This is a genomic window from Actinomadura xylanilytica, assembly GCF_030283145.1.
In the GTDB taxonomy this organism is placed as follows: Bacteria; Actinomycetota; Actinomycetes; order Streptosporangiales; family Streptosporangiaceae; genus Spirillospora; species Spirillospora xylanilytica.
In genome coordinates this window covers 284284-340630 of sequence record NZ_JASNWE010000003.1, presented here as the reverse complement: position 1 = coordinate 340630, position 56347 = coordinate 284284, and the positions used below count along the sequence as shown (strand labels likewise).

Sequence of the window (56347 nt, the reverse complement as noted above, 5' to 3'; positions counted from 1 at the left end):
GGCCTGCGCGGCGGTGGCCGGCATCGAGGCGGGGACGGTCCCGGGCGCGGGCGGCCTGCGCGCGCTGCCGACGCCGGGGCACTGCGAGGACCACACCGCCTACGTGTTCACCGGCGGGGACGGAACGACGTACGCCTTCACCGGCGACCTGGTCTTCGCCAGGGGCCGGGTGGTGGTGGCCGCCGACAGCGACGTGCGGCTGCTGCGCCGGTCGCTGGAGGCCGTCCTGGCCGAGCGGCCCGACGTGCTGCTGCCCGGCCACGGGACGCCCGTGCTGTCGGACGCCCGCTGGCATCTCGAGCGGGCGCTCGAGGCCTTCGACCAGGGCCGGTTGCCGGCCGCCTTCGGCTGACCAGGAGGAACCATGAGACGAAGCGTGATCGTCACCGGCGGCGGGGGCGGCATCGGCTCCGCGATCACCCGCCGGCTCGCCGCCCCGGACCGGACCGTCGTGGTCTTCGAGCACGCGCCGCGCCCGGACCTGCGCGCGGGCCTCGGCGACGGCGTCGAGGTGATGGCGGTGGACGTCGCCGACCCGGTGGCGATCGCCGCCGCGGTACGGGACGCCGCCGCCGAGCACGGCCCGCCGGAGATCCTGGTGAACTGCGCCGCGATCACCGGCGTCCCGGCCAAGGCGTCGCTGCTGGACACCGGCGACGAGCTGCTGCGGCGCATCCTGGACGTCAACACCGTCGGCCCGTTCGTCTGCGCCCGCGAGGCGGCCCGGCACATGGTCGCCCAGGGGAGCGGCACCATCGTCAACGTCGGCTCGATCGCCGCCCACCGCGGCCAGCTCGACGCGTCCGCCTACACCGTCAGCAAGTCGGCGATGGTCGGGCTGACCCGCTCGCTCGCCATGGAGCTCGGCCCGCACGGCGTGCGGGTGGTGCAGGTGGACCCCGGCGACATCAGCACCCCGGGCAGCGACCACCTGGTCGAGCTGATCGGCGCCGACCGGATGCGGTCCGGCGTCTCCGGCCTGCCGCCGCTCGGCCGGCGCGGCCGGCCCGAGGAGATCGCGGAGGTCGTGCACTTCCTGTGCTCGCCGGGGGCGTCGTTCGTCTCCGGCACCCAGATCGTCGTCGACGGCGGATACCTCGGCGGATAGGAGGACCCGATGACAGTGATCGACCTGCGGTCGGACGTGCTCACGCGGCCCACGACCGGCATGCTGAACGCGATGACCAGCGCGCCCCTGGGCGACGAGCAGCTGCGCGAGGACCCGACCGTCCTCGCGCTGGAGGAGGAGCTCGTCGAGCTGTTCGGCCAGGAGGCGGCCGTCTTCGTGCCGAGCGCCACCATGGCCAACCAGCTCGCGCTGCTGTGCCAGGTGGGGCGCGGCCAGGAGATCCTGGGGGAGCAGGGCAGCCACATGTTCCGGTACGAGGCGGGCGGCCCGGCGTTCCTCGCCGGCGCGGTCGTCACCGGCCTGCCCGGCGCCGCCGGCGTCTTCACCGCCGCGCAGGTGCGGGAGACCGCCCAGACCGGCGACTCCGAGCACCGGCCGAGGACCGCCCTGGCGCTCGTCGAGGACACCCACAACGTGTCCGGCGCCCGCGTCTGGCCGCTCCCGGCCCTGGACGAGATCTACGACGCCTGCGCCGGGCTCGGCATCGTGGTGCACATCGACGGCGCCCGGATCTTCAACGCCGCCGTCGCCCGCGACGCGCCGGTCGCGGCGGCCACGTCCCGGGCCGCGACCGTCGCGGTGTGCTTCACCAAGGGGCTGGGCTGCCCCGCTGGCGCCGCGCTGGTCGGCCGCGCCGGGACGCTCGCCCCGGCGCGCCGCCTCCGCCAGATGCTGGGCGGCTCGCTCCGCCAGGCCGGGGTGCTGGCCGGGGCCGCCCGCTACGCGCTGGAGCACCACGTGCGGCGGCTGGCCGACGACCACGCCAACGCCCGCGAGCTCGCCGCCCGGCTGGCCGGGGCGGGGCTGCCGGTGGACCCCGCGGCCACCGAGACCAACTTCGTCTTCATGGACGTCTCGGCGTCGGGCCTCGCCCGCGACGACGCCCGCGAGCGGCTGGCGCGCGAAGGCGTGCTCTGGTCGAACGCCCACCATCCGGGCACGCTGCGCGCCGTCACCCACCTGGACGTCACGGCGTCCGACGTCCGTACGGCGGCCGACCGCACCGTCAAGGCCCTCCGTACCCCCTGAGCCGCAGGGTCAGGGAGCGGGCGCGAACATGCGGTCGATCAGGACGTGCAGGTAGACGCGGAACTCGGCGATCTCGTCCGGCTCCGGCTCCTGGCCTGCCCGGCCCTGCCGTCCGGGCAGGCCGCCGGACAGGAAGCCGAAGATGCACCAGATGACCGTCCTGACCAGGAAGTCGACGTTGACGTCCGGCGGGGTCAGGTCGCGGATCGCGGCGGCGATGGCGTCGGCCTGCGGGTTGACGTACTCCTTCTCCAGGTCGGCCACGTCGGTGGCGTCGCCCATCCAGCGGTGCATCCACAGCGAGACGATCTGCGGATTGGCGACGTAGAAGTCCAGATAGATCTCGGTGACCTCGTGCGCCCCGGCCACGTCGGGGGTGTAGGCGGCCAGCGCCCTCTGCAACAGCTCCTCCTCGGCCAGGAACGCCTGCCGCATGACGGTGCGGTACAGCTCGCGTTTGCCGCCGGTCGCCTCGGCCAGCGTCCGGCCGTCGATCCCGGCCGCCTCGGCGATCAGCCCGGTGTCGGTCGAGTCGTAGCCAAGCTCCGCGAACAGCCGGGTGGCGATGGCGACGATCTGCTCCTCGTCTCTCACCGTGATCACTCTAAGTGATGTGGCATGGACAGTGCGGGAGCGGGGTCGCGGGCGGCCCCGGACGTGCCGGGGATCGTGGCTGAGCGGTCCCTGCCGGACTCGAGTTCGTCCTGAAAAGGTATGGTCCACCGCCATATCGCCGTCCGGCTGCCCGCGCCCGGACCCATCTGCTACAAGTGTCGTAGCACGCGTGGAGCGCGTGCGTCCTGAACGACGACAAGAGGAGAACACGGTGGGCGTCAGCCTGTCCAAGGGTGGCAATGTTTCGCTGAGCAAGGAGGCCCCCGGCCTCACGGCGGTCGTGGTGGGGCTCGGCTGGGACGTGCGGACCACCACCGGCACCGACTTCGACCTGGACGCGAGCGCGCTCCTGCTCGACGCGTCCGGCAAGGTGCCCTCCAACGGGCACTTCGTGTTCTTCAACAACCTCAAGAGCCCCGACGGGTCGGTCGAGCACACCGGCGACAACGTCACCGGCGAGGGCGAGGGCGACGACGAGCAGATCAAGGTCGACCTCGCGGCGGTGCCCGCCGAGGTCACCCGGATCGCCTTCCCGGTGTCCATCCACGACGCCGACGCCCGCGGCCAGAACTTCGGGCAGGTCCGCAACGCCTTCATCCGGGTGGTGAACCAGGCGGGGGAGGCCGAGCTGGCCCGCTACGACCTCAGCGAGGACGCCTCGACCGAGACCGCGATGGTCTTCGGCGAGCTGTACCGCAACGGCGCCGAGTGGAAGTTCCGCGCGACCGGGCAGGGCTACGCCTCCGGCCTGGCCGGTGTCGCGTCCGACTTCGGGGTCGGCGTCTGACCGCCCGGTCGATGGCACTCACATCACAAGAGGGGGTTCCGTGGTCTTCAAACGACTCCTAGGGGCGTTCGGTGTCGGCGGGCCCTCCGTCGAGACCGTCCTGACGACCCCGCACTGCCGGCCCGGCGACCTGCTGTCGGGCGAGGTGCGGTTGCAGGGCGGCGACCACGACGTCGACGTCCACCAGGTGGTGCTCAGCCTGGTCACCCAGGTGGAGACCGAGTACGGCGACGGCGACGGCCACGGTGTCCGCGAGTTCCACCGGGCCGCCGTCTCGGGCGGGTTCACCCTGCGGGCCGGGCAGTACCAGCCGATCCTGTTCCAGCTCCCGCTCCCCTGGGAGCTGCCCGTCACCGAGGTGCACGGGCAGCACCTGCACGGTATGGCGATGAGCGTGCGCACGGAGCTGGAGATCGCTGGGGCGATGGACAAGGGCGACCTCGACCCCGTCGGGGTGCTCCCGCTGCCGTCCCAGCAGCGGGTCCTGGACGCGTTCGCCGCGCTCGGCCTCCAGTTCAAGGGCGCCGACCTGGAGCACGGCCTCCTCGCGGGCGTGCACCAGGAGCTGCCCTTCTACCAGGAGATCGAGTTCTACGCGCCGCCCGCCTACGGCGGCCGGATCAGCGAGGTCGAGCTGACCTTCGTCGCGAGCCCGCACGGGCTGGCGGTCGTCCTGGAGGCCGACCGGCGGGGCGGCGCGTACTCCGAGGGCGGCGACGTGTACGGCCGCTTCCAGGTCGGGCACGATGAGGCGCTCCGGATGGCGTGGGAGCGCGAGATCGAGGGCTGGCTCCAGTCCGTCGCCGGGCCGCTGCACGGCGGTCACGCTCCGGGCGCCCACGGCGCCTACGGCCACCAGGAACCGTACGGCTACCACGAGCAACCCTACGGCCACCATGAGCAGCCTTACGGCCACCACGACGAGCACGGTGGCCGCGGGTCGGGGCCGGGCTGGGGCGGCGTCGCGGCCGGGGCCGCGGGCGGCCTCGCCGTGGGGCTCATCGGCGGCGCCGTCGTCAACGAGCTCATGGACGACGATGACGACGACGGCGACGAGGATGACGCCGAGGCCAGGGCCGCCGCCGCCCGCGAGGAGGGCTACCAGGCCGCGGTCTTCGACGCGGCGGTCGAGGACGCCACGGAGCAGGCGTACGAGGACGCCTACGAAGACGCCTTCGACGAGGCGTCGGAGAGCTTCGACGACGACGAGGAGTGATCCGGCGCGCCGCCCCTGCTTCGTCCGGCGGGGGCGGCCCGTCAGGCGGACCTCTCGCGGCACCCCGGGCCGGGCCGGGCCAGGCCGAGCCGGGCCGTCCGTCCGTCCGCGCGGGCGGCGGTGCGGCGCAGATGCGGAGCGGGTCGGGGCCCGCGATCAGCCTCTCGACCTGATTTCGGCCCTTCCCGCAGAACGTGCAGGTCCGCTGGCCGCCTTCGCCGGCGCGGTCACGGGGGACCTCCGGTCAGCCGGTCGTCACCGGCAGCTCGGTGAGCCGCCAGGTGCCGGGGTCGGGGGCGCGCAGCGCGTCCAGGTCGGCGGCCGGTGCGAGGCCGGGGAAGCGGTCCAGAAGCGCGGTGAGCGCCACCTGGGTCTGGACGCGGGCCAGCCCCGCGCCGAGGCAGAAGTGCGGCCCGTGGGCGAAGCCCAGGTGGCTCGTGGCTCCCGGCGTCCGGGTGATGTCGAGCCGGTCGGGATCGGCGAACGCGCGCGGGTCGCGGTTGGCGGACGCGATGGCGGCGACGACGGCCTCGCCCTTGCCCACCCGCGCACCGCAGAGCTCGGCGTCCTCGCGGGCGTGGCGCGGGATCGACAGCAGCGTCGGGCCGCACCAGCGCATCAGCTCCTCGACGGCCTGCGGCATCAGCCCGGGATCGGCGCGCAGCGCGGCGAGCTGCGCGGGGTGGGCGAGCAGGGCCGCGACGGCGTTGGCGATGAGGTTCGTCGGCGTCTGGCCCGCGAGGACGAGGTGCCACACCAGCGTGACCGTCTCGGTGTCGCTGAGCCGGTCCCCGTCCACGTCCTGCGCGCGGACGAGATCGGAGAGCAGGTCGTCGCCGGGAGCGGCGCGCCGGCGTGCCACCGCCGCCTTGGCGCCCTCCATGATCCCAGGGACGGCCTCGGCGAACCTCCGGCCCGAGCCCGCCGCGACGGCGGCGCCGTACGCGCGCCACCGCGGCCGGTCGTCCTCGGGAATGCCGACCAGCTCGCAGATGACCCCGATCGGCAGCGGCCGGGTGAAGTGCCGCATCAGGTCCACCGCACCGTCCTCGGCGTGGCCGGGCAGCGCGTCGAGCAGCTCCGCCACGAGAGTGCCGATCCGCGGCCGGAACGCCTCGGCGCGGCGCGCGGTGAACGCGGGGGACACCAGCCTGCGCAGCCGCGCGTGCTCGGGCGCGGCCAGCTCGGTCATGGTCCGCATGTAGGGGCGGCAGTCCTCCGGCACGTCCGGCCCCATGAAGCTGCCGGAGGTGATCTCGAACCTCGGGTCGCCGAGCATCGCCCGCGCGTGCTCGTGCCGGGTGAGGACCCACCAGGGGGCCGCGCCGGGGACGGGCAGCCGTGCCAGCGGAGAGCATTCCCGCGCCGCTCCGTACGCGGTGAAGGGGTCGCGCACCACGGCGGGGTCGGTGAGATCGATCTCGGGGACGGTGGGCATGGGTCCTCCCGGTGGTGAGAATGGTGAAATAGATGATCCCATCATCTGGATGTTGACGTTATCTTGAATTTCCCGCGCGCGGCAATCGCGGGACGCCCGCCCGCGCGGGACGGGCGTCAGCCGATGGAGAAAGCGGGGCCGCGGTTGCCCGCGCGGTCGACGGCCTGGATCGTCACCGGGCCCGCCGGGACCGTTAGGGTCTGCGGCTTCCCCGCGTCCGCGGTCGCAGAGACCGCCGTCGCCTTCGCCGTCGTCCCGGGCGGGGTGACCAGGTAGGAGGCGGCGCGGCCGGTGTACCAGTCGTCGCCCGGCGCCGTGAACGCCACCGTGTTGCCCTGCCGTGAGACGCCGCGCAGCGCGCCCGGCGGACGGGTGTCGGTCCCGTACCGCCCGGACCGGTGCTCGTCGTGGTGGTAGGTCCACCACTCGCTGTTGGCGGCGGCCTTGCCCGCGGTCTTCCAGGCGAACAGGTAGCCCTCCCGGGTGGTGGCGACCAGGTCCGTCCGGCCGTCGCCGTCCAGGTCGCCCGCCGTGGGGGCCCACAGCAGCCATCCGCCGGTGAAGAAGGGGAAGCCGGCGGCCTGGCCCGTGCCGCTGAAGGCGTGCAGGGTGGAGGTGTCGCCGCCGTCGACCACCTCGGCCCGCCCGTCCCCGGTCACGTCCGCGATGAGCGGCGAGCCGAGGAACCCGAGGCCGGTGCGGCCCTGCGGGAACCCCGGCACCGGCAGCGACGTGGCGGCGTCGTAGCCGCGCTGGTAGTTCCCGACCGGCTGCCCGCTGCCGGGGAACAGCAGCGCGGCGATCAGCGACGCGGCGCCCGAGCCCGCCTCGGTGTAGCCCAGCCGGCCGAACGGTCCGAACTTGCCGAACGCCCCGGTGGTGGTGAAGGACAGCGGCACGTCCGCCGGCAGGTTCCCGCCGAGCACCGCACCTGGGGACAGCGCCGCGGCGGGGTTCTCCAGCGGCCCGAAGTTCTTGATGATCTTTCCGGCGCCCGAGATCAGGTAGGTCGGGGAGAACGACGGGCCGGTCGCCACCTCGTCCTTGCCGTCCCCGTCGACGTCGGCCACGGCGGGCTGGTTGACGCCCTCGGTGACGAACTCCTGGGCGCTGCCGTAGAAGGTCATCGTCGACGGCGTCCGGACCGGCCAGCCGGCGACCGGCGAGCCGTCGGCGTGGTAGGCGAAGACGAAGTTGGCGCCGTAGAACTGCTCGCCCCCGCCCTTGCTCTCCGACCGCTGCGACCGGACCACGACCTCCGGCCTCCCGTCGCCGTCGAGGTCGGCGAGCGCGGGCATCCCCGCCAGCTTGTGGTCGTCGATCCGCACGTAGCCGGACGGCGGCTTCCGGTCGAGCGTCACCTCGACCGGCCAGCCCGGCAGCTCCGAGCCGTCCGGCCGCCACGCGTGCAGCCTGCCGTCCCAGCCCGCCTGGACGACGTCGAGCCGCCGGTCGCCGTCGAGGTCGGCCAGCATCGGCGAGGCGGTGGCGCCCTGCACCGGGAGCCGCGTGTACTTCAGCGCCGGACGGGGGATCGCCGGCTTGGCCACGCCCGCGTCCAGCACCTTCGGCCAGCCCGGCAGCGGGCGCCCGGACGCGTCGAAGGCGTACGTCCGGCCGGTGGTGCTGGTGACGACCACCTGCTGCCGCCCGTCGTGGAAGAGGTCGCCGATCGCGACCGGCGCCACGATCGGCTCGTGGCCCGGGTCGACGCCCGGATAGCCGCGCTGCGGGACGGTCGGCAGCGTGGTGACCGGCCAGCCGGGGAGCTCGGCACCGGTCGACCCGTCGCGCGCGTGGACCCGTCCGTCGCCGTCGCCGTAGACGATCGCCTGCCGCCCGGTGCCCTGGAGGTCGGCCAGCGCGGGCTGGCTCTCGTTGCCGACGCCGAGCTTCATCGGGAACCCGGCCCGCAGCGCCGGATCGTGGTGAACTCCGATCGCGCGCCGCTCCTCCGACATCCGCCCCGAGGCGTCCCAGACCCGCAGCCGCAGGGTGACGGTGTACTGCTCGCTCGCCGACAGGGCCTTGTCGGCCGACAGCGCGTACTGCTTCTTCCACACCGACTCGGGCACCTTGGACAGATCGACCGAGCCGACCCGTCCGTCGAAGGGGGCGGTGCCCGAGCCGGAGCCACCGGTGCGGAAGGCGCCGTCGGCGGGCTCGACGCCGGGGGCCCACTCCAGCTCGTACCGGTACTTGGACGACCGGGGGGCCGCGACGTACCCGGTGACCTCGACGTCCGAGGTCGTCTCCGGATCGTGGAGCGAGTACCAGCCGGGCCCGGTGATCGAGCCGACGGGCGGCACCGCGCCGTCCTTGACCGCCTGGAGGGCCTTGGCGACGTTGGGCCGCCCGTACCCGTACTGCCGGTCCCAGCCGGGCCTGCCCGCCCACGGCAGCGACGGGTCGTCGATGTCGGACGCGGTGGCCCGCAGGACCTGGACGGCCTCCTCGTTGGTGAGCGGCCGTCCGATCTGGATCCCGTAGGACAGCAGCAGCCCGAACACGCCGCCGGTCGTCGGCGTCGACTCCGAGGTGGAGCCGCCCTGCGTGGCCACCGAGAACATCGCCTTGGGCCCGAACGAGGTCTGGCCGGACCGGGCGCGGTAGGTGCTGGTCAGCGGATTGGCCAGCGGGTCCGGCACGCCCGCGGTGTTGGCGACCAGCCCGTTCCCGGGGATCACGTGCGGCCAGAACATGCCGCCCTGGTGGTCGGTGGAGTCGAAGTCGTTGCTGGACTCCACCATGACGACGCCGTCCCGCCAGAGCTTGTCGACGGTCTGCCGCATGTAGCCGGAGTAGCCGAGGTCGGCGGTGGTGCTGACGATCACCTTCGCGCCCATGTGCGCCGCGTACAGCCAGGCCTGCGCGAGGTCGTCGGTCCGGTCCAGCGCCTCCTGCCCGGCCCGGATCGGCAGGATCCGGCAGCGCGGGCACACCCCGGCGCCCTCGGTGGCGTTGTCGGTCTGCGCGGCCAGCGTCTTCATCTGGCTGTTGGCGTGGCCGTAGGTCGAGTCGTAGGTCGCCGGGTCGTTCTGGCGCTCGTAGAAGTCCCAGCCCGAGATGTCGTCGGTGAAGCCGTTCCCGTCGTCGTCCTCGCCGTCGGAGAACGCGGCGATGAGGTCCTCGGGATCGGTGCGCCCGTTCCCGTTGGCGTCCTTCACCCGGGGGTCCCCGGCGTAGTCGGCCGCGGTCACCACCCCGTCGCCGTTCCGGTCGTGCGCCGTGGACCCCTCGGGGACGGGCAGCTCACCGGTGTTCAGGTACACCTTGTCGGCGAGCTCCGCCCCGTCGCCGTTGTGCCAGTTGATCCCGCCCTCCACGTAGGCGATCAGCACGTCGGGTGAGCCGGTGGTGTACTCCCGCCACGCCTTGTCGACCGACATGCCGGAGGCGTTCTCCGGGTCCTTGGCGCCGGGTGTGCAGCGCGGCATGAAGGAGTAGAGCGCGTGCTGCTCCTGCCCGGCCACCTTGCGGCACTGGCCGGGGGCCTCGGCGCCGGCGTACCCCGGATCGTCGGGCGGTGTCGCCGGGAACCCCGGACCGGCAAGGGCGGCCGGCCCCCAGAGCAGCATCAGCGCGGCCAGGACGACACTCTTCGAACGCATCCGCATCCGGGGCTCCAGACCTCACCGGGGAGACCGTGCGAATACGAATATGACTCACCTTTGTGGCGGCGGATACCGACATCGGTGACAAGAGAAGGAGCCCGCTTGCTTACTTCGGGACAAACGGTCCCGCACCGTGCCCGCCGGGCTTCAGGAACCGGACGCCGACGCGCTCGTGCTGGTGGCGACGATCACGGCGACGGTGACGGCCTGGACCTGCTGGACGGCCTTGCGGACGGCCTCGCCGCCCCAGTCACCCTCGCTGATCTCCTTGCCGCGGCGCTTCAGCGCCTTCCGGTCGGCGTCCCGGAACAGCTTGGGCAACATGTCGACGGCGTGCAGGATCGAGACGAGCGCGGCGGTGCGGTCCAGCGGGGCGGCGTGGTCGACGGCGGAGGCGCGGACCCGCGCCAGGACCTCGGCCTCGAGGCCCGGGTCACCCGGCATCCACGCGGTCGTGGGGAACAGGCCGAGGACCTTGCCGTGCTCCTCGTGAAGGACACCCGCCTCGGCGAGGTCCGCCAGCAGGGCCTCCTTGAGGTTCCTGGCCCGGCTGCGCCAGCCCGAGAACCCGGCGATCTTCCCGATCGCGTCCTTGGGCTTGCGGCCGTGCGCCACCTGGACGAGCTCGGCGAGCCGTGGGTCGGCCGGCCGTTCTCCGGTCTCCACGAGCCGTCCGGCACGGTGGTCGGCCTCACCATCCTCGGTGAGCCGCAACGCGCCGTCCATGGTGAGCTCGACGATCGCGGCTCCGGCGAGCGCGGCTCCGAGCTTGGTGCCGTCCACCATGGGCTTGCCCGTGTCGTCCTTGAGCGCGAGAAGCAGGAACTCTTCGGCGAGTGTCAGGGTCATGCCCCTATCCCTACAGCATCGAAAGCCCCCGAAAACCGCCCGAAGCGACCTCATGCCTGCCGAGGGGGGCACCGCCTGCGTCAGGGTTTGCGCTGCACCGGAAGGGGAGCGGCGAGCTGCGCCTGCTCCTCGGCTTCGGCCTTGGGGGAGGGCCGTGATCCGCATGTAGGTTCGGGTGGTGGGCGATACTGGGATTGAACCAGTGACCTCTACCGTGTCAAGGTAGCGCTCTCCCACTGAGCTAATCGCCCGTGCGCGTGTCCGCACGTTGAGGTGGAGACGGGATTTGAACCCGTGTACACGGCTTTGCAGGCCGTTGCCTCGCCTCTCGGCCACTCCACCAGAGCGAGGCCGTCCAGGACCTCTCAGAGCGGAAGACGGGATTCGAACCCGCGACCCTCACCTTGGCAAGGTGATGCTCTACCACTGAGCCACTTCCGCTTGTCGTTCCGGGGTTTCCCCCGGCGCGCATGAATAACTCTAGCGGAATCCCGGAGTGCTCGCGCACTCGTCGGACGGGCTGGCGGGGGCCTCGGCGTGCAGCGAGTCCCAGAAGGCCAGCTCCTCGTCCTCCTCGAGGTGGGCGATGCGGCCCCAGAACTCCCGGTCCTCGGCCTCGTGCGCGGCGGCGAGGGAGAGCACGGGCATGATCGTCGTCCCGGCGTCGGCCAGGTCGAGGTCGGCGGGGGTCAGCTCGGCGGGCAGCTCGACCGGGGTGGCGGGACGGTGGTGCTTGCCGCGCTTGCGGACCCGGATGGGCGGCGCGGTGGGCGTGCGCGCGGCGGCGGCGCGCCCGGCCCGGCCCGCGGCCAGGGCGGCGGTGCCGCAGAGGACGAACGCGAGGACGCCGCCGAGCACGACCTCCTGGACGGGCGGCGGCGCGTCCTTGACCGGCTCCTGCTCGTGGGTGCGGGCGCGGGCTCCGGCGGCGGCCGGGGCGGCGAGCTGCTCGACCGAGGGCGCCGGGCCGGCGTGCTTGGGCGCGTACTTCTGCTCGACCCTGACCTTGGCGGGGTAGCCGTAGCCGACGACCGAGTCGGTGTCGCGGGTCTTGCGCATCAGCTTGTAGCCGTCGGCGTTGCCCTCGATGGTGTGCAGGGTGTGGCCGTCGACCCTCTCGACGATGCCGACGTGGTCGATCTGGTCGAGGTCGCCCGAGCCGCTCCAGTCGTAGAAGACGAAGGCGCCGGGCTGGGGCTCGGTGCCCCACGCGTCCTGCTTCCGGAACCACTTGGCGTGGTCGATGGTGGAGGCGAACTGCCCGGCCTGGTCGGTGACCCCGGCCTTGTCGGCGGCCCAGGCGAGGAACATGTCGCACCAGGGCGCGGTCTTGAAGTAGTCGTCGTGGTCGCCGTCGACGTTCCTGGCGTACCAGTCGCCGAACTTGGTGTAGCCGTCGCCCTTCTCGGCGTAGCCGAGCTGGGCCTTGGCCACGTCGAGCAGCTTTTTGCCGATCGGGTCCATGACGCTCCCCTGCCGCCTCTCCGGTGCGGACGGGAGGACGTCCGACCCCGCCCCGGAACGCGGCCGGCTTTCAAGGTCACGTTCCGATCTCGGTGGAATGTAGCGGAGGTAAAGAGCGGGGGGCAAGCGGTTCGAGAGAAGCGGTCAAAACGGACTATAGGGGCATCGTCAGAAGTAGCCCCGGGGGAGCACGGTGACAGGGCAGGGGGCGGCGCGCGCCACCTTGAGCGCGACCTCGCCGAGGAACACCCGGTGGACGGAGGCGTCCTCACTGCTCGCGCAGACGAGGATCTCGCCCTCGGGCCAGTCGATGTCGGCCACGGCCTCGGCCACGTCGCCGCCCTCGGCCAGGCTCGCCGAGACGTCCCCGGACTCCAGGCCGGAGCTGTCGAGCGCGAGCCGGATCGCCAGTGCGAGATCGTCCTGGAGCCCGCCCGTGGGGACGTCCCCGACGGCCAGGGTGATCAGGCGGAGGGGGACGCCGAGCCGCTCGGCGGCCTGGGCCGCGCGGGTCACCGCCTCGTCGGCCTGCGGGCGCCGGACGTACATGACGGTGATGCCGGCGAGGGCGTCGGGCGGCTCGTAGCCGAGCGGCGGCAGCATCACCGCCTCGGTGGCCGAGTGCAGCAGGTGGTCGGCGGTGGCGCCGATGCCGATGCGGCCGCGGGCGCCGCCGGCGCCGGAGCCGACCACGATCAGGTCGGCGCCGATCCTGCTGGCGAGCGCGGTGAGCCCGCGCCCGACGCCGCGGCCCTCCTGGACGACCAGCTCGGCGCGCTGGTCGCCGAGGACGGCCGCGGCCTGGTCCAGCAGGGCGCGGGCCTCGCCGGCGGCGCCGGGCCGGTCGGGCGGGTGCACGGTGGCCACCGTGAGCCGGCCCCCGGTGAGGGCCACGATGGCCCGCGCCAGGTGCAGGGCCTCCCTGCCGCCTCCGTCGTGCGCGTACCCGGCCAGGACGTGTTCTCCGATCATGTGTCGATTCTTCCCGCTGCCGGGACCTGTCAAGACCGGCCATCGACGGGCGGGGCACCGCGACCGGCGGTCTGACGTGCGGATTCTCGCCGGGACCCCCTACAGTTTTGGGGTAGATTCACGACGTCTGACTGAAATATAGCTATTTGGGGGGATTGTGGGCGTGGACAGCGGGGGGCCGGACATCGCCGCCGGCAGGTGGGCCATCGACCCGGTCCATTCCGAGATCACCTTCACCATCCGGCACCTGATGACCACGGTGCGCGGGTCGTTCACCGACTTTGGCGGCGAGATCCGGGTCGCGGGCGACCCGCTCGGCTCGGCCGCCGAGGCCGAGATCCGGATGGCCTCGATCGACACCCGCAGCCCCGACCGGGACGCGCACGTCAGGTCCGCCGACTTCCTGGACGTGGACAACCACCCGGTGATGGCCTTCGCCGGCACCGGCGTCGAGCCCGCGACGATCGGCCGCCGCGCCCGCCAGCCCCGCTACCACGTGGACGGGGAGCTGACGATCAAGGACGTCACCCGCCCGGTCCGGCTGCTGGCCGAGTTCCACGGCACCGCCTCCGACCCGTGGGGCGGCACCCGCGCGGGCTTCACCGCCACCGCCTCCATCAGCCGCCGCGACTTCGGCATCGAGTTCAACGTGCCCTTGCAGGGCGACAAGGTGATGCTCGGCGACACGATCGCGATCCAGCTGGAGATCCAGGCGGTCCTGGCGGACGGCGGGGACGCCGCCTGACCCGTCTCAGGCGGGGCGGGACTGCCGGGTCAGCGACAGCAGGTCGCGCGCCGGGCCGGTGGGACGCTGCCCGGCCGGCCAGACCGCGCGCAGCGGCCGGCTGAGGTCCAGCTCGGGGACGGGGACGGCGACCAGCCGTCCGCCCGCGAGCTCGTCGGCGACCGCGAGCTCGCTCACCACCAGCGGCCCCGCGCCCGACACCGCCGCGGCCTTGAGCGCCGTCGTGGAGGCGAGCTGGAGCAGCGGCGCGGCGGTGCCCCCGAACGAGGCCAGCGCCCGGTCGAGGACCTCGCGGGTGCCCGAGCCCTGCTCGCGCAGGACCAGCGGGGTGGCCGCCAGCTCCGCCGCCGGGACCCCGCTCCGCCGCCGCGCCCACGGGTGCCGCGCGGACACGACGACCACCAGCCGGTCGGCGGCGATGACCGTCCCGCTGAGGCCCGCGGGCCTGCGTGTCCCCTCCACGAACCCGAGATCGGCCTCTCCGCCACGGACCTGCTCGGCCACGGCCGTGGAGTTGGCGGTGCGGAGCGTCACCGCGACCCCCGGGCTGGTCTCCTTCAGCGCCACCAGCCAGCCCGGCATCAGGTACTCGGCCACCGTGAGGCTCGCCACCACGCGCAGCCGCCCGTCGCGCCGTTCCCGCAGGGCGCCGATCCCCGCGTCCAGCGCCTGGGCGGAGTCGACCACCTGCTGGGCCCACCCGGCGACCAGCGACCCCGCCTCGGTGGGGCGCGAGCCGCGCGGGGACCGTTCCAGCAGCGGCACCCCGATCCGCCGCTCCATCGACCTGATCCGGGCGCTGGCGGCGGGCTGGGTCACGCCGAGCTCGGCCGCCGCCCGGCCGAGGCTGCCCAGCCGGACGACGGCCAGCAGCAGCTCCAGGGCGCCCAGGTCGGGCACCCGATCCGAAAGGGTCATAACCACACCTTATGTCCCCATAGGCCGATGACCTCTAGTGACGCCCGCCGGGACGCCGCACGCTGGGGTCATGGGCACCACGACGGCGACGAGGCCGGGCACCAGCACTCCCGCGGGCGGATCGGAGACCCGCCGCTTCCTCCCCGCGCTGGACCGGCCGGGCGATCTGTTCCGGCACCTCGGGCCGAACTGGTACGCGGCGGTGATGGGCACCGCGATCGTGGCGAACGGGGCGAACGCGCTCCCGGTGACGGTCCCGGGCCTGCACGTCGCGGCGGTCCTCGTCTGGGCGCTGTCACTGGTCATGCTGGTCGCGCTGGCCTGCGCGCGGGCCGTCCACCTGGTCCGGCACCGCGACGTGGCCGGGCGGCACCTCCTGGCCGACCCGTCGGTCGCGGTGTTCTACGGCTGCCCGCCGATGGCGCTGCTCGCGGTCGGCTACGGGACGCTCGTCCTCGGCCCGGACGTCCTCGGGACAGGCCCGGCCGTGGCGCTCGACGCGCTGCTGTGGACCGCGGGCACCGTGTACGCGGTGATCGCCGCGTTCGGCGTCCCGTACCTGATGATCACCCGGCACGAGGTGCGGCCCGGCACCGCCAACCCCACCTGGCTGCTGCCGGTGGTGGCGCCCATGGTCTCGGCGGCCCTCGGGCCCGCGCTGATCCCGCACCTGCCGCCCGGACAGGCCCGGGAGACCATGCTGTACGGCTGTTACGGGCTGTTCGGCGCGAGCCTGCTGGCGACGCTGGTGCTGCTCCCGGGCATCTGGACCCGGCTGGCCCACGACAAGCTCGCCCCGATCACGCTCACGCCCACGCTGTTCCTGGTCCTCGGGCCGCTCGGCCAGTCCACCACGGCGGTGAACGCGCTGTCCGACGCCGCCTCGGTCGCCCCGCGGTTCGCGGCGGCCATGCACGCGTTCGCGATCCTCTACGGCGTCCCGGTGATCGGATTCGCACTGCTGTGGCTGGCTCTCGCGGTGCCGGCGAACGTGCGGGCGCTGCGGCGCGGCATGCCGTTCGGGATGACCTGGTGGGCCTTCACCTTCCCCGTCGGCACCTGCGTCACCGGCGCCGCGGGCCTGGCCCGGCACACGGGTCTCGACGCGTTCACGGGCCTCGCCGTTGCGCTCTACCTGCTGCTGCTGACCGGATGGCTGGCGGCCGCGACCGGAACCGTGCGCGGCGCCCTCACCGGCCGCATCTTCCTCCCGCCGGCGCCGGCGCCCGCGGCCGAGCCCGCACTCGCGAGCACCTGAACGCACGTCCCGCCAGGTTGCGGATGCGGCGCACCCTGGAGCGCGAGGCCCCGGGGCGGCTGACGCTCACGATGGCGGGCTACCCGTACCTGACCTACGTCACGATCGCCGGGATGGCCGGGGTCATCGTGGCCATGGCCTTCCTGGAGGACAGCCGGACGTCGTTCGTGCCGGCCCTGATCACCCTCGCACTGGGTAACGGTGTGGTTGCGATCGGTTCAAGTGCGGGTACGATGCTGCCTGAACGGCCTTGGTGGGCGCCGGCGCGAGCCGGCGGGAGCTGAGCAGAGGCGGCGGTGTCCCTGACCAGCAGGTTGGAAACGCGTTCGGGACGGCCGCCGGCCGAGCTGACCGGCTTCATCGGGCGGCGCGAGGAACTGGCCGAGGTGGGCCGCCTGTTCGGGCGGGGCAGGCTGGTGACCCTGATGGGTCCGGGCGGGGTCGGCAAGACCCGGCTCGCGATCCGGGCCGCCGCGGCGCTCGGCGGCGCGTGCGACGACGGCGTGTGCTTCGCCGACCTGTCGTCGCTGCACGAGCCCGGCCTGCTCGCCCAGGCCGTCGCGGGCGCGTTCGGGCTGCCCGACCAGAGCCCCGCGGCGCTCGACGCGCTCGTCCGCTACCTCGCCGACCGGCGGCTGCTGCTGGTGCTCGACACCTGCGAGCATCTGGTGGACGGCTGCGCGATGCTCGCCGAGGTGCTGTTGCAGAACGCTCCCGGCCTGCGGATCCTGGCCACGAGCCGGCAGCCGTTCGACATCCCGGGCGAGCACACGCTGGTGGTGGCGCCGCTCGAACGTCCCGAGCCCGGCCGGCACGACCCGCTGCGCCCCTGCGCGTCGATGCGGCTGTTCGCCGAGCGGGCCGCGGCGGTCGTCCCGGGCTGGTCGCTGACCGTCGGCAACCAGTCCGCGGTGGCGCTGCTGTGCCACCGGCTCGACGGCATCCCGCTCGCGATCGAGCTGGCCGCGGTCCAGCTCCGCGCGCTGTCGGTGGAGCAGATCGTCGACCGGCTCGACCACCGCATCCTCCAGGTCCGGGGCCGCCGCTCCAGCCTGCCCCGGCACCAGACGCTGCGGGCCGCGATCGACTGGAGCCACGACCTGTGCTCGCCCGGCGAGCGGCTGCTGTGGGCCCGGCTGTCGGTGTTCGCCGGCGACTTCGACCTCGAGCTCGCCGAGCGGATCTGCGCCGACGCGGAGCTGCCCGCGGCCGAGGTGTTCGAGCTGGTCGCGGGGCTGGTCGCCAAGTCGGTCGTGGTGCGGGTCGAGAGCGCGGAGACCGTCCGGTACCGGATGCTCGGCACCCTGCGCGAGTACGGCGCCGAGCGGCTCGACCTGCGCGGCGAGACCGAGGCCCTGCGGGCCCGCGCGTTCGAGCGGTTCGTGGGCGTGATCCGGGAGGCCGCCGCCGAGCTGGCCGGTCCGGCGCAGGCGCGCTGGCTGGAGTGGTTCCGCCGCGAGCAGGCCACCGTCCGCGACATGATCGACTACGGCATCCGGTCGGCCGGGCCCGGCGGCGAGGTGCTGCGGGTGGCGCTCACCCTGGGCCGCATCTTCGCCCTCCAGGGGCTGATCGGCGAGGCGCGGCACTGGTCGGCCCGGGCCGTCGAGAGCCACCGGGAGGAGCCGGGGCGCGACTGGACCGAGGCGCTCGCGCTGGCCGGCCTGCTGGCGGCGATGCAGAACGACCTCGAGGCCGCCGGCGAGCTGGTGCTGCGGGCCGAGGAGCGCGCCCTGGAGGCGGGCGATCCGGGCGGGCTGGCCTACGTCCGGGAGGCCCAGGGGGTCTGCGCGCTCTACGCGGGCGACCTCGACGGGGCCACCCGGCTGCTCACCGACTCCCACGACCTGCACGCCCGCGCGGGCACCGTCGACGTGCTGGTCCCGATCACCGACGTGTACCTCGGGGTGGCCCGCACCCTCGCGGGCGACGTCGGCGCGGCCGTGCGGCACGCGGCGGTCGCGATCCGCGCGACCGAGGCGTCCGGCGAGCTGTGGTGCCGCTCGTACGGGCTGTGCGTGCGGGGGCTGGCGGTGCTGCTGGGCGGCGACGCCGAGAACGCCCTGCCCGACCTGCGCGCAGGCATGCGGATCAAGCGCGACATCGACGACCGGCTGGGGATCGCGCTGGCGCTCGACATGACCGGCTGCTGCCTGATCGCCCTCGGCGACGCGGTGGGCGGCGTCCGGCTGCTCGGCGCGTCCGACTGGACCCGCGACTACACCGGCACCTCGATGTTCGGGCCGCAGCACGCGCTGCTGCGCGTCGTCTACGAGCAGAAGTCCCGCGACCTGCTCGGCGACGAGGCGTACCAGGCGGCCTACGACTCCGGCCGGGCCCTCGACCTCGCCACGGCGGTCGCCGAGGCGCTGGGCGAGCGCCCGCTCCCCGCCGCCCTGGCGGAGCCGGCCGGCCGCGGCGTCCCCGGCGTCCCGGGCCGGGCGGGCGCCGCGGCGGTCGCGGCGGCCTCGGGCGGGGCCGGGACCGCGGCGCAGCGGCTCACCCGCCGGGAGTTCGAGATAGCCGGGCTGGTGTCCGACGGCCTCACCAACCGCGAGATCGCCGAGCGGCTCGTCATCGCCAAGCGCACCGCCGACTCCCATGTCGAGCACATCCTGGCCAAGCTGGGGTTCTCCTCCCGGACGCAGATCGCCGCCTGGTTCGCCCAGCGCTCCTCGCCCGGCGCCCCGTAGCGCGGTTCACCGAGGGTGAATAGGTAGCCGAATAGGTTGGTCTACCAATGTGCGGCCCGGCCGGTCCGGCCTACTCTGCAAAGGCCAAATCACCGGACCGGCCGGGACTCCCGGCCTGAGGAACCAACCATGCCTGGAACGCGCCGCCGTGGGGCCGAGCAGAGATCGTGCTTCGCGTGGGAGATCGTCGACACGCACCACCGCCCGCAGGACGAGGGAGGACGGTGCGGGGTGAGCCAGAACGAGCGGGCCGCCCTGCGCGCCCTGACCGAGGCGCTCCTGGACGCCCGGCCCGGCACGGTCGGCGAGGTCTGGCGGACCCGGCCGAGCCAGGTGCGGCCGGCCGTGTTCGTCTACGAGGGGCTCGTCGCCCGCGGGGTGCACGACCAGAGCACCCTGAAGATCATCTGGCAGTGACGGCCGGGTGCCGCCTCGCCCCAGGATCGCCGCGGGACGGCCCCTGTGGCGGTCACTCGCCGACGCGGCCGTCGGCGAGCTCGCGGACCACGTCCAGGTGCCCGAGGTGGCGGGCGTACTCCTGGAGCAGGTGGAACAGGATCCAGATCAGCGTCGGCCGCTCCGCCGGGTCGAAGCGTCCGCCGGGCGCCCCGAGGTCGTCCAGGCCCGCCGCCGCCACGATCTCCCGCGACCGCTCGCACGCGGCGAGGAACGCGGCCCTGAGGTCCGCGAACGCCGTCTCCTCGGGGACGTGCCAGGGCTCCTCGGGCGACCGCTCGCCGGGACCCCGGTCGCCCCACGGCTCGGCGACGGGCTCGCCGGCGAAGCCCCAGCGCAGCCAGCGGATCTCCACGTGCGTCAGGTGGCCGAGCAGTTCCAGCGGGGTCCACCCGGACGGCAGGACCGCGGCGCGCAGCCCGTCCTCGGGGAACCCGTCGAGCTTGCGGAGCAGCGCGTCCCGGTAGAAGTCGAGGTATCCGCCGAGCAGGGCGCGCGGATCGGTCAGGGTGGTCGCGGGCTCGGGCGGCGGCTCCACGGGCGTGATCATTCCTCCGACCCTAACAACGCGTACGGGCGGACGGATAGACGGACGGGCGGCCTGGCCGGCGGTGTCGGTGCGGCCCTCAAGGGGTATCCGCACGTCATGACCGGATTGCCTACGGTGGCGGCGCCGCGTGCCGGGGGACGTACGGGCGGGACGCCGTGACGTCCGGGCGGCTCTGCCTGGTCACCGGTGCGACGGGCTACATCGGCGGACGGCTCGTGCCCGAGCTGCTCGCCGCCGGGTACCGGGTGCGGTGCGCGTCCCGGCACCCCGGGAACCTGCGCGACCACCCGTGGGCCGGGGACGTCGAGGCCGTTGAGGCCGACGTGCTGGACGCGGGCTCGCTCCGAGCCGCGCTGGACGGAGTCGACGTCGCGTACTACCTCGTCCACGCGATGGGCGGCGGCGAGGACTTCCGGGAACGGGACCGCCGGGCCGCCCGCACCTTCGCGGGCGCGGCACGGGAGGCCGGGGCCAGCCGCGTGGTCTACCTCGGCGGGCTCTACTCGGGCGGGCGGCTCTCGGAGCACCTGCGGTCGCGGGCGGAGGTCGCCGAGATCCTGCTGGAGGCCGGAGTACCGGTCGCGGTGCTGCGCGCCGCGGTGATCATCGGGTCCGGGTCGGTGTCGTTCGAGATGCTGCGCCACCTGACCGAGCGGCTCCCGGCGATGGTCACCCCGCGGTGGGTGCGGTCGCGGATCCAGCCGATCGCGATCCGGGACGTGCTGCGGTACCTGGTCGGGGCCGCGGCGCTGCCGCCGGAGGTGAGCCGCGGGTTCGACATCGGCGGGCCGGACGTGCTCACCTACCGGGACATGATGCAGCGGTACGCGGCCGTCGCGGGCCTGCCCAGGCGGGTGATCCTGCCGGTCCCGGTGCTGTCGCCGTGGCTGTCCAGCCTGTGGGTGGGCCTGATCACCCCCGTCCCCGGCGGCCTGGCCCGCCCGCTGGTCGGGTCGCTGACCAGCGAGGTCGTCTGCCGCGAGCACGACATCGCCGAGTACGTGCCGGATCCGCCGGGCGGGCTGCTCGGTTTCGACGACGCGGTCCGGCTCGCGCTCCAGCGGGTCCGGGAGGCGGGGGTCGGCACCCGGTGGAGCTCGGCCCCGGTCCCGGGCGCGCCCAGCGACCCGCTGCCCACCGACCCCGACTGGGCCGGCGGCAGCCTGTACGTGGACGAGCGCGAGGCCCGGACGGCCGCGCCGCCGGAGGCGGTGTGGCGGGTCGTGGAGGGGATCGGCGGCGACAACGGCTGGTACTCGCTGCCCGTCGCGTGGCGGCTGCGCGGGCTGCTGGACCGGCTGTCCGGCGGTGTCGGGCTGCGCCGGGGCCGCCGCGATCCGGCGCGGCTGCGGACCGGCGACGCGCTCGACTTCTGGCGGGTCGAGGCGGTCGAGCCCGGCCGGCTGCTGCGGCTGCGCGCCGAGATGCGCCTGCCGGGCCGGGCCTGGCTGGAGCTGGCCGTCCGGCCGGGGGAGCGGGGCGGGAGCGTGTACACCCAGCGTGCCGTCTTCAGCCCGCACGGGCTGCTCGGCCACCTGTACTGGCGGTCGATCTCCCCGTTCCACGCCCTGGTCTTCGGGGGGATGCCGCGCAACATCGTCCGCGCGGCCGTGGCCGGGGCCGGGCGGGACCGGACTCCTACCGCGGGCCCGCGATGAGGGCGCGGTGCGAGGCCATCAGACCCGCCGGAAGGTCGCCGGGGGAGAACCAGTGCGCCTCCAGGATCTCGCGCGGATCGATGCGCAGTTCGCCGCCGACCAGCTCGGCCTCGTAGGCGATCTCGGCGCGCAGCCGGTATCCGCTGGTGACCCGGACCGGCCGGCCGACCCGCACCTCCAGCGCGGTCTCCTCGCGGACCTCCCGGACGACGGTGTCCTCGAAGGTCTCGCCGCGCTCGGCGTAGCCGGTGGGCAGCCCCCAGTCCCGGCCGTCGGGCCACAGCCGGTGCCGGAGCAGCAGCACCCGGCCGTCGCCGTCCCGCACCACGCCGGTCACGCCGATCATGAACGTGGCCTGGCGCAGCCACAGGAGCCGCCACTGGAGGCCGCCGTTGAGCGACTTCCAGAGCCGGGCGAGCAGAGCGTCCACGATCTCTCCTGACGGGGGCGCCCGGTGCCCGGACGGGCGCCGGCGGGATGACCGACAGCGTAACTTCGGCGCTCCGTCCGCACGGGGCCCGCCGCGGTTCGCAGGAATAGATCTTCGGGGCCGCCCGTTCCGGTAGGGTAATTGAACATTCTACTAAATGGGGGCCGGCATGCAGTTCGGGATCTTCAGCGTCGGCGACGTCACGGCCGACCCGACCACCGGGCGCACCCCGTCCGAGGCCGAGCGGATCCGCGCGATGGTGGCGATCGCGGAGAAGGCCGAGGAGGTCGGGCTGGACGTGTTCGCCACCGGCGAGCACCACAACCCGCCGTTCGTGCCGTCGTCCCCGACGACCATGCTCGGCTACCTCGCCGCCCGCACCGAGCGGCTGATCCTGTCCACCGCGACCACGCTGATCACCACCAACGACCCGGTGAAGATCGCCGAGGACTTCGCGATGCTCCAGCACCTGGCCGGCGGCCGGGTGGACCTGACGATGGGACGCGGCAACACCGGGCCGGTGTACCCGTGGTTCGGCAAGGACATCCGCGACGGGATCCCGCTGGCCGTCGAGAACTACAACCTGCTGCACCGGCTCTGGCGCGAGGACGTCGTCGACTGGGAGGGACGGCACCGCACGCCGCTCCAGTCGTTCACCTCGACGCCGCGCCCGCTGGACGGCGTCCCGCCGTTCGTGTGGCACGGCTCGATCCGCAGCCCGGAGATCGCCGAGCAGGCCGCCTTCTACGGGGACGGCTTCTTCGCCAACAACATCTTCTGGCCCAAGGACCACTTCCAGCGGCTGATCGCCCTCTACCGGCGGCGCTACGAGCACTACGGCCACGGCAGCGCCGACCAGGCGATCGTCGGCCTCGGCGGGCAGGTGTTCATGCGGAAGAACTCGCAGGACGCGGTCCGCGAGTTCCGCCCGTACTTCGACAACGCCCCGGTCTACGGGCACGGCCCCTCGCTGGAGGAGTTCACCGAGGAGACGCCGCTCACGGTCGGCAGCCCGCAGCAGGTCATCGACAGGACGCTGGCGTTCCGCGACCACTTCGGCGACTACCAGCGGCAGCTCTTCCTGATGGACCACGCGGGACTGCCGCTGAAGACCGTCCTGGAGCAGCTCGACCTGCTCGGCGAGGAGGTCGTCCCGGTACTGCGCCGCGAGTTCGCCAAGGGGCGGCCCGCGCACGTGCCCGACGCGCCCACGCACGCCTCGCTCGTCGCCGCCAAGGCCCGGGCAGGGGCCGGCGCCCAGGCCCGCGCCGGGGAGCCGGAGGGGGCCCGATGACCACCCGCACTCTCGCCGTCGTGTCGGCCGGCCTCGGGCGGCCGTCCTCGACGCGGCTGCTCGCCGACCGGCTCGCGGCGGCGGCGGAAGGGGCCCTGCGCGAGCGCGGCTCCGACGTCGCCGTGGAGCCGGTCGACCTGCGCGACCACGCCCACGCGCTGGTCGACAACCTGCTCACCGGGTTCCCCGCGGCGCCGCTGCGCGCCGTGGTCGAGGCGGTGACCGGCGCGGACGGCCTGATCGCGGTCACGCCGATCTTCAACGCCTCCTACAGCGGCCTGTTCAAGACGTTCTTCGACGTGCTGGACAAGGACGCGCTGGAGGGGCGGCCGGTGCTGATCGGGGCGACCGGCGGCACCGCCCGGCACTCGCTCGCGCTCGACCACTCCGTCCGCCCGATGCTGGCCTACCTGCGCGCGAACGTCGTCCCGACCGGGGTGTACGCCGCGTCCGAGGACTGGGGGAGCGGCGGCGACGGCGCGCTGACCGAACGCGTCGACCGCGCGGGCGCGGAGCTGGCCGGGCTGATCGAGGGCCGCGCGCCGGCCGGACGGCCCGACCCCTACGCCGACCCCGTCCCGTTCGCGGAGATGCTCGCCGCCGGACGGTCCCCCTCCTGACGCCGGCCCCGGGCGCGGCGGCCGATGATGGACGGGCCTGACCAGGCACAATGGCCCGATGGATGTCCGCATCGGGGTCCGCGTGGAAGGGGTCGTGCAGGGGGTCGGCTTCCGGCCGTTCGTGCACGGCCTGGCGACGACCCTCGGCCTGTCGGGGATCGTCGGCAACGACGCCGCCGGCGTGTTCATCGAGGTGCAGGGCGCGCCCGGCACCGTCGACCGCTTCCTGGACGGGCTGCGCGCCCGGCCGCCGCGGCTCGCCGTCGTCGAGCGCGTCACCACCAGGACGCTGCGGGCCGCCGGGGGCCCCGGAGGGGGCGAACGGTTCGCCATCGTCGGCAGCGACACCTCCGGGACACCCCGCGCGCTGGTGTCCTACGACTCGGCGACGTGCGACGACTGCCTGCGCGAGATGCGCGACCCCGCCGACCGGCGGTACCGGTACCCGTTCGTCAACTGCACCAACTGCGGACCGCGGTTCACGATCGTGACCGGGGTGCCCTACGACCGCCCGAACACGACCATGGCGGGCTTCGCGATGTGCGCGGACTGCGCCCGCGAGTACCACGACCCGGCCGACCGCAGGTTCCACGCCCAGCCGGTGTGCTGCCCGGCGTGCGGGCCGGCCCTGTCCTTCCGCCCGGACGGCGGGGGCGACCCGCTGGGCGCGGCCCGCGCGCTCCTCGGGGACGGCGGGGTGCTGGCGGTGAAGGGGCTGGGCGGCTACCACCTGGCGGCGCGGGCGGCCGACGAGGCCGCCGTCGCGGCGCTGCGGGCCCGCAAGCACCGGCCCGGCAAGCCGTTCGCCGTCATGGTCCCGGACCTGGACGCGGCGCGGCGGCTGTGCGTGCTCGACGAGGCCGCCGAGGTCGAGCTCCTCACCGGCCCCCGGCGGCCCATCGTGCTGCTGCGGCGGCGGCCCGGCGCGGCGCTCGCCGGGGCCGTCGCGCCCGGCGACCGCACCGTGGGGCTGATGCTGCCCTACACCCCGCTGCACCATCTGCTGGTCACCGAGCCGCTGGTGCTGACCAGCGGGAACGTCTCCGATGAGCCGATCGTCCACCGGGACCCCGACGCGTTCGACCGGCTCGGCGGCATCGCGGACGCGTTCCTCGCCCACGACCGGCCGATCCACACCCGCGCCGACGACTCGGTCGTGCGCGCCTTCCGCGGGCGCGCGCTGCCGGTGCGGCGGTCGCGCGGGTACGCGCCCGAGCCCGTCCCGGTCGCCGCCGGGCGGCCGGTGCTGGCGTGCGGCGCGGAGCTGAAGAACACCTTCTGCCTGGCCCGCGCCGGCCGGGCGTTCGTCTCGCACCACATCGGCGACCTGGGGAACTACGAGACGCTGCGCGCGTTCACCGAGGGGATCGAGCACTTCGCGCGGCTGTTCGGCGTCGTCCCGGAGATGGTCGCGCACGACCCGCACCCCGAGTACCTGTCCACCAAGTACGCCCTGGACCTGGACCTGCCCGCGGTCGTCGTGCAGCACCACCACGCGCACATCGCGTCCTGCCTGGCCGACAACGGCGCGTCCGGGCCGGTGATCGGGGTCGCGTTCGACGGCACCGGGTACGGCGCCGACGGAACCCTGTGGGGCGGCGAGTTCCTGGTCGCCGACCTGCGGGACTACCGGCGGGCCGGGCATCTGGAGCCGGTGCCGCTGCCCGGCGGCGAGGCCGCGATCCGCGAGCCGTGGCGGATGGCGGCGGCCTACGGCGTCCCCGGCGACCTGCCGGTCGCGGACCGTCCGGACTGGGACGCCGTCACCGAGCTGGCCCGCCGCGGGATCGGCTCGCCGCCCACCTCCAGCATGGGCCGGCTGTTCGACGCCGTCGCCGCCGTCCTCGGCGTCCGCGACCGGGTCGACCACGAGGGCCAGGCCGCCGCCGAGCTGGAGCAGCGCGCCGATCCCGCCGAGCGGGCCGCCTACGCGGCGCACATCCGGGACGACCCCGGCGCGGGCGGGTTCCTGGTGGCCGGCGCGGACCTGGTCGGGGCGGTGGTCGCCGACCTGCGCGCCGGCGTGCCCGTCCCGCTGATCTCCGCGCGGTTCCACAACGCGGTCGCCGCGCTGATCGTGGCCGGGGCAGTGCGGCTGCGGGACGAGACCGGGCTCACCACCGCGGCCCTGTCGGGCGGGGTGTTCCAGAACATGCTGCTGCTGGAGCGCGCGGCGGGCGGGCTCGCGGCGGAGGGCTTCGAGGTGCTCACCCACCACCGCGTCCCGCCGAACGACGGCGGCATCAGCCTCGGCCAGGCCGCCGTCGCCATCGCGCGCTCCTAGCAGATGCGGGGGAGCGGGTCGCCGACCATCAGGTCGACGATGCGGGTCCCGCCGAACGCGGTGCGCAGCAGCACCAGGCCCGGCGGATCGTCCTTGACGTGCCCGATCACCGCCGCCCCCGCCCCCAGCGGGTGCGCGCGCAGCGCGGCCAGCGCGGTGCCCGCCGCGCCGCCCGAGACCACGACCACCGCCCGCCCCTCGCACGCCACGTACATCGGGTCGATGCCGAGCAGCTCGGAGGCGCCGCGCACGGCCGGGTGCACGGGGACCGCGTCCTCGTCCACCACGATCGCGACGCCGTGCTCGCCGGCGACCTCGTTGAGGACGGTGGCGACGCCGCCGCGGGTCGCGTCGCGCATCCGCCGCACCTCGCCGCCGCACGCGTCCATCAGCGCGGCGATCAGCCCGTTCAGCGCGGCGGTGTCGGAGGCCAGGTCGGCCTCCAGGTCCAGGTCGCCGCGGGCCAGCATGATCGTGATGCCGTGCTCCCCGATCGGCCCGGTGACCAGGACCGCGTCGCCCGGGCGGACCGAGCCGGACGGCGCCCGGCGGACCGCGCCGACACCGGACGTGCTGATGTAGCAGCCGTCGGCCTTGCCGCGCTCCACCACCTTGGTATCGCCGGTGACGATCGACACCCCGGCCGCCTCGGCGGCGCGGCGCATCGAGGCGGTGATCCGGCGCAGGTCCGCGACCGGGAACCCCTCCTCCAGGATGAACCCGGCCGACAGGTACAGCGGCGTCGCGCCGCTGACGGCCAGGTCGTTGACCGTGCCGTTGACGGCGAGGTCGCCGATGTCGCCGCCGGGGAAGAACAGCGGCGCGACCACGGAGGAGTCGGTGGTGAACGCCAGTCGGGCGCCGTCCACCGCGAACCGGGCGCTGTCGTCCAGCCGGTCGAGCAGCGGGTTGCCGAACTCCTCCAGGAACACCGCCTCGATCAGCGTGCGGGTCGCCTTGCCGCCCGAGCCGTGCGCGAGCGTGATCGCCTCCTCACGGACCCGGGGTTTGCGCCGCCGAGCCCGGTCGATCCGCTCCAGGACCTGCTCCTCGCGGCTCACCGGCGCGGCGTGCGCGTGCTCGGCCACCGCCGCCTCGGCCCAGCCGGCCGTCCGCACGCCCTCGTCCATGCCGTTCCCGTTCAGCCCGGCGCCGGTCACCGGGTCGCCTCGCGGACGCGGTCGCGGGTGAAGCGGCCGAAGTTGTAGTACGCGGCGCACGCGCCCTCCGACGACACCATGCAGGTGCCGATCGGCGTCTCCGGCGTGCACGCGGTGCCGAACACCTTGCACTCCCACGGCTTGAGCACGCCCTTGAGCACCTCGCCGCACTGGCACGCCTTCGGGTCGGCGACCCGGACGCCCGGGACGTCGAAGATCCGCTCGGCGTCGTGCGCGGCGTAGCCGTCCCGGACGCGCAGCGCCGAGTGCGAGATGAAGCCGAGGCCGCGCCACTCGAAGTAGGGCCGGAGCTCCATCGTCTCGTTGATCGCCTGGAGCGCCTTGGCGTTGCCGTCCCACGGCACCACCCGGCCGTACTGGTTCTCCACCTCGCAGCGGCCCTCGCGGAGCTGGACCAGCAGCATGTGCACCGACCGCAGGATGTCCAGCGGCTCGAACCCGGCCACCACGATCGGCTTGCGGTGGTCGCGGGCGATGAACTCGTACGGCCGGCAGCCGATCACCGCCGACACGTGCCCGGGGCCGAGGAAGCCGTCCAGCCGCAGGTCGGGCGAGTCCAGGATCGCCTTGATCGCCGGGATGATCGTCACGTGGTTGGCGAACACCGAGAAGTTGTCCAGTCCGGCGGCGCGGGCCCGCAGCACGGTCATCGCGGTGGACGGCGCGGTGGTCTCGAAGCCGATGGCCATGAACACCACCCGCCTGCCCGGGTTCCGCTCGGCGATCCGCAGCGCGTCCAGCGGCGAGTACACCATCCGGACGTCGGCGCCCGCGGCCTTGGCGTCGAAGAACGAGCCGTGCCCGCCCGGCACCCGCATCATGTCGCCGAACGTGGCCAGGATGACGTCCGGGCGCCGCGCGATGTGGATCGCGTCGTCGACCCGGCCCATCGGGATCACGCAGACCGGGCAGCCGGGCCCGTGCACCAGCGTGACGTTGTCCGGCAGGTAGTCCTCGATCCCGTGCTTGTAGATGGTGTGGGTGTGGCCGCCGCACACCTCCATGAACGTGTACTCGCGGCCGGGCTCGCACAGGCTCGCGATCGACGCGGCCAGCGCCCGCGCCTTCCCGGCGTCCCGGTACTCGTCGACGTGGCGCATCAGTCGATCCTCGATTCCCGCAGTGCGTCGATCTCGTCGGCGTAGGCCTGGCCGATGCTCTCCAGGAACTCCAGCGCGGCCCGCGCCTCCGACTCGTCGATCTTGGACAGGGCGAAGCCGACGTGGATCAGCACCCAGTCGCCGGGCGCCGGCGGCCCGTCCTCCAGCAGCCCGATGTTGATCGACCGCCGTACCCCGCTGACGTCGACCCTGGCCAGGTCAGGCCGGTCCGACTGGATCTCCACGACCTCGCCGGGGATCCCCAGGCACATCGCGCTCCTCCATGATCTCGATCGATTCCAGTACCAGGTCCCGGCCGCCGGACAGGTCCACCTCCGCCCCGCCACAGGCGGGGCAGACGGTCAGCGGATCCTCGGTCGCGGCGCGGTGCCCGCAGGCCCGGCAGGCCACCTCGGCCGGCACCGTCACCACCTCCAGCGCCGCCCGGTCCGCCACGCCGCCCGCCGAGACCAGCTCGAACGCCTGGTCCATGGACGGCCCGGCGACCCGCAGCAGCGCCCCGGCGCGCACCCGCACCCGCGCCACCGGACGTCCCCCGGCCCGTTTCTCCACCGCGTCGAGGATCGACTCGGCGATGCCCACCTCATGCACGTCCGCTCCTCTCCGCCGGGGTCACATCGCCCGGATCTTCAGATACCGCTTGATGTCCGGCAGCGACTGCGCCACCAGGACCGCCAGGCCGACCAGCAGCGCCAGCAGGATCAGGCGTTTCCACATCGAGCTCCTCCTCGATCAGTTTCCGGACCAGCTCGACGGCGGGCCCGACGGCGGCCGAGACCGCCTCGCTCAGCTCCATCCCGGGCTCGACACCGGCCGGCTCGCAGCCGACCAGCAGCACCCGCCCGGCCGCGCCGGGCTCCCCGCCGCTGACCAGCGACACCAGGTTCAGCACGGTGTCCGGGGTCATCCCGTGGGCGTCCAGCACGGTGCCGGGCTCGCCCTCCTCCAGCTCCAGCGCGTACAGGGTCCCGGGCGGCCCGCCGCGCGGCGCGGCGTCCACCAGGATCGTGGTGTCGTAGCCGGACAGCTCGTAGGCCAGGTGGATCCCGCGGATGCCGAAGTCGCCGACGTCCACGCCGTCCGGCAGCGCGCACCGGGCCAGCCGGCGGGCCACCTCGACGCCGAAGCCGTCGTCGGACAGGAACACGTTGCCGACCCCTGCGACCAGCACCTTCACAGCGGTTCCACCTCCTCGGGCGTGAAGTAGAGGAAGCGGCCCTGCGCGCGGCGCAGGTCGGCGCCGGGGTCCTCATCCAGCGTGACCGCCAGGTGCGTCACGCCGTCGACGTCGAACAGGACCGCCTCGACGGTGGCGGCGCGGTCCGCGACGAACATGTCCTGCGCGTCCGACCTGCCCCGCGGACGCAGCCGGACCTTCGCCCCGCGCGCCACCGCCGTCCCTGCGATGACGACGCTGTCGGTCTCGGGCGAGACCGACGCGTCGGCGCCGGGATCCCACCAGGGCGCGGCGGTGCGGAAGACCGCGTCGGCGTCGGCGCCCGGATCGCCCACCAGGCCGCCAGGATCGCCCACCAGGCAGGTCGGGGCGCCCGTCGGTCCGTTCGGATCGCCGCCCGGTCCGCCGGGGCCGCCTTCCGGGCCGCCGGGGACGGTGTCCCAGCCCTGGCGGGGCGGGGCCGCGCGGAGCGCGCCGTGCAGCCGGTCCAGCACCTCGGGCGGCATCGCGTCGATCCGGTCGATGATCTCGGCGGCGCGCGGATCGGTGCCGCGCGCCTCCCGCTTCTCGGCGTCGGTGAGCGCGAGCGTGCGCAGCGACAGGATCTCGTCGATCTCGGTCGCGTCGAACAGGTCCCCGGGGCTCTCCGGCGCGATCCGCGGCCGGTCCTCCAGGATGATCGGCGAGGACAGCAGCACGGCGTCGTCGATCAGCACCGGCCAGACGTGCTCGTTGCGGCACTCCGCCGCGGCCGGACGGGCCCACTCGGGCGGATCGCTCAGCGACAGGAACGTCCCGCCGGACAGGTGCAGCAGGGTGTGCGCGGCGACGAGGGAGCGGCGGAGCGCCCGCTCCCGGTCGACGCCGCTCCACGGCGTGCGGTTCTCCACCTGGACCGCCAGCCTGACCACGCCGTACGGGCCGGGCAGCCGCTCGGCGCGGACGTCCACCGCGATCCGCAGCGGCCGGCGGGTCCGGACGGCCCGGCCCGGCCCGAGCGGCGAGACCGACCGGCGCGCGGGCACGGAGCGCTCGACCGACCCTCCGCCGTCCAGCAGCGCGGCCAGCGGGAACTCCGCCTCGATCTCGTGCTCGGCGGCCTCGTCGAAGGTGCGGTGCTCGACGCCGTCCACGACCAGCGCCCCGCCCGGCTCGACCCGCCGCTCCTGGACGTGCAGGAACCGCAGCCGGAGCCGCAGCACCGCGTCCGAACCGGCCTCCATCAGGCACTCGGTGCGGCTGGCGGACGTCTCCCCGGTCGCGGTGAACCCGGGCGGGACCAGCACCCCGAACTGCCATCGGACCTTGTTCTTGGCCGCCGACGCCCGGTACGGGTACAGCAGGTAGCCCTCGTACAGCACGGCATCGGCGACGCCCCGCGCCGCCTCCATCGAGTCGCGCGCGACGCTCACCGCCCGGCCTCCACGGGCGGCCCGGCCTGCTGCCGGGCCGGTCCCGGAGCCTGACCCGGTGCCTCGGACGAGGCGGCCTCGTCCAGCAGCGCCGACATCACCTCGTCCCAGGTCGCCAGGGTGCGGGCCGACTTGAAGCGCTGGAGCCCGGCGAGGGTGTCGCGGCGCAGCCGCAGCCAGCCGGTGCCGGGGAAGTAGCGGTCCATCAGCTCCCGCCAGACCGCGACCGGCAGCCGGTGCCGGGTCTCCCGGTCCCACGGGATCTGGCGCACTCCGGCGCCGCCCGCCCCGCCGCCGCCGCCGAAGACCGTGCCGCTGAACAGCAGCAGGAGCGGGACCTCGCCGTCGCCGAGCGCGGCGAAGTACTTGGCGGCGGCCACGTCCAGGTCGTACGAGCAGGGCACGGGGACGTCCACCTCGACGGCGTCGCGGAAGCCGGGCACCATCACCGACACCAGGGCGAGCTGGAGCGGCTTGAGAGTCTCGCCCCACCGGTCCGGCGTGCCGAACAGGTCCTGGAGGAGCGGCGTCTCCGCCTCGCCGTAGGCGCGCCGCTGCGGCTCGATGCGCAACTGGCAGCGCAGCGCGATCGCGCCCACCCGTGCCCCGGTGCCCTCGGTGATCCGCAGCCGGAACACCAGGGCGGGCGCCGCCGCGTACGGGTCGGGCCGGGCGTCGAGGCACTCGAACGCCAGGTCGAGGTCACTCATCCGCGCGCTCCCTCAGCCCGGCGAAGAACGCGTCGATGCGGTCCCGCGCCTCCGTCCCGCCGTCGAAGCCCTTCCAGTGCAGCCGGACGAGGCCGACCAGCCGGTAGCAGGCGTCGATCGGCACCAGGTAGGCGCCGGACTCCCGGTCGACCAGCAGCGCCTCGACGTCGGGCTCCAGGTGCGCGGCGGCCGGGCCGGCCGCCATGATCCGCTCCAAGGCGTCCAGCGGGAGCTCGGACTCGGTCGCGCCGGCCGGGCTCGGGTAGAGCGCCACCATCCGGCCGAGCGCGGAGTTGCGGAAGAAGAACGCGGTCCGCACCGGGAAGATCCAGTCCTCCTCGGTGAGCGCGAACCCGGGGTCGTGCCGGTAGCGCTCGGGGATCATCCGGAGCCGCTGCCCCTTGTCCGGCGCGAACAGCAGCGAGCAGGGCCGGCAGGCGCACATGATCCGCCGGTCCTCGCGGTCGACTAGGTGCCCGTGCCGGTCGCCGAGCGGGTCGGCGCACAGTTCGCACACCTCCCCGGCGGCCTCGCCGGGCGGGGCCGCGGCGCTCGGCACCGTTCCGGGCGCGGGCGCGGGCGCGGGCGGCGTCGCGAAGCGGCGCAGGCTCACCGGCCCGCCCCCGCATGCCGCGTCCCCTCCGGGACCGCGCACTCCCTGCCCTGGTAGGGATGGATCTGGAGGAGCCGCTGCTCCCGTTCGTCCTGCACGCCCTCGACGAGCACCTCGGTGATCTCCGGGGCGTCCTCCAGCACCGCCCGCTCGATCGCCTGGGTGGCGGTCACCTGGGACGACGGGCAGCCGTGGCAGTTGCCCTCCAGCCGCAGCCGCACCACACCCCCCGGGTCGACGCCGAGCAGCTCGACGCCGCCGGAGTGCGAGCCGAGGTAGGGCCGGACCCGGTCGAGCGCCGCCCGGACCCGCTCGTCCGTGCCGCGCGGATGCAGGTCGTGCACCATGAGCAGCGCCCCGACCAGGTCGTCCTCCGCCAGCTCCCGGACGGTGTCCGGGGCGGCGAGGTCCATGACCCGGGCCAGCCCCGCCCCGTACAGCAGGACGACCGAGCCGACCAGCTCCTCGGCGGTCTGCCGCTCCCGGCCGGCCAGCCCCGACAACAGCTCCTCGATGCGGGCGCCGGTCTCGCGGACGTCCCGGGCGCCCGTCCGGGCGCCCGTCCGGGCGGTGCCCATCAGCCGTTCTCGCCGGACGCGAACGCGTGCGGCGAGTGGATCTTGTCGAGCGACTTGCCGTCGCCGAGGTACATGTGGACGCCGCACGGCAGGCACGGGTCGAAGCTGCGCACCGCCCGCATGATGTCGATGCCCTTGAACGTGGCCCGCGGGTTCTCCTCGAAGATCGGCGTGTTCATCACCGCGTCCTCGTACGGGCCGGGCGTTCCGTAGGGATCGCGCACGCTGGCGTTCCACGGGGTCGGCGGGTACGGATGGTAGTTGGCGATCTTGCCGCCCTTGATCACCATGTGGTGCGACAGCACGCCCCGGACCGCCTCGGTGAACCCGCAGCTCACCGCCTCGTCCGGGACGGTGAACTGCTCCCACGTCTTGGTCTTGCCCGCGCGGACCTCGGCGAGCGCCTGCTCCACGAAGTACAGCGCGGCGGCGGCCGAGTACGCCTGGAAGTAGGTCCGGGCCCGGTTGCGCTCGATCGCGTTCGACAGCGGCTGCCCGTTGTAGCTGGGGATCTTCCACTCGAACGACGCCTCGGGCTTGGTCGCGGTGCGCGGCAGGTTGATCTGCACGCTGTGCCCGGTGGACTTGACGTACCCGATGTCGACCAGCCCCGACAGCGCCGTCGACCACAGCCGTGCGAGCGGGCCGCCGCCGGTGTCGAGCGCGAGGTGCTCCTTGCCGTCGAACCAGCGCGGCGACATCACCCAGCTGTAGTTGCCGTCGAAGTCGCGCTTCTGCGGCTTGGGGATGGTGTGCTGGTTCCACGGGTGCCGCCCGTCGACCGGGTTGCCCAGCGGGTCGGCGGTCACGAACGGGTCCTGCCCGGCCCAGTCGTCGTAGTAGGAGCTGCCCAGCAGGATCCGGATGCCCAGGTTGATGTCCACCAGGTCGTTGGTGATCAGCTTCCCGTCCACGATGATGCCGGGCGTCACGTACATCTTGCGGCCCCAGTCGGCCATGTTCCGGTACGTGAAGTCGCAGTGCTCGGGGTCGTTCAGCGAACCCCAGCAGTTGAGCAGGACGCGCCGCCGCCCGACCTCCTGGTAGCCCGGCATCGCCTCGTAGAAGAAGTCGAACAGGTCGTCGTGCATCGGCACGACCCGCTTCATGAACTCCACGAACCGCATCAGCCGGGTCAGGTAGTCGGTGAACAGCTGCACCGTCGCGACCGTGCCGACCCCGCCCGGGTAGAGCGTGGACGGGTGCACGTGGCGCCCCTCCATCAGGCAGAACATCTCCCGGGTGGACCGGGACACCTGGAGCGCCTCGCGGTAGAACTCGCCCTCGAGCGGGTTCAGCGACTTCATGATGTCGGCGATCGTCTTGAAGCCGTGCTCTTCGGCGTGCGGCGCCGCGGTGCGCTCGGCCTGGGCCAGGACGCCGGGATTGGTCTCGCGGACCATCTTCTCGCAGTAGTCCACCCCCACCAGGTTCTCCTGGAAGATGGTGTGGTCGAACATGTACTCGGCGGACTCGCCCAGGTTGATGATCCACTCGCCGAGCGCCGGGGGCCGCACCCCGTAGGCCATGTTCTGCGCGTACACCGAGCAGGTGGCGTGGTTGTCGCCGCAGATCCCGCAGATCCGGCTGGTGATGAAGTGCGCGTCCCGCGGATCCTTGCCCTTCATGAAGATGCTGTAGCCGCGGAACACCGACGAGGTGCTGTAGCAGTCCACCACCCGGTTGTTGTTGAAGTCGACCTTGGCGTAGATCCCGAGGCTGCCCACGATCCGGGTGATCGGGTCCCACGCCATCTCGACGACACCGTCGCCGTTCTTGCCGCCCATCTCAGTCTCCGATCACCATGGGGCCTTGTAGCCGGTCGAGAGCGTGCGGCCCTTGTGCCGCCACTTGGGTTCCTTGTCGAGGGTCCGCTGGGTGACGGCGCGCAGCGTGCGGATCACTCCGCCGTAGGCGCCGCTGAACGTGGCGGAGACCTTGCCGCCGGGAGGCTCGTCCATGAACGGCATGAACTTGTCCGGGAAGCCGGGCATGGTGCAGGCGATGCAGATGCCGCCGACGTTCGGGCAGCCGCCGATGCCGTTGATCCAGCCGCGCTTGGGCACGTTGCACTTGACCACCGGGCCCCAGCAGCCGAGCTTCACCAGGCACGTGGGCGAGCCGTACTCCTTGGCGAACTGGCCCTGCTCGTAGTAGCCGGCCCGGTCGCAGCCCTCGTGCACGGTCCTGCCGAACAGCCAGGTCGGGCGGAGCGCCTCGTCCAGCGGGATCATCGGGGCCTGCCCGTTCACCTGGTAGAGCAGGTAGAGGATCGTCTCCGACAGGTTGTCGGGGTGGGTCGGGCAGCCGGGCACGTTGACGATCGGCAGCCCGGCCTTGGACTTCCAGTCCCAGCCGAGGTGGTCGGCGACGCCCATCGCGCCGGTCGGGTTGCCCTCCATCGCGTGGATGCCGCCGTAGGCCGCGCAGGTGCCCGCGGCCAGGACCGCCGTGGCGCGCGGCGCGAGGATGTCCAGCCACGCGCTGGTCGTGCGGGGCTGCCCGGTCTCGGGGTCGTTGCCGAACCCGCACCAGTAGCCCTCGTCCTTGATCGCCTCGTTCGGGATCGACCCCTCCACCACCAGCACGAACGGCTCCAGCTCGCCGCGCTCGGCCCGGTAGAACCACTCGATGAAGGTGTCGGCGCCGAGGTCGGGACCGCATTCGAAGTCGATCAGCGGCCAGTGCACCGCGACCTTCGGCAGGCCGGGCAGCGCACCGAGCACGATCTCCTCGATGCTCGGCTGGGTGGCCGCGGTGAGGGCGACCGAGTCGCCGTCGCAGCTCAGCCCCGCGTTGATCCAGAGAATGTGGACGACGGGCTCCTCCTCGGTGCCGGTCGCCCCGGTCGCTGCGGTCGCTTCGGTCGTCATGGCTCACCACCGTTGTCCGGACGAAGGGACCGGGCCGTGGACCGGCCCGGCGGGCGCGCCCTCACAGGGCGCGCTGGGTCAGCTCCCAAAGGGCGTGGTAGACGGTCGTCTGCGCCTCCTGGACGCGGTGCACCGACGCGGACGGCATCACGAAGAGGTGGTCGATGCCGCCGCCGAGCTCGGCCATCGCGCCGCCGGTGGACCCGGCCAGCCCGACCGTGACCATGCCCCGGCGCGCCGCCTCCTCGAACGCGCGGATCAGGTTCGGCGAGTCGCCGCTGGTGGACAGCCCGAGGGCGATGTCGCCCGGCCGCCCGAACGCGGCGAGCTGCCGGGCGAACACCACCTCGAAGCCGACGTCGTTGGACAACGCGGTCACCACCGCCGCGTCGGTGGTGAGGGCGAGCGCCGGGAGCGGCCGGGCCGGCTCGCCGGGTTCGAGCTCGCCGGGATTGAGGAACAGGGCCGCCACGTCCTGCGCGTCGGTGGAGCTGCCGCCGTTCCCGAAGACGAACAGCCGCCCGCCGGAGGCGAACGCCCTGGCGAGCCGCGCGGCGCATCCGGTGAGCCGGTCGCCGTCCCGGTCGAGGACGGCCCGCCGCAGCGCGATGATCTCGTGCGCCTTCTCGCGGGTGGACCGCCGGACCTCCTCCAGGAGTGCCCCCGCGTCCGCCTCGTCGGTCCCGGTATCCGTACCGGCCCCGTCCTGCCGGAGGAACGGGTAGAGCTGCTCGGTCACGGCGCCACGACCCCGATGGCCTCACCGGCGTGGACGAGGACGGTGTCGCCCACCGCCGCCTCCACCAGCGCCACGCTGACCTCCTCGACGCGTCCGCCGCCGGCGTCGACGTCGGCCAGGCCCGGGTCGCGCAGCCGGACCACCGTCACCGCGACGGCCTCGTCCGAGCAGGTCACGCAGTGGTCGCCCGCGCAGTGCCGCGCGCTCACAGGTCCCCCCGCTCGAGGAAGACGTGGGTCAGCTCCCACAGCACGTGGTATGAGGTGACGTGGACCTCCTTGACCACGCGCGGGTCGGACGAGGCGACCACCACGGCGTGGTCGGCCGCCGCGGCGACCTCCCCGCCGCTCCCGTCTCCGCCGCCGCCGGTCAGGGCGATGGTGAGGAGGCCGAGCGCGCGCGCCTCGCGCAGGCCGCGCAGCACGTTGGGACATCGGCCGCCGGGCGAGACGCCGAGCGCGATGTCGCCCGCGTCCGCGAAGTAGCGGAGCTGGTGGGCGAAGACCTCGTCGAATCCGGTGGTGGCGCCGACGCCGGTCACGGTCGCGACGTCCCCGGTGAGCGATAGCGCGGGCAGCGCCCGCTTGCCGACGATCACCGGGTGCACGAACTCGACCGCGATGTGCTGCGCGTCGGTGGCCGCGCCGCCGTTCCCGAAGGTGAACAGCCGCCCGCCGCGCCGGAACCGCACGGCCATGGCGCGGCACGCCCGCGCGATGGGCTCGGACGCCTCGGCCAGCCCGGCCGCCGGAGCCGCCCGGCGGGCGAAGATCTCCCTGACGTCGGGCGTCGGCGGCATGCGGACACTCCTGAGAGTGAGGAATCGGTCACAGGTCGTGCCTGGACCTACCCCCGCCGCGCGCGGCCAACGAGACCCGGCCGCTTCCTGGGCGGCAGGCGGCCGAACCCGGGGACGGCCGGACGATCCATGACCGGTTCAGTGCCGTCCGGGCCGGGTAGCCCGCCCCGGACCGGGGTACCGGCGGACCGGCCCCGGAGGCGACCGGCCCGTCGACCCGCCCCCGGCCCGCCCCTCGCCCGGCTCCCGTCAGCTCTCGGGACCGTCCTCCAGGTCGCCCTCGACCTCCAGGTACAGCCGCTTCAGCGCGTCGATCGTCGCCGGGTCGGGGTGCTCCCACATCTTCCGGTCGGCCGCCTCCAAGAGGCGCTCGGCGATGCCGTGCAGCGCCCACGGGTTGGACTTCTCGAAGAACTCGCGGTTCTCCGGGTCGAGCGCGTAGGTGAGCGCGAGCTTCTCGTACATCCAGTCGGCCACGACGCCCGCGGTCGCGTCGTACCCGAACAGGTAGTCGACCGTCGCGGCGAGCTCGAACGCGCCCTTGTAGCCGTGCCGCCGCATCGCGGCCAGCCAGCGCGGGTTGACCACCCGGGCGCGGAAGACGCGGGAGGTCTCCTCGTCGAGGGTCCGGGTGCGCACCGCGTCGGGGCGGGTGCTGTCGCCGATGTAGGCCTTGGGTGCGGTGCCGGTGAGCGCCCGCACCGTGGCGATCATCCCGCCGTGGTACTGGAAGTAGTCGTCGGAGTCGGCGATGTCGTGCTCGCGGGTGTCGGTGTTCTTGGCGGCGACGCTGATCCGCCGGTAGGCGGTCTCCATGTCGCCGCGCGCCGGGACGCCGTCCAGGCCGCGGCCGTAGGCGAAGCCGCCCCACACCGCGTACACCTCGGCGAGGTCGGAGTCGTCCCGCCAGTTGCGGCTGTCGATCAGCGGCAGGATGCCGGCGCCGTACGCGCCGGGACGGGAGCCGAACACCCGCATGGTCGCGCGGCGCTCGTCGCCGTGCTCGGCCCGGTCGGCGCGGACGTGCGCGCGGACGAAGTTGTCGGCGTCCGGCTCGTCCAGCCCGGCGGCCAGCCGGACGGCGTCGTCGAGCATCGCCACGACGTGCGGGAACGCGTCGCGGAAGAAGCCGCTGATCCGGATCGTCACGTCGATGCGGGGCCGGCCCAGCTCGTCGAGGGGGATCGGCTCCAGACCGGTGACGCGGCGCGAGGCCTCGTCCCAGACCGGCCGGACGCCCAGCAGGGCCAGGACCTCGGCGATGTCGTCGCCGGAGGTGCGCATGGCGCTGGTGCCCCAGACCGACAGCCCGACCGAGCGCGGCCAGTCGCCGGTGTCGTCGCGGTAGCGGGCCAGCAGCGAGTCGGCCATCGCGCGGCCGGTCTCCCAGGCCAGCCGGCTCGGCACGGCCTTGGGGTCGACGGAGTAGAAGTTGCGGCCGGTCGGCAGCACGTTGATGAGGCCGCGCAGCGGCGACCCGCTCGGCCCGGCCGGGACGTACCCGCCGTCCAGCGCGTGCAGGACCATGCCGATCTCATCGGACGTCCGGTCCAGGCGCGGCACGATCTCGGTGGCCGCGAACCGGAGCACCTCCGCGACCGGCCCCGCCGCGCTCCCGCCGCCCCCGCTTTCACCGGCGCCGCTCCCACCGGCGCCGCTCCCGCCACCGTCGCCCGCGGCGACCTCGGCCGCGGCGGCCGGGTCCCAGCCGCGTTCCTCCATGGCGGCGACCAGGGCGCGGGCGCGTTCCTCGAACCCGTCGACCTCGGCGCGGTCGGTGCTCTCCTCGCTCATCCCGAGCGCCTCGCGCAGGCCGGGCAGGGTCATCGAGCCGCCCCACATCTGCCGCGCGCGCAGCATCGCCAGCACCAGGTCAATCCGGGTGTCCCCGGCCGGGGCGGTGCCGAGGACGTGCAGGCCGTCGCGGATCTGCACGTCCTTGATCTCGCACAGCCAGCCGTCGACGTGCAGCAGGAAGTCGTCGAACTCGGCGTCGTGCGGGCGGTCGTCCAGCCCGAGGTCGTGGTCGAGCCGGGCGGCCCGGATCAGCGTCCAGATCTGCGCCCGGATCGCGGGCAGCTTGGCCGGGTCGAGCGCGGCGATGTTGGCGTGCTCGTCCATGAGCTGCTCGAGCCGGGCGATGTCGCCGTAGCTGTCGGCCCGCGCCATCGGCGGGATCAGGTGGTCGACCAGGGTGGCGTGCGCGCGGCGCTTGGCCTGGGTGCCCTCGCCCGGGTCGTTCACCAGGAACGGGTAGATCAGCGGCAGGTCGCCGAGTGCGGCGTCGGGCCCGCACGAGGCCGACATCCCGGCGGACTTGCCGGGCAGCCACTCCAGGTTGCCGTGCTTGCCGACGTGCACCACCGCGTGCGCGCCGAACTCGCCGGCCAGCCACTGGTAGGCGGCCAGGTAGTGGTGGCTCGGCGGCAGGTCGGGGTCGTGGTAGATCGCGACCGGGTTGGCGCCGAAGCCGCGCGGCGGCTGCACCATCACCACCACGTTGCCCGAGCGCAGCGCGGCGAGCACGATCTCGCCCGCCGGGTCGCGGGAGTCGTCGACGAACAGCTCGCCCGGAGGCGGGCCCCAGTGCCGCTCGATGCTCTCGCGCAGGTCGCCGGGCAGCGTCGCGTACCACTCCGCGTAGCGGGCGGCGGGGATGCGCACCGGGTTGCCGGTGAGCTGCTCCTCGGTGAGCCAGTCGGCGTCCTGCCCGCCCGCGGCGATCAGCGCGTGCATCAGCGCGTCGCCCTCGCCTGGCAGCGCGTCGCCGACGTCGTAGCCGCGCCCGCGCATCTCGGCCAGGAGACGCACCACGCTGGCGGGGGTGTCGAGGCCGACCGCGTTGCCGATCCGGGCGTGCTTGGTCGGGTAGGCCGACAGCATCAGCGCGACGCGCCGCCCGCCCGCCGGGACGTGCCGCAGCGCGCCGTGCCGCACCGCGATCCCGGCGACGCGGGAGGCGCGCTCGGGGTCGGCGACGTAGACGCTCAGCCCGTCCTCGTCGATCTGCTTGAACGAGAACGGCACGGTGATCAGGCGTCCGTCGAACTCGGGCACCGCGACCTGGGTGGCGGTGTCGAGCGGCGACAGCCCGTCGTCGCTCGCCTCCCACGCCGACCGTTCGCCGGTCAGGCAGAGCCCTTGCAGGATCGGCACGTCCAGCCCGGCGAGCGCGCCCACGTCCCAGGCCTCGTCGTCGCCGCCGGCGCCGGCCAGCGCCGGCCTGGTGCCGCCCGCCGCGAGGACGGTCACGACCAGGGCGTCGGCGCGGCCGAGCGTCTCCAGCAGCTCGCCGTCCGCGGTGCGCAGCGACGCGCAGAAGACCGGCAGGGCGCGCCCGCCCTTGGCCTCGATCGCGGCGCACAGCGCCTCGACGAACGCGGTGTTGCCGGCCAGGTGGTGCGCGCGGTAGTACAGCACGCCGATCACGGGCCCGGCGCCGCCGGCGGCCTCCCGCTCCAGGACGCCCCACGTCGGCGTGGGCCGGGGCGGCGCGAACCCGTGCCCGGTCAGCAGGACGGTGTCGGACAGGAACCGGAACAGCTCGCCCAGGTTGGCCGGCCCGCCGTGCGCGAGGTAGGCGTGCGCCTCGGCGCTCACTCCGGCGGGGACGGTGGACAGCCCCATCAGCTCGGCGTCGGGGGCCTGCTCTCCGCTCAGCACCACGACCGGTCGGGGCCCGGCGAGCAGCGCGTCCAGGCCCTCCTCCCAGGCCCGGCGCCCGCCGAGCAGCCGCACCACGACCAGGTCGGCGCCCTCGAGGAGGGCGGGCAGGTCGGCGGGGGAGACCCGGGCCGGGTTGGCCGGGCGGAAGGCCGCGCCGCTGGCGCGCGCGCTCAGCAGGTCGGTGTCCGAGGTGGACAGCAGAAGAATCACGCGGATCGAGTCCTCACCCGGGGTCCTCGCCCCGATCGTCAGGTGTGCACGCGGGCGGCATGGAGTCTCCTGGCTTCCGGATCGGCGCTCGCCCCGGCCTTCCCGCTCGCGCGGTGGCCTTCGGTGGGGTCCGCTCCCCGGTGACAGTGGCGGGACCGCGCCGGACTCGCACCGGCTTCCTCCGCTTGTCGCCCAGGAGAACCATAGCCCGCGGCCGGGGCGTGTCCTACAGTCGCGTCCAAGCCGCCCCGCGCAGGTCCTTAGGATCCGTCACGTGTCCCCACCTTCACATTCCGGCCCGGACGGCTGTCCGGGCATGCTGCGGATCCACGCCGCCGCCGACGGCGGGCTGGCGCGCGTCCGGCTGCCGGGCGGGCTGCTCCGCGCCCCGCAGTTCGCCGCGCTCGCCGATGCCGCCGCCGACCTCGGCGACGGGCACCTGGAGCTCACCTCCCGCGGAAACATACAGGTCAGGGGCCTGATGGACGGTGCCGAGGCGGAACTGGGCACACGGCTGCGCGACGTCGGCCTGCTGCCGTCCGCCACCCATGAGCGGGTCCGCAACATCGCCGCGAGCGCGCTCACCGGCCGCGACCATGAGGGCCTGCTGGACGTCCGGCCGCTGGTCGCGGAGCTCGACGCCGGGCTCTGCGCCGACCCCGCGCTGGCCGGGCTGCCCGGCCGGTTCCTGTTCACGCTCGATGACGGGCGCGGGGACGTGATCGCGCTGCGCGGCGACGTCGGGCTGTACCCGGCCGGTGACGGCGGCCTCGCCCTCGTGCTGGGCGGCGCCGACAGCGGCCTGCGCGCGGACCCGCGGGACGCCGTCGCGCTGGCCCTCGACGCCGCCCGCGCGTTCCTGCGCGTCCGCACCACCGAGTGGCGGCTGACCGAGTGGCCCGACGCCGCCGACCGCCTCGCGCCGCTCCTCGGCGGGCACCGCGAGCCGCCGCTGGAGATCCCCGCGACACCGCGCCGGACACCGCTCGGGCGGCTGCCGCAGCGGGACGGCCGCGTCGCGGTCTCGGGCCTGGTGCCGCTCGGCCGCCTCGAACCCGCGCAGCTCACCGCGCTGCGCGCCGCCGGAGAGATCATTGTCACTCCCTGGCGGACCGCCGTGATACCCGACTTGACGGACGTGTCAGACTCCTTGCTGGACCGCTGGGGCCTGGTCACCGCGCCCGCCTCCGCCTGGGAGGGCCTCACCTCCTGCGCCGGGCGGCCGGGCTGCGCCAGGTCCCGCACCGACGTGCGCGCCGACGCCGCCCGTGCCCGCGCGCCGGGTGGGGGCCCGCCGGTGCACTGGTCCGGCTGCGAGCGGCGCTGCGGACACCCCGCGGACCGGCACGTCGGGGTCGTGGCCACCCCGCAGGGGTACGAGGTGCGGCTCGGCGACGAGGTCCGCGCCCGGTCCCACGACCTGACCGCGACGGCCGCCGCCGTCGCGACCACACGGAGGAGCATGTGAGCGAGTACGTCCGCGACGGCGGCGAGATCTACCGGCGGTCGTTCGCGACCATCCGGGCCGAGGCGGACCTGGCCGGGCTGCCCGCCGACGTCGCCCGGGTCGCCGTCCGCATGATCCACTCGTGCGGGATGACCGACCTGACCGGTGACCTGGCGTACGCGCCGGGCGTCGTCGCGGCGGCCCGCGCCGCGCTGCTGGACGGCCGCCCGATCCTCTGCGACGCGCAGATGGTCGCCGCCGGGGTGACGCGCAAGCGGCTGCCCGCCGCCAACGACGTCGTCTGCACGCTCGGCGACCCGCGGGTGCCCGGCCTCGCCGCCGGGCTCGGCACCACCCGCAGCGCCGCCGCGCTGGAACTGTGGCGGGACCGGCTCGCGGGCTCGGTCGTCGCGATCGGGAACGCGCCGACGGCGCTGTTCCGGCTGCTCGAGATGGTGCGGGACGGCGCGGGGGTCCCGGCCGCGGTGCTCGGCATCCCGGTCGGGTTCATCGGCGCCGCCGAGTCCAAGGAGGCGCTGGCCGGGTCCGGCCTGCCGTACCTGGTCGTGCGCGGGCGGCGCGGCGGCAGCGCCATGACCGCCGCCGCCGTCAACGCCATCGCCAGCGAGGAGGAGTGATGACCGGACACCTGTACGGCGTGGGGCTCGGCCCCGGCGACCCCGAGCTCATCACGATCAAGGCCGCGCGGCTGATCGAGGCCGCCGGCGTCGTGGTCCACCACGCCGCCCGGCACGGCCGCAGCATCGCCCGCTCGATCGCCGCCGCGCACCTGCGCCCGGGGCAGATCGAGGAGGCGCTGGTCTACCCGGTCACCACCGAGGCCACCGACGACTACCGGGGCGTGCTGGAGGAGTTCTACGAGCGGTGCGCCGAGCGGCTGGCCGCCCATCTGGACGCCGGCCGCGACGTCGTGGTGCTCTGCGAGGGCGACCCGTTCTTCTACGGCTCCTACATGCACCTGCACAAGCGCCTCGCCGGCCGGTACCCGACGACGGTGGTGCCGGGCGTGACCTCGATCAGCGGCGCCGCGGCCGAGCTCGGCCGGCCGCTGGTCGAACGCGACGAGGTCCTCACCGTCCTGCCGGGCACCCTGCCCCCGGACGTCCTGGCCGAGCGGCTCGCCGCCACCGACTCGGCGGCCGTGCTCAAGCTCGGCCGCACGTTCGGCGGGGTGCGCGAGGCGCTCGACCGGTCGGGCCGCCTGGAGGACGCCTGGTACGTCGAGCGCGCCACGACCGAGGGGCAGCGGGCGCTGCCGCTGGCGGGCGTGGACCCCGCGACCGTCCCGTACTTCTCGGTCGCGATCCTGCCCAGCCGCGTCCACGAGCGGACCCGCCGCGCCCTGCCCGCGCCCCGCGCCCCTCGCGCGGATGGGCCGGACGGGCCGGCCGGCGAGGTCGTGATCGTCGGGCTCGGCCCGGCGGGCCGCGACTGGCTGACCCCGGAGGCGCAGGACGCCCTGGCCACCGCCGACGACCTGGTCGGCTACACCACCTACCTCGGCCGGGTGCCGGCCAATCCGCGGCAGGCCCGGCACGCGTCCGACAACCGGGTCGAGTCCGAGCGCGCCGAGTTCGCCCTCGCCCTGGCGGGCCGGGGCCGCCGCGTCGCGGTGGTGTCGTCCGGCGACCCGGGCGTCTTCGCGATGGCGGCGGCGGTGCTGGAGGTCGCCGCCGAGGACCGCTGGAAGCACGTCCCGGTGCGGGTGCTGCCCGGCCTGACCGCCGCGAACGCGGTCGCGGCCCGGATCGGCGCGCCCCTCGGCCACGACTACTGCGTCCTGTCGCTCTCGGACCGGCTCAAGCCCTGGGACGCGATCGCCGGACGGCTCGCCGCCGCTGCCGCCGCCGACCTGGTCATCGCGATCTACAACCCGGCGTCCCGCAGCCGCACCCACCAGGTCGCGCTGGCCCGCGACGTGCTGCTGGAGCACCGGTCGCCGGACACCCCCGTGGTGATCGGCCGCGACGTCGGCGGTCCCGAGGAGAGCGTGCGGGTGGTACGGCTCGCCGACCTGGACGGCGCGGGCGTCGACATGCGCTGCCTGCTGCTGGTCGGCTCGTCCCAGACGCGGACGGCCGAGCGCGGCGACGGCGCGACGACCGTCTTCACGCCGCGCCGCTACCCCGCGTGAGCCAGCCAGCCGAGCGCCCCGTCCACCGAGGTGACCACGGCGGCGCCGGCCGGCAGGGGCGGCCGGTCGACCATCACCACCGGTATCCCGAGCGCGCGGGCGGCGGTGAGCTTGGCCGCCGTCATCGCGCTCCCGCTGTCCTTGGTGACCAGGACGTCCACCGAACGCCCGCGCATCAGCGCCAGCTCCTCCTCGACCGTGAACGGGCCGCGCGCCAGCACCGTCTCCATCCGCGGCGGGAACGGCGGCTCGGGCGGGTCGACCGACCGCACCAGGAACCAGCGGCGGCCGTCGCCGGCGAACGCGCCCAGGTTCTTGCGGCCGGTGGTGAGGAACACCCGCTCGCCGGGCAGGTTCGCGGCGGCGGCCTCCAGCGACGGCACCCGGCGCCAGTCGTCGCCGTCGTCGCGCGTCCAGCCGGGACGCCGCAGCACCACCAGCGGCAGCCCGGTGCGCGCCGCCGCGGCGACGGCCGAGCCGGTCATCACGGCGGCGAACGGGTGGGTCGCGTCGACCACCGCGTCGATCCGCTCGCGGGCCAGCCAGTCCGCCAGCCCGTCCGGGCCGCCGAACCCGCCGATCCGGGTGCGCCCGGCGGGCAGCGCCGGCTCGGCGACGCGGCCCGCCAGCGAGCTGATCACCTCGTACGCGGGGTCGTCCGCGAGCCGTCCGGCGAGGCGCCTGGCCTCGCCCGTGCCCCCCAGCAGCAGTACACGCGTCGTCACCCGAGCATGCTAAGCCCGTGACCGAGCTCCGCTACGGCTGGACCACCGGCGCCTGCGCGACCGCCGCGACCAAGGCCGCCCACACCGCGCTGCTGACCGGCGAGTTCCCCGACCCGGTCGAGATCACCCTGCCCAAGGGGCACCGGCCCGCGTTCGCGCTGGCCGTCGAACGGCTCGGCGACGGCGTCGCGACCGCCGGGATCGTCAAGGACGCCGGCGACGACCCCGACGTCACGCACGGCGCGCTGGTCCGCTCGACCGTCCGCCCCGGCGAGCCCGGCACCGGCGTGGTGTTCCGGGCCGGGCCCGGCGTCGGCACCGTCACCAAGCCGGGGCTGCCCTTGGACGTGGGGGAGCCCGCGATCAACCCGGTGCCCCGCCGGCTGATCCGGGAGGCCGTCGGCGATGCCGACGTGATCGTGGAGATCTCGGTGGACGGCGGCGCCGAGCTGGCCCGCCGCACCTGGAACCCGCGGCTGGGCATCCTCGGCGGCCTGTCCATCCTCGGCACCACCGGCGTCGTCGTCCCGTACTCGTGCTCGGCCTGGATCGACAGCATCCGCCGCGGCATCGACGTCGCCCGCGCCGCGGGCCGCACCCATGTGGCGGGTGCGACGGGCAGCACCTCGGAGAGGGTCGCCGCCGACCTGTACGGCCTCCCGGACGACGCCCTGCTCGACATGGGCGACTTCGCCGGCGCGGTGCTGAAGTACCTGCGCCGCCACCCGGTGCCGCGGCTCACCGTCGCGGGCGGCATCGGCAAGCTCGCCAAGCTCGCGAACGGCCACCTCGACCTGCACTCCAAGCGCTCCCAGGTCGATTTCGGCGCCCTCGCCGCGCTCGTCGAGGCCGCCGGGGGCGGCGAGACCACCGAGCGCGTCCGCGCCGCCAACACCGCGCTCGACGCCCTCCGGATCTGCCAGCAGGACGGCCTCCCGCTCGGCGACCTCGTCGCCGGGCGGGCCCGCGCCACCGCCCTGGACACCCTGCGAGGCGCCCCTATCGAGGTCGACGTCATCGTCATCGACCGGGCGGGAACGATCGTCGGCCGCGCCGGGTGAGGCCGGGGCTCAGTCGCGGCAGCGCGCCGACGAGTACAGGTGGCTGTCGGTGAACCCCGCAGCGGTGAGCACCGCGCCCACGATGATGACCGCGGTGCGTTCGATGCCCGCCTCGCGGGCCTTTGCGGCGATGTCAGCGAGGGTGCCGCGCAGGACGATCTCGTCGGGGCGGCTGGCGTAGGCGACGACCGCGGCGGGGCAGTCGGCGCCGTAGCCGGGGACCAGCTCGTCCACCACGGCCTCGATCCGCTGCACCGCGAGGTGCAGCACCATCGTGGCACGGCTGCGCCCGAGGGTAGCCAGGTCCTCGCCCGGCGGCATTGGTGTCGCGCGCGCCGACGTACGGGTCAGGACGACCGTCTGGGCGACCTCGGGGACGGTCAGCTCGCGGCCCAGCGACGCGGCGGCGGCGGCGAACGCGGGGACGCCCGGCGTGACCCGGTACGGCACCCCGGCCGCGTCCAGGCGCCGCATCTGCTCGGCCATCGCGCTGAAGACCGACGGGTCGCCCGAGTGGAGGCGCGCGACGTCCTGGCCGTTCGCGTGCGCGGTGACCATCTCGGCCACGATGTCGTCCAGCACCATCCTCGCGGTGTCGACCAGCCGCGCGCCCGGCGGGCACCAGTCCAGCAGCTCGCGCGGGACCAGGCTGCCGGCGTACAGGCAGACGGGCGACGCCGCGACCAGCTCCCGGCCGCGCACCGTGATCAGGTCGGCGGCGCCCGGCCCGGCGCCGATGAAGTGCACCGTCACCGGGTCACCGTCCACTGCGTCACCGGCATCATCGCCCTCCAACCCGTGAAACCCCCGACCGGCGCGGCCCGGTTGACCGCGACGCGGGTCAGCTCGCCGCCGAACCGCCCGTACGCCTCCGCGACCGCGCGCTCGGACTCTACGGTGACCGCGTTGACCACCAGCCGCCCGCCCGGCCGCAGCGCGTCCCGGCAGGCCGCGACCATGCCGGGCGCGGTGACCCCGCCGCCGATGAAGATCGCGTCGGGGGCCTCCAGCCCGGCCAGCGCCGCCGGGGCCCGCCCGGCGACCACCCGCAGGCCGGGGACGCCGAGGGCGGCGGCGTTGGCGCCGATCCGCGCGGCCCGGTCGGCCCGGTCCTCGACGGCGATCGCGCGGCAGGCGCGGTGCGCGCGCATCCACTCGATCCCGATGCTGCCCGCGCCCGCCCCCACGTCCCACAGCAGCTCGCCGGGACGCGGCGCGAGGCGGGCGAGGGTGATCGCGCGGATCTCCCGCTTGGTGAGCTGCCCGTCATGGTCGTAGGTCTCGTCCGGCAGACCGGGGACCACCTGCGGGCCCCCGGCGCCGCGGCAGTGCACGGCGACGATGTTCAGCGGGGCGGCGGGTTCGCGGAGGGGGCCGACCCGCTCGTCCGGCGCGCCGAGGTTCTCCAGCAGGGTCAGGTCGCAGCCGCGCTCCCGGACGAGCGCCGCGACCTGGGCGGGCGTCCCGGCGTCGGCGCTGAGGACCAGGATCCGGCGGCCCGGCGCCAGCGCGGCGTTCAACGCGGCGAGCGGACGGCCCACGGCGCTGACCACCTCGACCTCCTCCACCGGCCAGCCGAGCCGCGCGCAGGCCAGCGAGACCGACGACGGGTGCGGCAGGACCCGGACCCGCTCCGGGCCGAGCAGCCGGACCAGCGTCGTCCCGACGCCGTAGAACATCGGGTCGCCGCTGGCCAGCACCGCGACGCGGCGTCCCCGGTGCTCCTCGAGGAGGCCGGGGAGCGCGGGCAGCATGGGCGAGGGCCAGGCGACCCGCTCGCGCGGCCCGGGCAGGTCGGGGACCAGGTCGAGCTGGCGCCGCCCGCCCATGATCACCTCGGCGGACGCGAGCGCGTCCCGCGCCGCGCCCGCGAGGCCCGCCCAGCCGTCCGCGCCGATCCCGACGACGGTGACCTCAGACATGGCCGAGGACCCGGCCGATCGCGACCTCGATGACGACCCGCCGCGGGTTGGCGCGCGGCGGCTTGTAGCGCTCGGTGTAGCGGAGCTCGGCGTCCGCCACCGACGCCGGGTCCGCCCGGACGACCGCGCGGCCCTCCAGCGTCGCCCAGCGGCGGCCGTCGACCTGGGTGATCGCGACGGGCAGCCCGTCCGGCCCCGCCCGCTCGACGTGCCGGGCCTTCGCCGACCCGGCGGACGTGATCACCCGGGCCAGCCCGGCCGCGGCGTCCAGTGTCGCGCCCACCGGCACCACGTGCGGCGTGCCGTCCGGCCGGAGCGTGGCCAGCGTGCACACGTGCCGCTCCCGCCAGAACGCCTGGAGCCGCTCGTCGTCCAGCTCCAGCCGGTGCCGTGTCCCCTGCTGCATCTCGTCCCCTCGTCCGCCCGACCAGCAGGATCCCAGACGGCCCCCGGCCCGCGTCACGCGCGGGGTGCGGCGTCCGCCACACCCGGCGTCCGCCACACCCGGTGTCCGCCACACCCCGCGCGCCTCAGGGGTGGGACGGTGCCGTCCGCCGCTCGGCGAGGGCCGCGCAGAGGCGGGGGACGGCGGTGCCGATCGGCTCGCGGATGATCTCGGTGGCCAGGTCGTCGTACGGGGTCTCGTCGCGGTTGACGATGACCAGGGTCGCCCCGCCCTCGACCGCCGCCGCGCACAGCCCGGCCGCCGGCTCGACCTTCAGCGAGCTGCCGATGGCCAGGAAGAGCTGCGAGGCGCGCGCGACCCCGGCCGCGAGCGACAGCACGGCCTCGTCCAGGTACTGCCCGAACAGCACGATGGACGGCTGGATCATCCCGCCGCAGTGCACGCAGGCCGGGTCGTCCTCGCCCGCCGCCACCCGGGCGAGGACGGCGGAGGTCGGGGATTCGGCGCGGCATTCCAGGCAGGACGAGGTGCCCATGGCGCCGTGCAGCTCCACGACCTTGCGCGGCGTCGTGCCCGCCTTCTGGTGAAGCCCGTCGACGTTCTGGGTGAGGATCCGGAGCGCCGTCCCGGACCTCTCCAGGTCGGCGAGGGCGCGGTGGGCGGCGTTGGGCCGGGCGTCCTCACGGTGCAGCTCCGCGATGGAGCGCCAGAACCGGCGCCGGACGCCGGGGTCGCCGAGGAAGTTCTCGCGGGTGAAGAGCCCGACGAGTTCGGGATCCCGGGTCCAGACCCCGGACGGGCCGCGGTAGTCGGGGATGCCGGAGTCGGTGGAGATCCCCGCGCCGGTCAGCACGGCGACCCGCGAGACCCCCGGGATCCACTCGGGAACGTGTGCGGTCATGCACGAGAAGGTAGAGGTCATCTTCTCGGCGAACTACTGATTTTTCCGGCAATGGAGGAATATGATTAGTTAGTCGAAGTAACTACTTTCCCCGGGAGGGACCGTGCGGACCACGCACTACCCGTGGGTGGCGCTGAGCAACACGACGCTGGGCATGCTGCTGGCCACCGTCAACTCCTCGATCGTGATCATCTCGCTGCCGGCCATCTTCCGGGGCATCCACCTGAACCCCCTGGAACCGGGCAACGTCAGCTACCTGCTGTGGATCCTGATGGGCTACATGCTGGTCTCCGCGGTGCTGGTGGTGACGCTCGGGCGGCTCGGCGACATGTTCGGCCGGGTCCGGATGTACAACGCCGGATTCGCGGTGTTCACGGTCGGCACCGTGCTGCTGGCGCTCGACCCGTTCAAGGGCGCCGCCGGGGCGCTCTGGCTGATCGGCTGGCGGGTCTTCCAGGGCATCGGCGGGGCGATGCTGATGGCCAACTCCGCCGCGATCCTCACCGACGCGTTCCCCTCCGACCGGCGCGGCATGGCCATGGGCGTCAACCAGGTGGCCGGCATCGCGGGCAGCTTCCTCGGCCTGGTCGCCGGCGGGCTGCTCAGCGAGGTGAGCTGGCGGCTGGTGTTCTGGGCCTCGGTGCCCATCGGGCTGGCCGGGACGATCTGGGCCTACCGCAGCCTGATCGAGACCTCCGTGCGCGCGGTCGCCGCCCGGATCGACTGGCTCGGCAACATCACCTTCGCGGTCGGCCTCACCTCGCTGCTGGCCGCGATCAGCTACGGGATCCAGCCGTACGGCGGGCACGACATGGGCTGGACCAGCCCCCTGGTGCTCGGCGGGATCATCGGCGGGATCGCCGTGCTGGCGCTGTTCTGCCTCATCGAGACCAGGGTGGAGCAGCCGATGTTCCACCTCGGCCTGTTCCGCGTCCGCGCGTTCGCGGCCGGCAACGCGGCCGGGCTGCTCGCCGCCATCGCGCGCGGCGGGATGCAGTTCATGCTGATCATCTGGTTGCAGGGCATCTGGCTGCCGCTGCACGGCTACGACTTCGAGGAGACCCCGCTCTGGGCGGGCATCTACCTGCTCCCGCTCACCCTCGGCTTCCTGATCGCCGGGCCGGTCTCGGGCCACCTGTCCGACCGCTACGGCGCCCGCGCGTTCGCCTCGGGCGGGCTGACCCTGTCCGCGCTGGCGTTCCTCGGGCTGCTGCTGGTGCCGACCGACTTCGACTACTGGGCGTTCGCCCTGCTGATCTTCCTGAACGGGGTCGGATCGGGCCTGTTCGCCGCGCCCAACACCACCGCCATCATGAACTCGGTCCCCGCCCGGCAGCGCGGCGTCGCGTCCGGGATGCGGGCCACCTTCATGAACGCGGGCATGGTGCTGTCGATCGGCGTGTTCTTCTCGCTGATGATCGCCGGGCTGTCCAAGAGCCTGCCCGGCACCCTCGCCGGGGGCCTCACCCAACACGGAGTCCCCGCCGGCGTCGCCGCCCACGTCGCAGGGATGCCGCCGGTCGGGACCCTGTTCGCCGCCTTCCTCGGCTACAACCCGATCGAGAACCTGCTCGCGCCCTTCGGCGCGCTTGCCGGGCTGGCGCCGGGCGACGCGGCGACCCTCACCGGCCGCTCCTACTTCCCGCACCTGATCGCGGGCCCCTTCCACCACGGCCTGGTCATCGTGTTCAGCCTGGCGATCGCGATGTCGCTGGTCGCCGCGCTGGCCTCCCTGCTGCGCGGACGCCGCTACGTCCACGACGAGGCCGCCGAGGACCGGGAGGTCCCGCTGGAGGACGCAGCCTCCGAACGGCGCTGACCGCCCGCGGGCGCGTCCGGTGGGGCAGTCTGGTCACGAGGCCCGGTTGTGCATCCGACGACGGGAGAGCGCCGAATGAGCTCCGTCCGGTACGACTACAGCGGCGAGCGGGTGGTGGTGACCGGCGCGGCCGGGCTGATCGGCCGCGCGCTGGTCGCCCGCTTCGCCGGGGCCGGCGCCCGCGTGCTCGCCGTGGACCGCGACACCGGGGGCCTGGAGGTCTTCGGGGACGCGCCGAACGTGACCACCCTCTCCGGCGACCTGGCCCGCGAGGACGTCGCCGACGCCGTCTTCGCCCGGCTCGACCGGCTGGACGTGCTGGTCAACAACGCCGCGATCACCGGGCTGCGGACCCCGCTGATCGACCTGGAGGCCGGCGACTGGGACGCGGTGATCGCGGCGAACCTGCGCTCGGCCTACCTGCTGTCGGTGCGCGCCGCCCGGCACTGGCGGGACGCCGGCCGGGGCGGGGTGATCATCAGCCTGTCCTCGCCGGGCGGCTCCCGCGCGCACGACGACCAGAGCGTCTACGACGTGACCAAGGCCGGGATCGAGGCGCTCAGCCGCGCCATCGCGGTGGAGCTCGGCGGGCTCGGCATCCGCGCCAACTGCCTGGCCCCCGCCAGCGTCGTCGGTGACGTCCGCCCCGCCACCGACCTCCCCTCGGGCCGCACCACCGCCCCCGAGGAGGTCGCGGACGCCGCCCTCTTCCTGGCCTCCCCGGCCGCCGCGCAGCTCAACGGCCACGTTCTGCACATCGACGGCGGCCTGCACGCCCGCCTGCGCACCGACCCGTCCCAGGAACAGCGGCACGACGTGTGATGGAGGAGGACGAGGCGAAGCCGGCCGCCGCACGAATCTGATCGGCTGACGGCCCTGGAGCGCGTGCCGGATACACTGGGTTCATGCGCACGCCCCGGATCTCCTAGCTCGGACACACGCCTCCACGCAACCCGTGTGTCCTTGAGTCCTTCCGGAGCGTCACCAAATGATTACCCTTCGCGGGGTCGACGTGCGCGTCGCCGCCCGCCCCCTGCTGTCCGGCGTCACCGCCCACATCGCCCCCGGCGACCGCATCGGCCTGGTCGGCCGCAATGGCGCGGGCAAGACCACCCTGCTGAAGATCCTCGCCGGGCACGCGCGGCCCGCCGCCGGCACCATCGCCCGGACCGGCCCGGTCGGCTACCTCCCGCAGGACCCCGCGGCGGCGGACCCCGCCGTCACCGTCACCGGCCGCATCCTGTCCGCCCGCGGGCTGGACGAGACCGTCCGGGCGCTGCGCGCGGCCGAGACCGCGATGGCCGAGGCCACCGGCCCGGTGGGCCAGGGCCGGGCGATGGACCGGTACGCCCGTGCCGAGGCCGAGTTCCAGGCCCGCGGCGGGTACGCCGCCGAGGCGGAGGCCGCCAGGATCGCCGCGGGCCTCGGGCTGCCCGACCGGGTGATGGCGGGGCCGATCGGCGTCCTGTCCGGCGGGCAGCGGCGCCGGGTCGAGCTGGCGCGGGTCCTGTTCGGCGAGCGGGGCACGCTGCTGCTGGACGAGCCCACCAACCACCTGGACGGCGACTCGGTGGCCTGGCTGCGCGGGTTCCTGGCAGGCCATCCCGGCGGCCTGGTGGTGATCAGCCATGACACCGGGCTGCTGGAGGACGTAGTCAACCGGGTGTGGCGGGTCGACGCGGACCGGACGGCGGTCGAGGTGCACAACACCGGATGGAGCACCTACCTCGCCGACCGCGCGGCCGGGGAGCGGCGCGACGACCGCCGGCGGGCCGCCGCCGAGCGCAAGGCCGCCGCGCTGCGGAGCCAGGCCGACAAGATGCGGGGGAGCGTCGCGACCGCCACCCGGGCCAAGGACATGGCCCGGCGCGCCGACCGGATGCTCGACGGGCTCGGCCCCGCCCGCCGGGCCGAGAAGGTCGCCCGCATCCGGCTGCCCGAGCCGGCGCCGTGCGGCCGGACGCCGCTGGGCGCGGTGAGCCTGGCCAAGTCCTACGGGACGCTGCCGGTCCTCACCGGGGTGGACCTGGCCGTGGACCGGGGCGCGCGGCTGGCCGTGCTCGGCTTGAACGGCGCGGGCAAGACCACGTTGCTGCGCGTCCTCGCCGGACGGGAACGTCCCGATTCGGGACGCGTCGTGCACGGCCACGGGCTGCGGCTGGGCTACTTCGCCCAGGAGCACGACACCCTGGACCCAGGCCGCACCGTCGGGCAGAACCTGATGGACGCGGCGCCGCACCTGACCAGCGGCGAGGCTCGGACCATCCTCGGCTCGTTCCTGTTCGGCGGGGACGACGCGGACAAGCCCGCCGCCGTCCTGTCCGGCGGCGAGAAGACCCGGCTCGCGCTCGCCGGACTGGTCGCCTCCAGCGCGAACGTGCTGCTGCTGGACGAGCCCACCAACAACCTCGACCCCGCCTCCCGCGACGAGGTGCTCGCGGCGGTCGGCGCGTACCGGGGGGCCGTGGTGATGGTCACCCACGACCAGGACGCGATCGAGGCGCTGCTGCCCGACCGCGTCCTGATCCTGCCCGACGGGGTCGAGGACCTCTGGAGCCCCGACTACGCCGATCTTGTGACCCTCGCCTGAGCGCCGGGTCAGCCGCTCGGGACGGGACAGGGCGAGGAGGTGGGGGAGGGGGTGGGCGTGGGGGCCGGTGAGGCGGTACGGGAGCGGGACCCGGAGCTCGGGCCGGGACTGCGGCGCGGACTGGAGCCGGAGCTGGAGCCGGAGCTGGAGCCGGGGCGGCGCGGTGTGGCGGCCGGGCCGTCCCGGCGGGTGTTGTGCCGCTTCATGACGGTCTGGAGATCGGGGTGGCCGTCGGTGCCGTCGGCGTCGGTGAGGGCGGGGCAGGCCCAGCCGCTCTGGCGCCCCCAGGAGTAGCTGATGTCGAAGGCGGGAGAGGGGGCGAAGCGGTCCCAGCGGTCGAGCATGGACTGGAGCTGCCGGGCGGCGGGCAGGCGCCAGGTCCTGTCGCCGTCGGCGCACGCCTGCCCGAACGTCTGGAACACCGGGACGATCATGCGCCGGGGGAACCCGGCCCGGTCCGCCTGCTCCACCATGGTGTCGATCGCGTCCAGATCGCAGGCCCCGCCGCCGGCGCGGCAGGGGTAGGGGTCCAGCCCGATCAGGTCCAGGTGGGTCGCCGACGGCTTGAGCGGCCCCATCGGCCAGTCGGTCAGCGACGCGAACGCCTTCTGGTCCGGGGCGTGCTCGTGGACGATGTCGGCGCGGGCCCGGATCCTGCCGGCGATCCCCGGGCACTCGTCGGGGTTCGGCTCGTCGGAGAGGTACCAGCCGTAGACGCGCGGGTTGCCCGCGAGGCGCTTGACGGTCTCGGTGAAGTCACCGGTCCCGGCGATCTGGAAGTCGCCGCAGGTGGTGTTGCCGACCCACAGCATGGCCATGGCGCCCTCGGGCAGCGCGTTGACGGCGTCCTCGTCCGGGTCGACGTCGAACAGGTCGTAGCCGAGCGCGGCGGCCTTCGCGCGGTCGCCGTCCGGCATGTTCAGGGCGAGGTGCCTGGGGCCGCCGGTGAGCGCGGCGGCGGGGCGGCGGGAGGAGGCGTCGCCGGCCGAGGGGGCGACGAGGTATCCGGTGAGGGCTCCGCCCAGTGCGGCCACCGCTGCCACGGCGGCGAGATGCGTTTTCATGCGGTCTCCCGACATCGTTGATGTGGCATGAGGTGGTGTGCCCCGAGAGGACCGGGTTCAGCGCGATGCGGCGGAGTCCGGCGGTGCCGCATGCGGCCACTTGTCAACGGGCCGCCCGCGGATAGGATGATGACGTTGACGTCAACGTCAATCAGCAGGTGGGAGACGGTGTGAGCGGGATCTTGGTGGCCAACCGCGGGGAGATCGCGATCCGTGTGATCCGCGCGGCGAACGAGCTGGGCGTCCGGACCGTCGCGGTGCACGCGCGCGACGACGCGGCCTCGCTGCACACCCGGCGGGCCGACGAGGCCCGGGAGCTGCCCGGCGAGGGCGTGGCCGCCTACCTCGACGGCGAGGCGATCATCGCCGCGGCGCGGGAGTCCGGCTGCACCGCCGTCCACCCCGGCTACGGCTTCCTCAGCGAGAACGCGGCGTTCGCGCGGCGCTGCGCCGACGCGGGCCTCACCTTCATCGGCCCGCGGCCCGAGGTGCTGGAGCTGTTCGGCGACAAGGCCCGCGCCCGCGCGCTCGCGCGGAGCCTGGAGGTCCCGGTCATGCCCGGCACCACGGGGCCGACCGGCCTGGACGAGGCCCGCGCGTTCGCGGCCGAGCACGGCGCGGTGATGCTGAAGGCCCTCGCGGGCGGCGGCGGGCGCGGCATGCGGACGGTGCTCGACCCGGCCGGGCTGGACGAGGCGTACGAGCGGTGCCGGTCCGAGGCGCTCCAGGCGTTCGGCGACGGCGCGCTCTACGTCGAGCGGCTGCTCCCGGCCGCGCGGCACATCGAGGTGCAGGTCGTCGGCGACGGCACCGGGGCCGTCCGGCACCTGTGGGAACGCGATTGCAGCATCCAGCGCCGCCACCAGAAGCTGATCGAGGTCGCGCCGAGCCCGTCGCTGGACGGGGCGCTGCGCGACCGGATCCTCGACGCGGCGCTCCGGCTCGCGGGCGAGGTGCGGTACGGGAGCCTCGGCACGTTCGAGTTCCTGGTCGCGGGCTCGGGCTTCTGGTTCATCGAGGCCAACCCGCGGCTCCAGGTGGAGCACACCGTCACCGAGGAGGTCACCGGGGTCGACCTGGTGCGGGCGCAGATCCGGCTGGCGTCCGGCGCCTCCCTCGCCGAGGCCGGCCTCGACCGCACGCCGCCGGTGCGCGGGTA

52 protein-coding genes, 3 tRNA genes, 1 pseudogene and 1 riboswitch (2 of these 57 running past the window's edge) are annotated in these 56347 nt (G+C 74.4%); of the genes and pseudogenes, 22 read left to right on the top strand and 34 right to left on the bottom strand.

Features of this window, described 5'->3' with window-relative positions:
- The 3 genes in view from QP090_RS19525 to QP090_RS19515 are tightly spaced (at most 12 nt apart) and all read left to right on the top strand, a layout consistent with a single transcriptional unit that may run on beyond the window.
- Window positions 1–352: the final stretch of an MBL fold metallo-hydrolase gene (locus QP090_RS19525; protein ID WP_285940479.1), read on the top strand. It extends 377 nt beyond the left edge of the window; only the last 352 of its 729 coding nucleotides appear in the window; the start codon falls outside the window, past its left edge; it ends in the stop codon at window positions 350–352.
- Window positions 353–364: 12 nt separating this feature from the next.
- Window positions 365–1108: an SDR family NAD(P)-dependent oxidoreductase gene (locus QP090_RS19520; RefSeq protein WP_285940477.1), complete on the top strand. Its 744-nt coding sequence runs from the start codon at window positions 365–367 to the stop codon at window positions 1106–1108.
- A gap of 9 nt (window positions 1109–1117) precedes the next feature.
- Window positions 1118–2158, top strand: a complete 1041-nt coding sequence (locus QP090_RS19515; protein ID WP_285940475.1) for a threonine aldolase family protein — start codon at window positions 1118–1120, stop codon at window positions 2156–2158.
- 9 nt (window positions 2159–2167) lie between these two features.
- Here the strand turns inward: QP090_RS19515 and QP090_RS19510 are convergent, their stop codons facing one another.
- A complete protein-coding gene (locus tag QP090_RS19510; RefSeq protein WP_285940473.1) occupies window positions 2168–2752 on the bottom strand; it encodes a TetR/AcrR family transcriptional regulator in 585 nt (194 codons plus the stop codon).
- A 232-nt stretch (window positions 2753–2984) separates the two neighbouring features.
- Here QP090_RS19510 and QP090_RS19505 point away from each other — a divergent pair, with 232 nt between their 5' ends.
- On the top strand, window positions 2985–3560 hold the full coding sequence (locus tag QP090_RS19505; protein WP_285940471.1) for a TerD family protein: 576 nt from the start codon (window positions 2985–2987) through the stop codon (window positions 3558–3560).
- A 40-nt stretch (window positions 3561–3600) separates the two neighbouring features.
- Complete coding sequence (locus tag QP090_RS19500) at window positions 3601–4776, top strand: sporulation protein (RefSeq protein WP_285940470.1); 1176 nt, start codon at window positions 3601–3603, stop codon at window positions 4774–4776.
- A gap of 136 nt (window positions 4777–4912) precedes the next feature.
- Here QP090_RS19500 and QP090_RS37685 read toward each other — a convergent pair.
- The 9 genes and pseudogenes from QP090_RS37685 to QP090_RS19460 all read right to left on the bottom strand — a co-directional run.
- Window positions 4913–4969 (bottom strand): annotated as a pseudogene (locus QP090_RS37685) (hypothetical protein); the annotation flags it as partial.
- 51 nt (window positions 4970–5020) lie between these two features.
- Complete coding sequence (locus QP090_RS19495; RefSeq protein WP_285940468.1) at window positions 5021–6214, bottom strand: cytochrome P450 family protein; 1194 nt, start codon at window positions 6212–6214, stop codon at window positions 5021–5023.
- A 116-nt stretch (window positions 6215–6330) separates the two neighbouring features.
- Complete coding sequence (locus QP090_RS19490; protein ID WP_285940466.1) at window positions 6331–9825, bottom strand: FG-GAP-like repeat-containing protein; 3495 nt, start codon at window positions 9823–9825, stop codon at window positions 6331–6333.
- A gap of 150 nt (window positions 9826–9975) precedes the next feature.
- Entirely contained in the window at window positions 9976–10677 is a 702-nt protein-coding gene (locus tag QP090_RS19485) for a GOLPH3/VPS74 family protein (RefSeq protein WP_285940464.1), read from the bottom strand.
- A 176-nt stretch (window positions 10678–10853) separates the two neighbouring features.
- A tRNA-Val gene (locus QP090_RS19480) sits at window positions 10854–10928 on the bottom strand.
- Between the two features lie 20 nt (window positions 10929–10948).
- Window positions 10949–11019, bottom strand: a tRNA-Cys gene (locus QP090_RS19475).
- 27 nt (window positions 11020–11046) lie between these two features.
- Window positions 11047–11118, bottom strand: a tRNA-Gly gene (locus QP090_RS19470).
- 39 nt (window positions 11119–11157) lie between these two features.
- Window positions 11158–12141, bottom strand: coding sequence for a CHAP domain-containing protein (locus QP090_RS19465; RefSeq protein WP_285940462.1), 984 nt, complete (start codon window positions 12139–12141; stop codon window positions 11158–11160).
- 168 nt (window positions 12142–12309) lie between these two features.
- Complete coding sequence (locus QP090_RS19460) at window positions 12310–13113, bottom strand: universal stress protein (protein ID WP_285940460.1); 804 nt, start codon at window positions 13111–13113, stop codon at window positions 12310–12312.
- 163 nt (window positions 13114–13276) lie between these two features.
- Between QP090_RS19460 and QP090_RS19455 the strand changes: the two genes are divergently transcribed.
- Window positions 13277–13858 carry a YceI family protein gene (locus QP090_RS19455; protein WP_285940458.1) on the top strand — a complete coding sequence of 194 codons (582 nt, stop codon included), beginning with the start codon at window positions 13277–13279 and terminating at the stop codon, window positions 13856–13858.
- A gap of 6 nt (window positions 13859–13864) precedes the next feature.
- On the opposite strand, the gene QP090_RS19450 is transcribed toward QP090_RS19455, so the two are convergent.
- Window positions 13865–14776, bottom strand: a complete 912-nt coding sequence (locus tag QP090_RS19450; RefSeq protein ID WP_285940456.1) for a LysR family transcriptional regulator — start codon at window positions 14774–14776, stop codon at window positions 13865–13867.
- A gap of 70 nt (window positions 14777–14846) precedes the next feature.
- On the opposite strand from QP090_RS19450, the gene QP090_RS19445 reads away from it, so the two are divergent.
- The 4 genes from QP090_RS19445 (at window position 14847) to QP090_RS19430 (ending at window position 19144) form a co-directional block, all read left to right on the top strand.
- Window positions 14847–16034: a TDT family transporter gene (locus QP090_RS19445; protein WP_285940454.1), complete on the top strand. Its 1188-nt coding sequence runs from the start codon at window positions 14847–14849 to the stop codon at window positions 16032–16034.
- Between the two features lie 23 nt (window positions 16035–16057).
- Entirely contained in the window at window positions 16058–16318 is a 261-nt protein-coding gene (locus QP090_RS19440; RefSeq protein WP_285940452.1) for a hypothetical protein, read from the top strand.
- A gap of 12 nt (window positions 16319–16330) precedes the next feature.
- Window positions 16331–18727, top strand: coding sequence for a LuxR C-terminal-related transcriptional regulator (locus QP090_RS19435; protein WP_285940450.1), 2397 nt, complete (start codon window positions 16331–16333; stop codon window positions 18725–18727).
- 129 nt (window positions 18728–18856) lie between these two features.
- Window positions 18857–19144: a hypothetical protein gene (locus tag QP090_RS19430; RefSeq protein ID WP_285940449.1), complete on the top strand. Its 288-nt coding sequence runs from the start codon at window positions 18857–18859 to the stop codon at window positions 19142–19144.
- Between the two features lie 52 nt (window positions 19145–19196).
- On the opposite strand, the gene QP090_RS19425 is transcribed toward QP090_RS19430, so the two are convergent.
- On the bottom strand, window positions 19197–19733 hold the full coding sequence (locus QP090_RS19425) for a DinB family protein (RefSeq protein ID WP_285940447.1): 537 nt from the start codon (window positions 19731–19733) through the stop codon (window positions 19197–19199).
- 155 nt (window positions 19734–19888) lie between these two features.
- On the opposite strand from QP090_RS19425, the gene QP090_RS19420 reads away from it, so the two are divergent.
- On the top strand, window positions 19889–21391 hold the full coding sequence (locus tag QP090_RS19420) for an SDR family oxidoreductase (protein WP_285940446.1): 1503 nt from the start codon (window positions 19889–19891) through the stop codon (window positions 21389–21391).
- On the opposite strand, the gene QP090_RS19415 is transcribed toward QP090_RS19420, so the two are convergent.
- Window positions 21372–21821 (bottom strand): NUDIX domain-containing protein, encoded by a 450-nt coding sequence (locus tag QP090_RS19415; protein ID WP_285940444.1) that lies wholly within the window; start codon window positions 21819–21821, stop codon window positions 21372–21374. The two genes, QP090_RS19420 and QP090_RS19415, sit on opposite strands and share 20 nt — an antisense overlap.
- 169 nt (window positions 21822–21990) lie before the next feature.
- Here QP090_RS19415 and QP090_RS19410 point away from each other — a divergent pair, with 169 nt between their 5' ends.
- The 3 genes from QP090_RS19410 to hypF are packed head-to-tail and all read left to right on the top strand — an operon-like array spanning window position 21991 to window position 26019.
- Window positions 21991–23115, top strand: a complete 1125-nt coding sequence (locus tag QP090_RS19410) for an LLM class flavin-dependent oxidoreductase (protein ID WP_285940442.1) — start codon at window positions 21991–21993, stop codon at window positions 23113–23115.
- The gene (locus tag QP090_RS19405) at window positions 23112–23735 is read left to right on the top strand and encodes an FMN reductase (protein WP_285940440.1); all 624 of its coding nucleotides are present in this window, start codon (window positions 23112–23114) and stop codon (window positions 23733–23735) included. The genes QP090_RS19410 and QP090_RS19405 overlap by 4 nt, the downstream gene beginning before the upstream one ends.
- A gap of 58 nt (window positions 23736–23793) precedes the next feature.
- Window positions 23794–26019: a carbamoyltransferase HypF gene (gene hypF, locus QP090_RS19400; protein WP_285940438.1), complete on the top strand. Its 2226-nt coding sequence runs from the start codon at window positions 23794–23796 to the stop codon at window positions 26017–26019.
- On the opposite strand, the gene hypE is transcribed toward hypF, so the two are convergent.
- From hypE to cobN, 15 genes are all read right to left on the bottom strand, one after another.
- Window positions 26016–27179: a hydrogenase expression/formation protein HypE gene (hypE, locus tag QP090_RS19395; protein ID WP_285940437.1), complete on the bottom strand. Its 1164-nt coding sequence runs from the start codon at window positions 27177–27179 to the stop codon at window positions 26016–26018. The genes hypF and hypE overlap by 4 nt on opposite strands.
- Window positions 27176–28300, bottom strand: coding sequence for a hydrogenase formation protein HypD (gene hypD, locus QP090_RS19390; protein WP_285940436.1), 1125 nt, complete (start codon window positions 28298–28300; stop codon window positions 27176–27178). The genes hypE and hypD overlap by 4 nt, the downstream gene beginning before the upstream one ends.
- Window positions 28300–28572: a HypC/HybG/HupF family hydrogenase formation chaperone gene (locus tag QP090_RS19385; RefSeq protein ID WP_285940435.1), complete on the bottom strand. Its 273-nt coding sequence runs from the start codon at window positions 28570–28572 to the stop codon at window positions 28300–28302. Before QP090_RS19385 ends, hypD begins: the two co-directional genes overlap by 1 nt.
- The gene (locus tag QP090_RS19380; RefSeq protein WP_285940433.1) at window positions 28520–28912 is read right to left on the bottom strand and encodes a hydrogenase maturation nickel metallochaperone HypA/HybF; all 393 of its coding nucleotides are present in this window, start codon (window positions 28910–28912) and stop codon (window positions 28520–28522) included. The genes QP090_RS19385 and QP090_RS19380 overlap by 53 nt, the downstream gene beginning before the upstream one ends.
- Window positions 28905–29498, bottom strand: a complete 594-nt coding sequence (locus QP090_RS19375) for a hydrogenase maturation protease (protein WP_285940430.1) — start codon at window positions 29496–29498, stop codon at window positions 28905–28907. The genes QP090_RS19380 and QP090_RS19375 overlap by 8 nt, the downstream gene beginning before the upstream one ends.
- Entirely contained in the window at window positions 29495–30910 is a 1416-nt protein-coding gene (locus QP090_RS19370) for a hypothetical protein (protein ID WP_285940429.1), read from the bottom strand. Before QP090_RS19370 ends, QP090_RS19375 begins: the two co-directional genes overlap by 4 nt.
- Window positions 30907–31620: a DUF6084 family protein gene (locus tag QP090_RS19365; RefSeq protein ID WP_285940428.1), complete on the bottom strand. Its 714-nt coding sequence runs from the start codon at window positions 31618–31620 to the stop codon at window positions 30907–30909. The genes QP090_RS19370 and QP090_RS19365 overlap by 4 nt, the downstream gene beginning before the upstream one ends.
- On the bottom strand, window positions 31613–32233 hold the full coding sequence (locus tag QP090_RS19360) for a DUF5947 family protein (RefSeq protein ID WP_285940426.1): 621 nt from the start codon (window positions 32231–32233) through the stop codon (window positions 31613–31615). Before QP090_RS19360 ends, QP090_RS19365 begins: the two co-directional genes overlap by 8 nt.
- The gene (locus QP090_RS19355; RefSeq protein WP_285940424.1) at window positions 32230–32811 is read right to left on the bottom strand and encodes a NifU family protein; all 582 of its coding nucleotides are present in this window, start codon (window positions 32809–32811) and stop codon (window positions 32230–32232) included. Before QP090_RS19355 ends, QP090_RS19360 begins: the two co-directional genes overlap by 4 nt.
- Complete coding sequence (locus QP090_RS19350) at window positions 32811–34598, bottom strand: nickel-dependent hydrogenase large subunit (protein ID WP_285940422.1); 1788 nt, start codon at window positions 34596–34598, stop codon at window positions 32811–32813. Before QP090_RS19350 ends, QP090_RS19355 begins: the two co-directional genes overlap by 1 nt.
- Window positions 34599–34610: 12 nt before the next feature.
- Window positions 34611–35684, bottom strand: coding sequence for an NADH-quinone oxidoreductase subunit B family protein (locus QP090_RS19345; protein WP_285940420.1), 1074 nt, complete (start codon window positions 35682–35684; stop codon window positions 34611–34613).
- A 61-nt stretch (window positions 35685–35745) separates the two neighbouring features.
- Window positions 35746–36423, bottom strand: a complete 678-nt coding sequence (locus QP090_RS19340) for a D-sedoheptulose-7-phosphate isomerase (protein ID WP_285940418.1) — start codon at window positions 36421–36423, stop codon at window positions 35746–35748.
- Window positions 36420–36632, bottom strand: coding sequence for a HypC/HybG/HupF family hydrogenase formation chaperone (locus QP090_RS19335; RefSeq protein ID WP_285940416.1), 213 nt, complete (start codon window positions 36630–36632; stop codon window positions 36420–36422). Before QP090_RS19335 ends, QP090_RS19340 begins: the two co-directional genes overlap by 4 nt.
- On the bottom strand, window positions 36629–37222 hold the full coding sequence (locus QP090_RS19330) for a D-sedoheptulose-7-phosphate isomerase (RefSeq protein WP_285940414.1): 594 nt from the start codon (window positions 37220–37222) through the stop codon (window positions 36629–36631). Before QP090_RS19330 ends, QP090_RS19335 begins: the two co-directional genes overlap by 4 nt.
- A 249-nt stretch (window positions 37223–37471) precedes the next feature.
- Entirely contained in the window at window positions 37472–41098 is a 3627-nt protein-coding gene (cobN, locus tag QP090_RS19325; RefSeq protein ID WP_285940413.1) for a cobaltochelatase subunit CobN, read from the bottom strand.
- A gap of 63 nt (window positions 41099–41161) precedes the next feature.
- Window positions 41162–41279: riboswitch (cobalamin riboswitch) on the bottom strand.
- A gap of 93 nt (window positions 41280–41372) precedes the next feature.
- Between cobN and QP090_RS19320 the strand changes: the two genes are divergently transcribed.
- The 3 genes from QP090_RS19320 to QP090_RS19310 are packed head-to-tail and all read left to right on the top strand — an operon-like array spanning window position 41373 to window position 44700.
- Window positions 41373–42566, top strand: coding sequence for a ferredoxin-like domain-containing protein (locus QP090_RS19320; RefSeq protein ID WP_285940411.1), 1194 nt, complete (start codon window positions 41373–41375; stop codon window positions 42564–42566).
- Window positions 42563–43183 carry a precorrin-8X methylmutase gene (locus tag QP090_RS19315; protein WP_285940410.1) on the top strand — a complete coding sequence of 207 codons (621 nt, stop codon included), beginning with the start codon at window positions 42563–42565 and terminating at the stop codon, window positions 43181–43183. The genes QP090_RS19320 and QP090_RS19315 overlap by 4 nt, the downstream gene beginning before the upstream one ends.
- A complete protein-coding gene (locus tag QP090_RS19310; protein WP_285940409.1) occupies window positions 43183–44700 on the top strand; it encodes a precorrin-2 C(20)-methyltransferase in 1518 nt (505 codons plus the stop codon). Before QP090_RS19315 ends, QP090_RS19310 begins: the two co-directional genes overlap by 1 nt.
- Here QP090_RS19310 and QP090_RS19305 read toward each other — a convergent pair.
- Window positions 44688–45425 carry a cobalt-precorrin-6A reductase gene (locus tag QP090_RS19305; protein ID WP_285940407.1) on the bottom strand — a complete coding sequence of 246 codons (738 nt, stop codon included), beginning with the start codon at window positions 45423–45425 and terminating at the stop codon, window positions 44688–44690. The two genes, QP090_RS19310 and QP090_RS19305, sit on opposite strands and share 13 nt — an antisense overlap.
- Window positions 45426–45442: 17 nt before the next feature.
- On the opposite strand from QP090_RS19305, the gene QP090_RS19300 reads away from it, so the two are divergent.
- Complete coding sequence (locus tag QP090_RS19300; protein WP_285940405.1) at window positions 45443–46486, top strand: cobalt-precorrin-5B (C(1))-methyltransferase; 1044 nt, start codon at window positions 45443–45445, stop codon at window positions 46484–46486.
- 9 nt (window positions 46487–46495) lie between these two features.
- Here QP090_RS19300 and cobM read toward each other — a convergent pair whose 3' ends face one another.
- The 4 genes from cobM to QP090_RS19280 form a co-directional block, all read right to left on the bottom strand.
- The gene (cobM, locus tag QP090_RS19295; RefSeq protein WP_285940403.1) at window positions 46496–47239 is read right to left on the bottom strand and encodes a precorrin-4 C(11)-methyltransferase; all 744 of its coding nucleotides are present in this window, start codon (window positions 47237–47239) and stop codon (window positions 46496–46498) included.
- Window positions 47236–48408 carry a precorrin-6y C5,15-methyltransferase (decarboxylating) subunit CbiE gene (cbiE, locus tag QP090_RS19290; protein WP_285940401.1) on the bottom strand — a complete coding sequence of 391 codons (1173 nt, stop codon included), beginning with the start codon at window positions 48406–48408 and terminating at the stop codon, window positions 47236–47238. Before cbiE ends, cobM begins: the two co-directional genes overlap by 4 nt.
- Complete coding sequence (locus tag QP090_RS19285; protein WP_285940399.1) at window positions 48401–48814, bottom strand: TIGR03618 family F420-dependent PPOX class oxidoreductase; 414 nt, start codon at window positions 48812–48814, stop codon at window positions 48401–48403. The genes cbiE and QP090_RS19285 overlap by 8 nt, the downstream gene beginning before the upstream one ends.
- A gap of 124 nt (window positions 48815–48938) precedes the next feature.
- The gene (locus QP090_RS19280) at window positions 48939–49715 is read right to left on the bottom strand and encodes an SIR2 family NAD-dependent protein deacylase (protein ID WP_285940397.1); all 777 of its coding nucleotides are present in this window, start codon (window positions 49713–49715) and stop codon (window positions 48939–48941) included.
- 103 nt (window positions 49716–49818) lie between these two features.
- Here QP090_RS19280 and QP090_RS19275 point away from each other — a divergent pair, with 103 nt between their 5' ends.
- The 3 genes from QP090_RS19275 (at window position 49819) to QP090_RS19265 (ending at window position 54124) form a co-directional block, all read left to right on the top strand.
- On the top strand, window positions 49819–51534 hold the full coding sequence (locus tag QP090_RS19275) for an MFS transporter (RefSeq protein WP_285940395.1): 1716 nt from the start codon (window positions 49819–49821) through the stop codon (window positions 51532–51534).
- 75 nt (window positions 51535–51609) lie between these two features.
- A complete protein-coding gene (locus QP090_RS19270) occupies window positions 51610–52356 on the top strand; it encodes an SDR family NAD(P)-dependent oxidoreductase (RefSeq protein ID WP_285940393.1) in 747 nt (248 codons plus the stop codon).
- A 166-nt stretch (window positions 52357–52522) separates the two neighbouring features.
- Complete coding sequence (locus tag QP090_RS19265; RefSeq protein WP_285940391.1) at window positions 52523–54124, top strand: ABC-F family ATP-binding cassette domain-containing protein; 1602 nt, start codon at window positions 52523–52525, stop codon at window positions 54122–54124.
- A gap of 8 nt (window positions 54125–54132) precedes the next feature.
- Here QP090_RS19265 and QP090_RS19260 read toward each other — a convergent pair whose 3' ends face one another.
- The gene (locus QP090_RS19260; protein ID WP_285940389.1) at window positions 54133–55188 is read right to left on the bottom strand and encodes a hypothetical protein; all 1056 of its coding nucleotides are present in this window, start codon (window positions 55186–55188) and stop codon (window positions 54133–54135) included.
- Window positions 55189–55358: 170 nt separating this feature from the next.
- Here QP090_RS19260 and QP090_RS19255 point away from each other — a divergent pair, with 170 nt between their 5' ends.
- On the top strand, window positions 55359–56347 hold the 5' end (the start) of the coding sequence (locus QP090_RS19255; protein ID WP_285940387.1) for a carboxyl transferase domain-containing protein. 2272 nt of this gene lie beyond the right edge of the window; 989 of the gene's 3261 nt are visible here — the first part of the coding sequence; it begins with the start codon at window positions 55359–55361; the stop codon falls past the right edge of the window.

Bases quoted from the DNA above. Each gene is read 5' to 3' on its own strand.
- QP090_RS19260 (WP_285940389.1), bottom strand. From the start codon at position 55,188: ATGAAAACGCATCTCGCCGCCGTGGCAGCGGTGGCCGCACTGGGCGGA.
- QP090_RS19520 (WP_285940477.1), top strand. From the start codon at position 365: ATGAGACGAAGCGTGATCGTCACCGGCGGCGGGGGCGGCATCGGCTCC.
- QP090_RS19330 (WP_285940414.1), bottom strand. From the start codon at position 37,222: ATGCCGCCGACGCCCGACGTCAGGGAGATCTTCGCCCGCCGGGCGGCT.
- QP090_RS19355 (WP_285940424.1), bottom strand. From the start codon at position 32,811: ATGGGCACCGCCCGGACGGGCGCCCGGACGGGCGCCCGGGACGTCCGC.
- QP090_RS19365 (WP_285940428.1), bottom strand. From the start codon at position 31,620: ATGAGTGACCTCGACCTGGCGTTCGAGTGCCTCGACGCCCGGCCCGAC.
- QP090_RS19445 (WP_285940454.1), top strand. From the start codon at position 14,847: ATGGGCACCACGACGGCGACGAGGCCGGGCACCAGCACTCCCGCGGGC.
- QP090_RS19405 (WP_285940440.1), top strand. From the start codon at position 23,112: ATGACCACCCGCACTCTCGCCGTCGTGTCGGCCGGCCTCGGGCGGCCG.
- QP090_RS19410 (WP_285940442.1), top strand. From the start codon at position 21,991: ATGCAGTTCGGGATCTTCAGCGTCGGCGACGTCACGGCCGACCCGACC.
- QP090_RS19460 (WP_285940460.1), bottom strand. From the start codon at position 13,113: ATGATCGGAGAACACGTCCTGGCCGGGTACGCGCACGACGGAGGCGGC.
- QP090_RS19440 (WP_285940452.1), top strand. From the start codon at position 16,058: ATGCGGCGCACCCTGGAGCGCGAGGCCCCGGGGCGGCTGACGCTCACG.
- QP090_RS19450 (WP_285940456.1), bottom strand. From the start codon at position 14,776: ATGACCCTTTCGGATCGGGTGCCCGACCTGGGCGCCCTGGAGCTGCTG.
- QP090_RS19265 (WP_285940391.1), top strand. From the start codon at position 52,523: ATGATTACCCTTCGCGGGGTCGACGTGCGCGTCGCCGCCCGCCCCCTG.
- QP090_RS19485 (WP_285940464.1), bottom strand. From the start codon at position 10,677: ATGACCCTGACACTCGCCGAAGAGTTCCTGCTTCTCGCGCTCAAGGAC.
- QP090_RS19310 (WP_285940409.1), top strand. From the start codon at position 43,183: ATGACCGGACACCTGTACGGCGTGGGGCTCGGCCCCGGCGACCCCGAG.
- QP090_RS19495 (WP_285940468.1), bottom strand. From the start codon at position 6,214: ATGCCCACCGTCCCCGAGATCGATCTCACCGACCCCGCCGTGGTGCGC.
- hypF (WP_285940438.1), top strand. From the start codon at position 23,794: ATGGATGTCCGCATCGGGGTCCGCGTGGAAGGGGTCGTGCAGGGGGTC.
- hypD (WP_285940436.1), bottom strand. From the start codon at position 28,300: ATGCGCCACGTCGACGAGTACCGGGACGCCGGGAAGGCGCGGGCGCTG.
- QP090_RS19270 (WP_285940393.1), top strand. From the start codon at position 51,610: ATGAGCTCCGTCCGGTACGACTACAGCGGCGAGCGGGTGGTGGTGACC.
- QP090_RS19425 (WP_285940447.1), bottom strand. From the start codon at position 19,733: ATGATCACGCCCGTGGAGCCGCCGCCCGAGCCCGCGACCACCCTGACC.
- QP090_RS19285 (WP_285940399.1), bottom strand. From the start codon at position 48,814: ATGCAGCAGGGGACACGGCACCGGCTGGAGCTGGACGACGAGCGGCTC.
- QP090_RS19280 (WP_285940397.1), bottom strand. From the start codon at position 49,715: ATGACCGCACACGTTCCCGAGTGGATCCCGGGGGTCTCGCGGGTCGCC.
- QP090_RS19515 (WP_285940475.1), top strand. From the start codon at position 1,118: ATGACAGTGATCGACCTGCGGTCGGACGTGCTCACGCGGCCCACGACC.
- QP090_RS19385 (WP_285940435.1), bottom strand. From the start codon at position 28,572: ATGTGCCTGGGGATCCCCGGCGAGGTCGTGGAGATCCAGTCGGACCGG.
- cbiE (WP_285940401.1), bottom strand. From the start codon at position 48,408: ATGTCTGAGGTCACCGTCGTCGGGATCGGCGCGGACGGCTGGGCGGGC.
- QP090_RS19345 (WP_285940420.1), bottom strand. From the start codon at position 35,684: ATGACGACCGAAGCGACCGCAGCGACCGGGGCGACCGGCACCGAGGAG.
- QP090_RS19465 (WP_285940462.1), bottom strand. From the start codon at position 12,141: ATGGACCCGATCGGCAAAAAGCTGCTCGACGTGGCCAAGGCCCAGCTC.
- QP090_RS19490 (WP_285940466.1), bottom strand. From the start codon at position 9,825: ATGCGTTCGAAGAGTGTCGTCCTGGCCGCGCTGATGCTGCTCTGGGGG.
- QP090_RS19430 (WP_285940449.1), top strand. From the start codon at position 18,857: ATGCCTGGAACGCGCCGCCGTGGGGCCGAGCAGAGATCGTGCTTCGCG.
- QP090_RS19350 (WP_285940422.1), bottom strand. From the start codon at position 34,598: ATGGGCGGCAAGAACGGCGACGGTGTCGTCGAGATGGCGTGGGACCCG.